We start from the raw sequence: 56,563 nt of genomic DNA, 5'->3' as shown, positions 1-56,563 counted from the left end.
GGTCTGCCGGAACTCGCGAAGGCCCTCGGTTCCTCCCGACCGGCCGATGCCGCTGTGCTTGTATCCGCCATAGGGACCTTGGGGCTGGATGTCGCTTCGACTGTTCACCCAGATCGACCCGGCCTGAAGCTGCCGTGACACGGCATGGGCGCGTTGGAGATTCGTCGTGTGGACGAAAGCGTTGAGCCCGTACCGGGTGTCATTGGCCAGATCCACAGCCTGGGCATCGTCGCTGAACCGCATCACCGATACGACCGGCCCGAACGTCTCCTGTTGGGCCAGTGGTGACCGGTTGTCAACCTCCGAGAACACCGTCGGCTCGACGTAGAACCCCGAGGCCAGCTCGCCGTCGATCCGCTTGCCACCGAGCACGAGATCGCCGGCCCCTTCGGTGACCGCCAGCTCGATGGTCGTGAGGATGCGGTCGACGGCGGCCTGGTGGATCACCGGGCCGAAGAGCACATCGGAGCGCAGCGGGTCGCCGATCGGGGCGCGCGTCACGGCAGCGAGAAACTTCTCCATGAATGCGTCATATACGTTGTCGTGGACAAAGATTCGGCTGCTACAGGCACAACTCTGGCCGGCCTGCATGATCGGGCCCTGGTGCGCGGACAGACTCGCGGCCGCATCCAGATCGGCATCGTCGAAGATGACGGCGGCAGCAGTGCCCCCGAGTTCGGCGACCACCGGGGTGATGTTCTCCGCGGCAGCTGTCAACACCCGCCGGGCAGTGGCAGTGCCTCCGGTGAAATGAATCTTGCCCACTCCAGGGTGCCGCACGAGAGCTTCGCCCCCGTCCGCTCCCGCGGGGAGCACATTGACGAGCCCGGCAGGCAAGCCGGCCTCCAGGCACAGCTCGCCGAACCGAAGTGCCGCCAGCGGCGCAAGTTCCGACGGCTTCACGATGACGGCATTGCCCGCGGCCAGGGCTGGAGCGACCGCCAGCCCGATCACCACGAGGGCGCCATTCCACGGCGCGATCACACCCACGACGCCGTACGGTTCGTGCTCCACCAAGTTGAGGTCGAAGCCACCCATCACGGGAGTGCTTGCGCCATCGGCCTTATCGACGTACCCGGCGTAGAAACGGAGGAACCGCTCGGTCAGCACCGACGTCGCTGCCAACGCCGTCGGCACACCGTAGTCGTGGGTGTTGATCCGGGCGAATTCGGTGTGGTGCTCGCTGATGAGATCCGCCAGGCCGAACAGGATGTCGCGGCGCCGGTCGGGCGGGTACGACATCCACCTCCGCTGAGCCTGCGTGGCTATGCCAACCGCTCTGTCGACCTCAGCGCATCCAGCCATCTCGACGATGGCGTTCACGCGACCGGTACCGGGATAGACGTGGTGGTGCAATCCGCCGGAGGAGCCCGTGACCCGGTCTTCACCCAGAAGCAATGCACCACTGGGTAATTCGCTGCCGGTTCCGATGATGCGGTCCTTTCATTCGCCGGGATGCGGCTGCTAGGCGTCCTGCTGCGCTTGGTGCGCCGCATCCGGGTCCGGCAGTGACTGCACATCGCCGTCGACACTGGAGGTGATGGTGCCGGTCAACGACTGCTGGAACGCGTTGATGTTCGCGTCAGCAGTCAGATAGCCCGTGTGGGCTCCGGTGACAGTGATATCGGCCAGGTAGTGGACCGTCGTCTGGCTGGAGTTGTAGTCGGCCGATTCGGTGCCGTTGAGAATCTCACCAAGTTCGTTCACGTAGTTGGTGTAGGTGACGGTGCGGACCGTGCGCGTGGCATCGTTCTGGTCCGGCGCCTCGGTCACCACCGCGGTGCCACCACCCACGCCCGAATAGGTTCCGGTGGCCGGCAGCGGTGTCGTTGCGGCGACGTAGCTGCCGAGGGCCGGGGCCCACGAAGCTGAGCTCGGGGTCGACCGGTCCGTCGCCACCGGGCCGACGCTGGTGGTGTACTTCAGGTTCGCGATGACCAGTCGGGACACCGTCGGATCGGTGACGCTGGACTCCCAGAACGTGACGGCGGTGCCATCGGGATTCCAGCTCGGCATACTGCGGGCGGCGTACCCGTCGCCGGTGTCGAACAGCGGAATACCGTTCTCCCGGTTGAGCTCATCGCCGACGGCGACGATCCATTCCTGATTGGAGACGTTGATCGGGGCGGCCCACTCCAGGTACACGGGTGCGCCGACGTACACCGGCAGGAAGTTCTGCCGGATGATCCGAGTCATCGGAGTCAGCGCATTCAGCCCGCGGGTGCTGCCGATGGCGATCCACTGCATATTGGGCGAGTAGTCCATGTCCTCGTCGTAGTCGAGGCTGGCCGTCACCCTGGTCACCTTGCCGGTGGCGAGGTCGACTTCGATGTCGTCGACATTGCCCGCATCGAACTGACCGCCGAGGATCACCACGCCCTTGCCGTCCGGTGTCCACTGCTTGCCTTCGCCGGTGGGGTACACCACCCGGGCATCGGTGACCGAGTAGCCGGTATCGGTGCGGGTGAGCGTGCCGACGATCGGCAGGGCCTGCAGAAGGTTGTTGGGCCCGATCACGATTCGGGTGTAGAGCACGTGCGTACCGTCCGGCGACACCCGCATCTCGCGCTGCGGGTCGATGGCGTATCCACCGCCGGCCGGCGTGGTGATCGGCACCAGTTGGGCCCCGTTGATTCCGGTTTCCAGCATGGAGTACCGCGGCGACTGCCCGGTGACGTTCACCAGCACCAGCACTCGGCCCGAACCATCGTCGACGGGAACGGGTTTGGCCAGATTGCCGGTTTCGCTGGCAGTGACGCCGCAGGTCACACATTGCAGGGCGGTACCGTCGGTCTTGATCTGGTAGATTTCCGAGCGGCCCCCGGCAGTTGGCTGACCGGCGAAGAAGATGGATTTGCCGTCGGCCGAGTAGCGCGGATTAGCTGGGCTGACAACGGTATCGGGCAGATTCAGGATCACTCGCTGAACGTCGGGGTTGAGCACCGACACTCCGATGTTTGCCTTGGCGCTGTGCGGACTGAACAGGCCCAGCAGGTTGAACTTGCCGTCGCTCACCGACACCGAGAACGAATCGGTCTGCACCGCCGTGTAATTGATGTCGTTCGGGGTGTAGGTGAAGTTGCCGGTGGCCTGATCGATGGTCAGTGTGCCGTACTTCGGTCCCTGGGTGACCTTGTAGCTCATGGCGTCGCCTTCGGCGTCGGATGCTCCGAGGTTGCCGGTCACCGTCTGCCCGGTCTGGACGGTGGTGGCCGGGTTGTAGGCGATGGTCGGCGCCTGGTTGAAGACGTTGCGCCGCACCCAGGACAGCACCGCCCACACGGCGGGGGCGAACGGGTCCGGCGTGTTGGGTACCGGCTTGAGGAACGGATTGAGGAGGTTGGTCACCACATTGTTGAGGAAGCCCACCAAACCTGTTGCCGGAGCGACAACCTGAGCAGTCACAGCGGCCGGTACTGCGACGGCGGCCGGTGCGACCGTCGTCGCGGCCACCGGCATCGTCTGTGCCGTGGGGGCCACGGCCGCCGCGGTCACCGCGGAGGTCTTTGTGGTCACGTTCGTGCTGACGGCTGCGGCGCTCACCGTCGTCTGCCCCGAGGTCTTCGGGGCGGCGCTGGTGGTCTCCGCATGCGTCGGCTTGGCCGAGGACTTGGGGCTCATACTCGACTTGGACGAGGGCTTGGCAGTCGCGCCGGCCTTGTTCGATCCGGATGTCTCACTGCCACCGGCGCTTTCGTGGGTGCCGTCTTTCGGAGTCGTGGACGAACTGCCGGTATGGGCTCCGCCACTGCTGCTGACGATCACCCCCGAGGCCACGTCGGTGCTCGACGAAGTCGATCCCGATGTCGCGGATGTCGATGACGACCCGTTGGCGCTGGAGCTGCCCGTGGCGCCCGTCGCTTCGGTAGGCCCGGTCGTTCCCGTGGTCCCCGCCGTGCCGGTTGCGCCGGTGGTTGCCGTCGACCCGGACACCGCACCGCTCGCGGTACCCGATGTCCCGCCGGACGAACCAGGAGAACCCGAGGACGTCGAACCACTCGACGAGCTTGACGAACTCGCTGACGTCGAACTCGCCGATCCGCCGGCGGTATCCGCGACGGCGACCCCGTGGCCCGTCGCCACCGCGGTGACCAGCCAGGCCGCGACCGCCAGGCCGCCATAACCGCTGATCTTCGCGGCTCGCTGAGATGAGTGGTGGGCAGGCACGTCTGGTGTGCCTGCGGCGAACAGGGGGTTGACACGAGAACTGTTACTGGCCATGGGCTTTGGCTCCGTTGCCGTTGGGTTGATTCCTATTCAGTTGGTTGCCGTTCGGTGGCGCGAGAGGGTTACTTGAGCATGCTTCCGGCGTCGACGGTCATGGGAAGGCCTGTCACGTAACGGGATTCGTCCGACGCCAGGAACAGCACGGCATTGCTGATGTCCACCGGCTCGACCCAGCCCACCGGCAGCACGTGCATCATCTGCGCGACGACCTTCATGTCGTCGGGACCCGGGCTCTCCAGATCCGGACGGAACAGCTTCATGGTGCCCTCGTTCATGAACAGCGGGGTGTTCACGTTCGTGGGGTGCACCGAGTTCACCCGGATCGAGTGGTGCCCCAGCTCCACGGCGAAGGTCCGCATCAGTCCGACCACGCCGTGCTTTGCGGCGATGTAGTGACCCGTGTGCGGGTAGGCCTTCAGGCCACCCACTGAACTGGTCAGAATGATCGAGCCACCCTGGCCCTGCGAGATGAGGTGTGGCACTGCGGCTTTGACCGACTTCCAGACGCCGGATAGGTTGACGTCGATCATGTCGGTCCAGTCTTCTTCGCTGGTGTGGTCCAGTGTCTGGCCGCCGTTGCCGATGCCGGCATTGGCGCAGATGATGTCCAGCCTGCCGAGCTGTTCGACCCCGCTGTCGACGGCCGCCTTCACCGCGGCGTAGTCGCGCACGTCGACCTCGGCGGTGACGATGCGCCGGTTCAGCTGTTTGACGAGGTCCGCCGTTTCGGCGAGGTCGTCTGGGGTCGCCGGTGCGATCTGCGGATTGCTGCTGACCGGTCCGCAGATGTCGATGGCGATGATGTCGGCGCCTTCTTCGGCGAGCCGCACGGCGTGACTGCGCCCCTGACCGCGTGCCGCGCCGGTGATGAACGCGACCTTGCCTGCTACCCGTCCCACCATGAGTCCACCTCACTGTCTGGTTGTCGCCACCGCCGCGGAAAGGACGGTTCGGCTCGTCGACTCACAATTTGGTCGATCGATCAGGAACCATGACATGCGATGCAGCGCACTGTCAATGACGAGATGCAAGGAAGATCGCGGGATCGCCCAACGGGCGGGCGCCGAGCAAACCGCCCGACGATCAGTCGCGCACGACTTCCGAAGGCTTCGACAGCAGATCGATCTGCCGGTCGATGAACGCGCGGAGCTCCTCATGCCCCCGGGTCACACCGACCGCAGCCTCATTGCCGACACTGCGAGCGATTTGGGCGACGATCATCGACATCACCACCGGCGGGTAGGCGTTCAAATCCACGCCGCCCGCCCGCAAAACCAGCGTCACCGCCGCGGTTTCGATGTCGCGTACGCGCTCCGAATACGCCTTCAATTCGGCGCCAACAGCCTTGCGGTGGTTGGCCAATGCCATGAATTCCGTGCTCAACACGGTCTGCCGCGGGTCGCTGTTGATACGCCACAACGCACGCAGCGGATCCTCGTCGAGCAACACCTCCCGCAGCCGTTCCAGCGCTACTTCCCCACCGGCGCGCAGGGCCTCGACGAACAGGTCGTCCATGGTCGGAAAGTAGTAATAGACCAGCGCCTGCTTGACGCCGGCCAGGGCCGCGACCCGCCGCGAGGTGGCCGCGGCATACCCCTCGTCATGCATGATCTGCACCGCCGCCTCGATCAGGCGCTGCCGGGCACCGCCGTCATCGGCCTTCGATTTGCGCCCCTGAGTCATCAACGAGTCCGCCCCGAAATGCTTGACCGGCGCTCGCGGCGCGTGATAGGCATACGGCAGTCTAACATTTGATCGATCGATCAGGAGTTGCTGTCATGCAGCCCAAGTCCACCGTGACCGACATCGCCGACGTCGACTACTTCACGAACCCCGAGATCGCCCAGGACCCGTACGCGTACTGGGACCACCTGCGTCAGCAGGGACCCGTCGTGCGCGAACCGCACTACGGCGTGGTCGCGGTGACGGGGTACCAGGAAGTCCAGGCGGCGTTCAAGGATGTCGATTCGTTTTCCGCCGTCAACGCCATCGGCGGCCCGTTCCCGCCGCTCCCGTTCACCCCGGACGGGGACGACATCAGCGAGCTCATCGAGGCGCACCGGCACGAGTTCCCGATTTTCGAACACATGGTGGTGATGGACCCACCCCAGCATGAAAATGCCCGATCCCTGCTGAGCCGGCTGTTGACGCCGCGCCGCCTGCAGGAGAACGCGGACTACATTTGGCACCTCGCCGACCGCCAGTTCGATGAGTTCATCGCGAACGGCCAGTGCGAGTTCCTCGGCGAATACGGCAAGCCTTTCGCCACCCTGGCTATCGCGGATCTGCTCGGGGTTCCGGAAGAGGACCGTCCGGAAATCCGGCGCAACCTCGGGGCCGGCAACGCCCCGGGCTCCCGGGTCGGCGCCCTCGACCACGAGCCCGTGGGCTCCAATCCCCTTCAGTACCTTGATGATCTGTTCAGCGGGTACATCGCCGACCGCCGGGCGAATCCCCGCGAGGATGTGCTGACCGGGCTCGCCACCGCCACCTATCCCGACGGCTCCGTCCCTCCGCTGCTGGAGGTGGTACGTCCGGCGACATTCCTCTTCGCCGCCGGGCAGGAAACAGTGACGAAGCTGCTCAGCTCCGCGGTGAAGGTGCTCGGCGACCAGCCGGAGCTGCAGCACCATCTCCGGGAAAACCGTGATCTGATTTCCCCTTTCATCGAGGAAGCGCTGCGCCTCGAGAGCCCCACCAAGGTGGACTTCCGGCTCTGCCGCAAGTCCACCACTCTCGGTGGCGTGCCGATCAAAGCCGGCACGGTCCTGATGCTGTGCCTCGGCGCAGCCAACCGTGATCCCCGAAAGTTCGAGGACCCCAACAACTTCCACCTCGATCGCAAGAACGTACGCGAGCACATCGCCTTCGGGCGTGGCATCCACACGTGTGCCGGCGCTCCCCTGGCGCGGGTCGAGGGCCGCGTCACCATCAGCCGACTGCTCGACCGCACGCGCGACATCCGCATCAGCGAGGCCAAGCACGGCGGCCCGAACAACCGCAGCTACGGCTACGAGCCGACCTTCCTGCTGCGCGGCCTCACCGAGTTGCACATCGAGTTCACCGAGGTGCCGCGATGACGGTGCAGTCGGTCCTGGACGACATCGCGAGTCGGCCCGGAGCCGGCGACGTCATCCCGATCATCAACCCCGCCACCGAGGAAGTGCTGGCCGAGTTCCGGGACGGCGGCGCCGAAGCCGTCGACGCAGCCGTGACCCGTGCGCGCGAGAGTTTCACGTCCGGAGTGTGGAGTGGACTGCCCGGTAGCGAGCGCGCCAAAGTGCTGTGGCGGGTGGCCGATCTGATCGACCAGCACGCCGACGAACTCGCCCAGATCGATTCGCTGAATACCGGAATGCCGTACTTCCAGGCGTTCATGATCATGTCGACGTGCGCCGAATCCTTCCGCTACTACGCGGGCTGGTGCACCAAGCTCAACGGCATCGCTCACGACGTGCAACAGACCGGCGGCATCACCGGCGCATTCACCAACATGCACGCGTACACGCTCAAGGAGCCCTACGGCGTCGTCGGGCTGATCTTCCCGTGGAACGGGCCGGTGTTCAACGCCTGCACCAAGCTCGCGCCCGCCCTCGCCGCGGGGTGCAGCTGTATCGTCAAACCTGCTGAAGAAACGCCACTTTCGGCCCTGCTGCTGGAGCGGATCCTGGCCGAAGCCGGGGTGCCGGACGGCGTGGTCAACCTCGTCACCGGATACGGCCACACAGTCGGGGCCGCGATCACCGCGCATCCCGGCGTCGACAAGGTCGCGTTCACCGGCTCCACCGTGGTGGGTAAGCAGATCGTGCAGGCCGCCGGCAGCGGCAACCTCAAGCGAGTCGCGCTCGAATTGGGCGGCAAGTCACCGGTTTTGATCTACGACGACGCTGACCTGGACACCGCCATCACGATGGCCGCGATGGGCATCTTCATCCATTCCGGGCAGGGCTGCATCAGCGGATCGCGAATCTTCGCCCAGCGCAACGTGTACGACAAGGTGGTCGAGGGCGTCGCGAACATCGCGAACTCGGTGAAGCTCGGCGCACCGGCAGAGGACGGCGTCCTGATCGGCCCGATCATCAGCGCCAAACAACTCGACCAGGTGCTGGGCTTCATCGAAGGGGGCCGCCGGGACGGGGTCGAGGTGGTCACCGGCGGAAACCGGCTGGATCGCAGTGGATTCTTCGTGCACCCAACCGTTCTCACCGATGTCGCTCCCACCGCTCGGCTGTACCAGCAGGAGATCTTCGGGCCAGTGGTCGCGATCCTGCCATTCGATGACGACGACGAAGTCGTGGCCCTCGCCAACGATTCCGAGTACGGGCTGGCCGCGACCGCCTGGACCAAGGACATCAGCCGCGCGCACCGGCTGGCGAAGCGGCTCGACGCCGGCACCGTAACCCTCAACTGCCAGATGGTGTTCGACCATTCGATGCCCTTCGGTGGCTACAAGCAGTCCGGCTGGGGCCATGAGTGGGGACGCGACGGCATCGAGAGCTTCCTGAAGACCAAGACGGTTTACGCCCAACTTTGAGTGCATGACGAGCAAGGAGTTCAGATGGGATTGTTGGACGGGAAGGTCGCTTTCATCACCGGAGCGGCCCGTGGGCAAGGGCGTAGTCACGCCGTGCATCTGGCGAAAGAAGGCGCCTGCATCATCGCGGTCGACATCTGCGCCGACATCGCATCGAACGGTTATCCCATGGCGAGCCGCGACGAACTCGCCGAAACCGCGACCCTCGTCGAATCGGTGGGCGGCAAGATCGTCACCGCCGTCGCTGACGTCCGTGATTTCGCCGGACTCAAATCAGCACTGGATGCCGGCGTCGAGCAGTTCGGCCGCCTCGACATCGTGTGTGCGAACGCCGGTATCGCCACGATGGCGTTCCGTGAACTGACGATCGAAGAAGAGCTCGAAATGTGGACCGACGTCATCGACGTCAACCTGACCGGGGCTCTGCACACCGCCAAGGCGGCGATCCCCCACATCATCGCCGGCGGACGCGGCGGGTCCATCGTCTTCACCAGCTCCACTGCGGGATTGAAGGGCTTCGGTGGTTCGCAGGCCGGCGGTCTGGGCTATGCGGCATCCAAGCACGGCATCGTCGGACTCATGCGGACGTTGGCCAATGCGCTTGCCCCACAAAGCATCCGGGTGAACACCGTGCACCCGACCGCGGTCAACACCATGATGGCGGTCAACCCGGCGATGACGGCGTTCCTGGAGAACTATCCCGGTGGCGGACCACACTTACAGAACCCCATGCCGGTCGGGTTACTCGAGCCGGAAGACATCAGTCACGCCGTAGCCTTCCTGGTCTCCGATGCTGCGCAGTACATCACCGGAGTCACCCTCCCGGTCGACGCCGGCTTCTGCAACAAGCTATGAGCGCGGCAACCGGACGCGTGGCCGGCAAGAGAGTCCTCATCACGGGCGCAGCACGCGGGATGGGCCGCAGCCACGCCATACGTCTGGCAGAGGAGGGAGCAGACCTCATCCTCGTGGACATCTGCCAGTCCCTCTCCGTCCTGGAGTACCCACTGGCCACCCGCGAAGACCTCGACGAAACCGCCAGGCTCGTCAGGAAATACGGCCGCCGCGCCGTGACGTTCGCCGTCGACGTTCGCGATGCCGACGCATTGGGAGCCGCGGTCGACGACGGCGTCGGACAGTTGGGCGGCCTCGACGGGGCCGTCGCCAATGCCGGTGTGCTCACTGCGGGAACGTGGGATACCTCCACCGCCGAACAATGGCGCACCGTTGTCGACGTGAACCTGATCGGGACGTGGAACACGTGCTCGGCGGCGCTGCCCCATCTGGTCGACCGCGGTGGCAGCCTGGTCAACATCAGCTCAGCCGCCGGCACCAAAGGAACCCCCCTTCACCATCCCTACACGGCCTCCAAGCACGGGATCGTGGGGCTCAGCAAGAGTTTGGCCAATGAGCTTGCCGCGCAGAGCGTTCGCGTGAACACCGTGCATCCGACAGGGGTGGCGACCGGAATGCAGCCGGCGTCCCTACATGGCCTGCTTCGGGACAAACGGCCCGATCTGGCACCGCTTTTCGCCAATGCACTACCGATCGTCATGGCTGAAGCCATCGATATCAGCAACGCAGTGCTGTACCTGATGTCCGACGAATCCCGATATGTCACAGGCCTCGAATTCAAGGTCGATGCCGGCGTCACCATTCGGTGAGCCAGAAAGGACGGGCATGACCAGACTCGACACCGACCGTATGGAGCGCGGCAAGCTGGCGTACGCCGACGTCATGACCGTTCCCGCACCACCGGAATCCACACCGGTGGACGACCACTTGCGGGATTTCGTCTTCGCCGACGTGTGGCAGCGTCCGGGGCTGACCCGGCGGGAACGACGATTCATCACCCTCCCCTGCGTCGCGGACGCCGATGCCGAAGACCCGTTACGCGCGCACGTCTATGCGGCATTGAACAGTGGTGACATCACCATCCTCGAAATCCGGGAAACCGTGCTGCATTTCGCGGTGTACGCCGGCTGGCCGAAGGCTTCCCGGTTCAACATGATCGTCGACCAGGAGTGGAGCCGAATCCATCAGGAGCGCGGCCTGCCGGTCCCGGAGCCCGAACCGTTGTTGCCGCTCTCGACCCCCAGCGACCCCGAAGAACGGCTGGCGGTCGGAGCGGCGTGCTTCAAGGACATCAACTGCCTGCCGTTCGCACCCAACCAGGACAACCCGTTCCAGGGTGCCGGCATCCTGAACTTCGTTTTCGGCGAGATGTGGCTGCGGCCAGGGCTGGCCAGGAAAGAGCGGCGGCTGATCACCGTGGCCTGTGTCGCCTTTCAGGACGCACCGTTCCCGATCATCAGCCACGTCTACGCCGCATTGAAGAGCCGTGACCTGTCGTTCGGAGAAATGGACGAACTGATACTGCATTTCGCCGCGCACTACGGTTGGCCGAAAGCTGCACATCTGAGTCGGGTTGCAGCCGAGCAGAAACAGCGCGTCACGCAGGAATGGGCTGCCGAGACAGATGGAGCCGGACGACCACCTGCCAATGAATCCGGCCCGGAGTCCGCCGATACCTGATGTCACTTTCGGTCCACGGCCGGCGCATAGGTGCCACACTGGCGACGTGACGACGAACGATATCTACGAGCGGCTCGGCGCGCTGGAGCAATTGGTTCGACATCTCTACGCGCAGACCGGGATCCCCGTGCCCGACGTGCGGTCGATGGCGCAATCACAAGTGTCGGACCGAGTGCTCGAACTGCTGGCGTCCGGCAACAAGATCGCCGCAGTCAAGGCCTACCGAGACGAGGCCGGCGTCGACCTGCCGACCGCAACCCGGGTCATCGAATCCCTGTAGCCCGAAGGAGCCGTCGCCATGCTCGCAGTCATCGCAACGATCCCCGAGAGCGGCGGCCCCATATCGGCGGTGCCGAGTCCGGGTGGCGATCGCCTCTACGTCGGGAACAGCGGTAGCTCGACGGTCTCCGTGATCGCCACGGCCTCCAACGCCGTGGTCGACGCCATCGGACCCGGCGTCGGATTGCAGGGCGCCCAGCAGTTGGCCGTGCATCCAGACGGTACTCGGCTGTACTGCAACAACCTCGGCGGGCTGTCGGTGATGGACATCAGCACCAAAACCGTTGTGGCCGTGGTGCTGTCCGGCTGGGCCGGCCAGGTTGCAGTCCACCCCGACGGCTCCACCGTCTATCTCGCCTCGGGCGGTGACATCGACGGCACCTCCGACCCGAAGGTCATGCTGATCGACCCCGCCACCAACACCGTGACCGGAACCATCAAGGTCGACGAGGCGTACTACCTCGCCGTCAGCCCCGACGGCACCCGGCTCTACGTCGCGGGCTACGGCGGCGACCCGATCTGGGCCATCGACACCGCCACCCACAGCGTCGTCAAGACGATCACTCTCGGCAAGCCGATCAGCGGGCTCGTCGTCAGCCCCGACAACAGCCGCATCTATGTGATGGGCGCGGTCAAGTTCGGTGTCACCACCAGCAATGTGACCGTGGTCGACGTCGGCACCGGTACGGTCACCACCGGCGTCACGTTCCCGCTCGGCCAGGAGCTCAACGACATCGCTGTCGCACCCGATGGTTCGGCGCTATACGCCACCCAGCTGACCGGCGATGTGAGCCGGATCAACACTGCCACCATGGCCGTGACCGATACCGTCAATGTCGGTAATTACGCAGGGGCCGTTGCTGTTTCGCCCAATGGCTCGCGGATCTACGTCACCAACCGCTTCAACAACACGGTGTCGGTGATCGCGCAATTGCATACCCTCCCCGGAGGCATCGACCTGCCGGATCTGGTCGGCAAGCTGATTGGTGGCGCTGCCGCGGGCGGGAACGGTTGGCTGGTCATCGGCGATCACTTCTATCCGATCCCGCCCCGGGAGCCCGTCCTGCAGGCCATTGCGCGAGCGCTCGCGCCACACGTCGGTAAGCCGGTACAGAACCACGAGTTGGGTCAGCGCCTGCGCCGCACTCTGGCATCCGATCCCGAAGCGCCGAAAATGGCGCCCGGGAGCTTCCACCCCGACGGGCATCGGCCGCAGCACTAGGCGCGGCCGAAAGGCGTCGCCCCACAAACATTGCAAATAGCTCAGCACCGAGGCAATTTTGTCGATACCGTCAATAATGCTTGAGTTCCACACCTCGGTCAGGAGCTTTCAAATGCATACACTCACAACTCGTTTGAGCCTGCCCACCGCCGCCGCCGTCATGGCTGCCGGCGTCATCATCACCGCCTCTCCACCACCGGCGTTGACCGCCCTCCCGGCACCGGCGATCCACAGCGTGCAGGTGCCGGATATCCAGCTCACCGCCACGGTCGCCGACATCCTGCAATTCCCCGCGTTCAGGCAGTGGGTGATCAATCAGGTCGATGACGCCCTGACGATCGGCGTCGGCCTCGCCAAGGCGGGCCAAGGCGTCGGACAAACGATCAATGCCATCCCCGGGCTCGTGGTCACCGTCGCCCAGCAGATCCTCGCCCGGGACCTGGTCGGGGCACTCGGCACCGTCGAGGCGGGACTGATCGGCGCGGTGACCGTCATCGGCGGGCCGATTCTGGTCTCCGTCATCGAGCGCAACCAGCGCCAACTGGCGGTCGACCAGGCCCTGCAACAAGCGGTGCCCGCGGCGCTCATCGGACTCGGTGCCGGCCTGCTCGGCGGCTTCAACGATTTCGCGACCTCCGCGATCATCGCCGGTCAGAACGTCGTGGCCGCCCTGCTGCCCATCAACATCGGCAATCTCGTCACCGCCGTGGTCGACGGCGTCAAGCTCGTCGTCCAGGGACTCGGCACCGGCGCCGGCAAGATCGTCGACGGGATCGCCTTCGCGCAGCAGACCATCGCCAACGCGCTGGCCACTCAGCCGGCACCGATCGCGGCGACGACGCCCACCCCGGCAGCCGGGGTCGCGATCACCGCAGTACCGAAGATTGCGGCGACGAAGGTCAAGCCTGCACTGAAGCCCGTGCCCACAGCAGCCAAGCCCGCGGCGACCACCCCGACGGACACCAAGGACCCGACAGACACCAAGGATGCCACCAAGCCGGACACCACCGGTGCTGACAACGGGACCAAGCCGGACACCACCGGGGCCGGAACCACCCCGAACGCCAATTCGGGCACGTCGGACACCGGCAGCAAGACCGAGAAGAAGACGAGCACCAAGAAGCCGAAGTCGAAGTCCGGCAAGAAGACCCAGAGCACGCAGGCCGCCGCGACGTCGCAGGCCGCCGCCTGAGGTCGAGCATCAGCGGTATCCGCGTCTCACTACGAGTCGGCCACTGTTCACTTTGAGTTCGCAGTCTGTCCCTACCATCCGCCCCTACTGCCGTCGCAGCCGATGGGCGCGCTGAGAGCGCGTCCATCAACTCGAAAGCAACAGGAGCACAAGGTGATCGACACACTGGATATCGCGCTGCGGATCGGCGCCGGCCTGGGCCTGGGCGCGGCGATCGGGCTGGAGCGGCAGTGGCGCTCCCGCAACGCCGGATTGCGCACCGCCGCTCTGGTCAGCCTCGGGTCAACGCTGTTCGTGATCATGGGCGGCTACACCTTCGCGGGGGAACACGCTGACCCCACGCGCGTCGCCGCCCAGGTCGCATCCGGTATCGGCTTCCTCGGTGCCGGCGTGATCATGCAGCAAGGCGCCACGATCTCCGGGCTCAACACCGCGGCCACCCTATGGGCGTCGGCCGCCATCGGTGCCCTGGCCGGCGGTGGACTGATGGTGCCCGCCGTGATCGGAAGTTGCGCGGTCATCGCCGCCAACATCTTCCTGCGACCGGTCGGACGCACGCTGGACCGGCACCGCCGCCCCGGCGCCGAAGAGTCCTCCGCCGAATACCGGTTCGAGGTGCGGTGCGCCACGAGCGCCGAACTCCACATCCGGAGCCTCATCTTCGACGCGATTTCGCACCCCAACCTCACGGTGCGATCCATCTCCGCGGTCGATCTCCCCGACGACGAGGGGGTGCGCATCACGGCCACCGTCATCGCCGACGAACGCGACGACCACCGCATCGAGGCCGCGCTGGCAGATGTCATCAAGGCCCCAGCCGTCACGGCGGTTCGGTGGAGCGCCGACGACATGAGCCCGGTCGACTAGCAACAGCCCCATTGGCCGGCAAAGCCGCTACCAGGGGGAATTTGGTGGGCGCGGACGGTATCGAACCGCCGACCGCTGGTGTGTAAAACCAGAGCTCTACCACTGAGCTACGCGCCCCGCCTCGGGCACGCTACACGGGATGACGTGCCAAGGGAAAATCAGTCGAGGGCGGCCAGGGCGTCGACCCAGACCGACTGGTCGCGCGCCTCGCCCGGCGATGTGCACTCCGCGAACCGCACCACGCCGTCCCGATCCACGAGGAACGTCCCACGGTCCGGATAGCCCGCATCGGCGTTGAACACCCCGTAGAGCTGGGACACCGCACCGTGCGGCCAGAAATCGGACAGGATCGGGAACTCGAAGCCCGATTCGCGGGCCCAGACCTTGTGCGTGGCCGGCGGACCGACCGAGATGGTCAGCGTTTCCACCGAGTCGTTGCGATACCGGGCCAGGTTCTCCTGGATCTCGCCCAGCTCCCCCGCACACACCGGAGTGAACGCCAGCGGGAAGAACACCAACAGCACAGACCGGCCGCGCAACGCCGACAACGTCGTCGCACGGCCGTGCTGGTCTTTCAGCGTGAAGTCCGGCGCGACGGACCCGACGTCGATCACGGTCGCGAGCCTGACCACAGGGCGAAATGGGGTTCGAAATTCCGCCACCCGGTCAGGCTCGCGCCACAGGAAACCTGCGGGAGCAAACCCAACCGCACTAGTGCCGGCCCGCGGCCTTCGACTTGGGCTGCACCAGGCGACTGGCGATCCAGTCCCCGAGGTTGGCCGACGAGGTGACCACCAGGCCCGCCGTCGGCGCCGACTCGGCGATCTCGGCAGGCTGGACGTGGCCACTCTTGCCGGTCTTCGGGGTGACCACCCAGATCACACCGTCCTCGGCCAGCGGGGTGATGGCGTCCATGAGCCGGTCCACCAGGTCGCCGTCGTCATCGCGCCACCACAGCAGCACGACGTCCACGACTTCGTCGGAATCCTCGTCGAGAAGCTCTGCACCGCACGCATCTTCGATGTCGAGACGGATGTCGTCGTCGGTGTCCTCGTCCCAGCCCAGCTCTTGGACGATCTGATTTTTTTGAATGCCCAGTCTCTGGGCGTAGTTCGGCGCGTCCGCCGCGGCCACCGGTGTCCTCCTCTTACCTGCTGATATGCAGTCTGTGTGTGTGGAACCCAATAGTCGCATGCGACGACGATTCATTCGACGCAAGACACATCTTTGTTCGCCGAGATAAGCGCGAGATTTACCCGCACGCCGTCTCGGTCGACGACTTGGCTTCATTGAACGAGTCGACCGCCGCATTGAAATCAGAGGTCGACGCATTGGTACTGATCGCCGTGGCCAGCGTCTGGGCCGCTGCGGCCCAGCCGGCCAGCGCGGCTTTGAGAGTGTCCGACTGCACTGTCGTCGCACTCTTGGTCACCGAGTCGGCCGCGTGGTGCAGCGCGTCAACCGCGGCCTGCAACTTGGCGGCATCGGTGCCACCGGCGTTCTCGGCATCGACGTATGCGTTGACCGCCTGCATCGCCGGTTTACCGGTGTCGACGAAGACCTGGCACGCAGCCTGGGTCGCCGCGACCGAGGCACTCGACGAACTCGAACTGGCCGACGCCGCTGCCGACAACGACACCGAAGTTCGGTACGCCGCTGCGCCAGGCTGATCGACCGTGGAGCTGCCTTCTACGGACTTACTGCAACCGACGATCACCATGGCGGATACCGCCAGGCCCCCGAACGCCAGAGCGGCTGCGCGAAGCCGCGAGACACCTACCGCGCTCGTCACCATCAGCTGACCGTACAGGGTGATTCCGCCAATCATCGTCATCACAACGCGTACTCGCCGGTAGCCCACCCCGCCGCCTATCCTGCGGCACGATAGGTGGACGATTGGCAGTGCCAAAAGCACCGCCAAAATCGAATAGCAAGGAGTGGCAGTTGACCACTGAGTTCGTGCGCCAAGACCTGGCTCAAAACTCCAGTACTTCAGCCGAACCCGACCGGGTCCGGGTGATTCGTGACGGTGTCGCGTCATACCTACCCGACATCGACCCCGACGAGACCGCCGAATGGCTGGAATCGTTCGACGACCTGTTGGGCCGTTCCGGCCCGGCCCGTGCCCGCTACCTGATGCTTCGGCTGTTGGAGCGTTCGCGCGAGATGCGCGTGTCCATCCCCGCGCTGACGTCCACCGACTACGTCAACACCATCCCGACCGATCTCGAGCCGTGGTTCCCCGGTGACGAAGAGGTCGAGCGCCGCTTCCGCCGCTGGATCCGCTGGAACGCCGCCATCATGGTGCACCGCGCGCAGCGCCCCGGTGTCGGTGTGGGCGGCCACATTTCGACGTACGCATCGTCGGCGTCGCTGTACGAGGTCGGCTTCAACCACTTCTTCCGCGGCAAGAACCACCCCGGCGGCGGCGACCAGATCTTCATCCAGGGCCACGCCTCCCCCGGCATCTACGCCCGCGCCTTCCTCGAGGGCCGCCTGTCGACCGACCAGCTGGACGGCTTCCGACAGGAGCACAGCCACCCCGGCGGCGGCCTGCCGTCGTACCCGCACCCCCGCCTGATGCCCGATTTCTGGGAATTCCCCACGGTGTCAATGGGTTTGGGTCCGATGAACGCCATCTACCAGGCGCGCTTCAACCACTACCTGCACGACCGCGGACTCAAGGACACCAGCGACCAGCATGTGTGGGCCTTCCTCGGCGACGGCGAGATGGACGAGCCCGAGAGCCGCGGCCTGATCCAGGTCGCCGCCAACGAGGCGCTGGACAACCTGACGTTCGTCGTCAACTGCAACCTGCAGCGCCTCGACGGCCCGGTCCGCGGCAACGGCAAGATCATCCAGGAACTGGAGTCGTTCTTCCGCGGCGCCGGCTGGAACGTCATCAAGGTGGTGTGGGGCCGCGAATGGGACGCCCTGCTGCACGCCGACAAGGACGGCGCGCTGGTCAACCTGATGAACGTCACGCCCGACGGTGACTACCAGACCTACAAGGCCAACGACGGTGCGTACGTGCGCGACCACTTCTTCGGCCGCGACCCCCGCACCAAGGCCTTGGTCGACCCGATGACCGACCAGGAGATCTGGAACCTCAAGCGCGGCGGCCACGACTACCGCAAGCTGTACGCGGCCTACCGCGCGGCCATGGAGCACAAGGGGCAGCCGACGGTCATCCTGGCCAAGACCATCAAGGGCTACACCCTGGGCAGCCACTTCGAGGGCCGCAACGCGACGCACCAGATGAAGAAGCTGGCGCTCGACGACCTCAAGAAGTTCCGTGACGCGACGCGGGTGCCGATCACCGACGCCCAGCTCGAAGAGAACCCGTATCTGCCGCCGTACTACCACCCGGGCTCCGAATCGCCGGAGCTCCGCTACATGCTCGACCGGCGCCGGACCCTCGGCGGCTTCCTGCCGGAGCGGCGCACCAAGTCCAAGCCGCTGCCGCTGCCGGGCCGCGAGGTCTACAAGTCGCTGAAGAAGGGCTCGGGCAACCAGGCCGTGGCCACCACCATGGCGACGGTGCGTACCTTCAAAGAACTGTTGCGCGACAAGAACATCGGGCCGCGCATCGTGCCGATCATCCCCGACGAGGCCCGCACGTTCGGCATGGACTCGTGGTTCCCGAGCCTGAAGATCTACAACCGCAACGGCCAGCTCTACACCGCCGTGGACGCCGATTTGATGTTGGCGTACAAGGAAAGTGAGATCGGCCAGATCCTGCACGAGGGCATCAACGAGGCCGGGTCGACGGCGTCGTTCACCGCCGTGTCGACGTCGTACGCCACGCACGATCTGCCGATGATCCCGATCTACATCTTCTATTCGATGTTCGGGTTCCAGCGCACCGGCGACGGGTTCTGGGCGGCGGCCGACCAGATGGGCCGCGGCTTCGTGCTGGGCGCCACCGCCGGGCGCACCACGCTCACCGGCGAAGGCCTGCAGCACGCGGACGGACATTCGCTGCTGCTGGCTTCGACCAACCCCGCGGTGGTGGCGTACGACCCGGCGTTCGCGTACGAGATCGCGTACATCATCGAGAACGGTCTCGAGCGCATGTACGGCGAGAACTCGGAGAACGTCTACTTCTACATCACCATCTACAACGAGCCGTACCAGCAGCCGGCCGAGCCCGAGAACTTCGATCCCGAGGGCGTCCTGCGCGGCATGTACCGGTTCCGCGCCGCGCCGGAGAAGCGCTCGAGCAAGGCGCAGATCCTGGCGTCCGGTGTCTCGATGCCCGAGGCGCTGCGGGCCGCGGACATGCTGTCCGCCAACTGGGATGTGGCGGCCGACGTGTGGTCGGTGACCAGCTGGGGCGAGCTGAACCGCGACGGCGTGTCCATCGACCGGCACGCGCTGCGGCACCCGGACCAGCAGGCGCCGGTGCCGTACGTGACCGCCAAGCTCGCGAACACCGCGGGCCCCGTGGTCGCGGTGTCGGACTGGATGCGCGCGGTGCCCGAGCAGATCCGTCCGTGGGTGCCGAACACCTACGTCACCCTCGGCACTGACGGTTTCGGCTTCTCCGACACCCGTCCGGCGGCCCGTCGCTACTTCAACACCGACGCCGAGTCGGTGGTGGTGGCGGTACTGGAGGCGCTCGCCCGCGACGGCGAGATCGATCCGTCGGTGGCCGTCGCTGCCGCCAAGCAGTACCGGATCGACGACGTCTCCGCGGCCGAGGTGTCGTACGCGGACACCGGCAGCGCGTAGCCGTAATGCGCCGGCATGACGGTTTCTGACGAAAATCGCCCGATATACGTCAGAAACCGTCATCTCGGCGCAGCTGGATTGGCGTAACTCTCTAGAAATCAGGCGTAGCTTTTAGCTATGCCCGACAACACGGCCGGCAATCGGTTCGTTCCGCCCAAGTCGACGCTCGAAGTGCTCGAGAACGTGCCCGAGACGGTGCTGCGTCGCCTCAAGCAGTACTCCGGCACGTTGGCGACCCAGGCGGTACATGCCCTCGAAGAGCGGCTGCCGTTCTTCGCCGAACTGGAGGCCTCCCAGCGCGCCAGCGTGCATCTGGTGGTGCAGACCGCGGTTGTCAACTTCGTGGAGTGGATGCGCGATCCGAACAGCGACGTCAGCTACACCGCCGAGGCTTTCGAAGTGGTGCCCCAGGACCTGCGGCGCCGGATCGCGCTGCGGCAGTCGGTGGAGATGGTGCGGACCACCATGGAGTTCTTCGAGGAAGTGGTGCCGCTGTTGGCCCGCACCGAGGAGCAACTGACCGCGCTGACCGCCGGCATTCTGCGGTACAGCCGCGACCTGGCCTTCGCGGCCGCCAGCGCGTATGCCGACCAGGCCGAGGCCCGCGGCGCCTGGGACACCCGGATGGAAGCCAATGTCGTGGACGCTGTCGTGCGCGGCGACGTCGGCCCCGGACTGCAATCCCAGGCCGCGGCGCTGAACTGGGACGCCACCGCGCCCGCGACCGTCGTGGTGGGTTTCCCCCGGCCCGACCGGGCCGATCTGGCCAGCGAGGACGTGCACGACGTCGTCACCCGCCACGGCCGCGTCGCACTGTCCGACGTACACGGCACCTGGCTGGTGGCCATCGTGTCCGGGCAGCTCTCCCCCACCGACCGGTTCCTGGGTGAGCTGATGGCCGTGTTCGCCGACGCCCCGGTGGTGATCGGGCCGACGGCCGCCACGCTGGCGGCGGCGCATTACAGCGCCACGGAGGCCATCGCCGGGATGAACGCGGTAAGTGGGTGGACGGGCGCGCCCCGCCCGGTGCCGGCCCGTGAACTGCTGCCCGAACGGGCGCTATTGGGCGACCGTTTGGCCATGGCGGCCCTGGAACTCGAGGTGGTCCGGCCGCTGGCAGATGCGGGTCCGGCGCTGACGGAGACGCTCGACGCGTACCTCGACGCGGGCGGCGCCATAGAAGCGTGTGCCCGCAAATTGTTCGTTCATCCAAACACCGTCCGGTACCGGTTGCGCCGAATCGCGGACTTCACCGGCCGCGATCCCATGGTGCCCAGGGATGCGTATGTGCTCCGTGTGGCGTCCACAGTGGGCCGATTGAGCCGTCAGACACCCCAAAACAACCCACAAATCGCCTGATCAGAGCACCCGAACGTGGCCTACTGAGCGGTAACAAGCGACTCCGAGGGGTGATCCACATCGCAGCGAGGTCTCGCCAACGTTGCATAACGTGCGTTTTTGTAGACATTCCACAAAACTTTAAGACGAGGTTCATAATCTCTTACACGGCATAAAACCCGCTTCACAGTGTTTTCTTAATCCGTGCCTCAAACACCTGTGCTTGCGCTGCTTGCCCCCGGGCAGGGATCTCAGACGCCCGGGATGCTCACCGCTTGGTTGGAGCTGCCCGGCGCCGCTGACCGTCTGGCCACCTGGTCGGAGATCAGCGGCCTGGATCTGGCCCAGCTGGGCACCACGGCGACCGCTGAGGAGATCACCGACACCGCGGTGACCCAGCCCCTGGTCGTCGCGGCCACGCTGCTCGCACACGAAGAGCTGACCAAGCGCGGCCTGCTGGCCGGCGCCACCACGATCGTGGCCGGCCACTCTGTCGGCGAGATCGCCGCCTACGCCATCGCCGGCGTCATCTCCGCCGACGAGGCCATCAAGCTCGCGGCCACCCGCGGCGCGGAGATGGCCAAGGCCTGCGCACTGGAGCCCACCGGTATGGCCGCGGTGCTCGGTGGCGACGAGGCCGAGGTACTGGCCCGTCTCGAAGCCCTGGAACTGGTCCCGGCCAACCGCAACGCGGCTGGGCAGATCGTCGCCGCCGGTGCCGTCGCGGCGCTGGAGAAGCTGGCCGAGGATCCGCCGGCCAAGGCCCGGGTCCGCGTGCTCGCCACCGCCGGCGCCTTCCACACGCACTTCATGGGCTCGGCGCAGGAGCCGTACGCGGCTGCCGCGGCGACCGTGAGCCCCAGCGAGCCGACCACCACCCTGCTGTCCAACGCCGACGGCCAGCCGGTCGCCGACGCCGCGGACGCCATGACCAAGCTGGTCGCCCAGATGACCCGTCCGGTCCGCTGGGACCTGTGCTCGGCCACGTTGCGCGAGCGCTTCGACGGCCAGGAAATCACCGGCATCATCGAATTCCCGCCGGCCGGCACCCTCACCGGTATCGCCAAGCGCGAAGTCAAGGGTGTGCCGACCTACGCCATCAAAACCCCTGCAGACCTGGACGGACTCACCGAGTTCTGACAGCACTGTGCTCTAACGGCGCACCAATCCGGTGTGCCGGTTCAACTAAAAGAAGGAGCCATCGTGGCGAACCAAGAAGAAATCATCGCCGGCCTCGCCGAGATCATCGAAGAGGTCACCGGCATCGAGCCGTCTGAGGTCACCCCGGAGAAGTCCTTCGTCGACGACCTGGACATCGACTCGCTGTCGATGGTTGAGATCGCCGTTCAGACCGAGGACAAGTACGGCGTGAAGATCCCGGACGAGGACCTGGCCGGCCTGCGCACCGTTGGTGACGTCGTCGCCTACATCCAGAAGCTCGAGGAAGAGAACCCCGAGGCTGCGGCCGCGCTGCGCGATAAGTTCACGAAGTGACCAGGCCTTCCACTGCTAACGGAGGCTTCCCGAACGTAGTGGTGACCGCCGTGGAGGCAACCACGGCGCTCGCTGCAGACGTCGAGAGCACGTGGAAGGGCCTCCTGGCAGGCGAAAGCGGCATCCGTGAGTTGACCGACGACTTCGTCACCAAGTGGGACCTTCCGGTGCGTATCGGTGGCCACCTGGTCGATGACATCGAGAGCCAGCTGACTCGTGTCGAACTGCGCCGCAATTCCTATGTGCAGCGCTTGTCCCTCGTGGTGGCCCGGCGACTCTGGCAGAGCGCCGGTGCGCCCGAGGTCGATCCTGACCGTTTCTCGGTCGTGATCGGCACCGGTCTCGGCGGTGGCGAGAAGATCGTCGAAACCTACGACGCGATGAACGAGGGCGGCATCCGCAAGGTCAGCCCGCTCGCCGTTCAAATGATCATGCCCAATGGCGCGGCTGCGGTCGCCGGTCTTGAGCTCGGCGCCCGCGCCGGGGTCATCACTCCGGTGTCTGCGTGCTCGTCGGGTTCTGAGGCCATCGCCCACGGTTGGCGTCAGATCGTGATGGGCGACGCGGACTTCGCCGTCGTCGGCGGTGTGGAAGGCACCATCGAAGCGCTGCCGATCGCGGCGTTCTCGATGATGCGCGCCATGTCGACCCGTAACGACGAGCCCGAGCGCGCATCCCGCCCGTTCGACAAGGACCGGGACGGCTTCGTGTTCGGCGAGGCCGGCGCGATGATGATCATCGAGACCGAAGAGCACGCCCTGGCCCGTGGCGCCAAGCCGCTGGCCCGGCTGATGGGTGCCGGTATCACCTCGGACGCGTTCCACATGGTGGCCCCGGCAGACAACGGCCTGCGGGCCGGTGCCGCGATGAAGCGTGCACTGGAGACCGCAGGGCTGGACGCCAAGGACATTGACCACATCAATGCCCACGGCACGGCGACTCCGATCGGTGACACCGCCGAGGCCAATGCCATCCGGGTTGCCGGATGTCAGAACGCCGCGGTGTACGCACCCAAGTCGGCGCTCGGCCACTCCATCGGTGCGGTCGGTGCGCTCGAGTCGGTGTTGACAGTGCTCGCGTTGCGCGACGGTGTCATCCCCCCGACGCTGAACTACGAGACGCCGGATCCCGACATCGATCTCGATGTGGTTGCGGGCGAGCCTCGTTATGGCGACTACAAGTACGCCATCAACAACTCGTTCGGTTTCGGTGGCCACAATGTGGCACTCGCTTTCGGTAAGTACTGAGGCCAAGAAGGAAAGTCGCACGTAGATGTCTCCACTCTCGACGGGGAACGGCCTGCCCAACGTGGTCGTCACTGGCTTTGCCATGACGACCGCGTTGGCGACCGACGCAGAAACCACCTGGCAGAAGCTGCTCGCAGGAGAAAGCGGGATCCGCCTCCTCGATGACCCGTTCATCGAGGAGTACGACCTGCCTGTCCGAATCGGCGGCCACCTCCATGAGGACTTCGAGAGCGAGCTGACGCGCGTCGAGATGCGTCGGCTGTCGTATCTGCAAAAAATGTCGACGGTCATCGGCCGCCGTGCGTGGGAGAACGCCGGCGCGCCCAATGTCGACACCCGGCGCCTGATGGTGTCGATCGGCACCGGCATCGGCTCGGCCGAAGAGCTGGTGTTCGCCTACGACAACATGCGCCAAAAGGGTCTGCGCGGGGTATCCCCCCTGGTCGTGCAGATGTTCATGCCGAACGGCTCAGCCGCCGCGGTCGGGCTCGATCGCAAGGCCAAGGCCGGCGTCAGCACCGTGATCTCGGCCTGCGCCTCCGGGTCGGAGGCCATCGCCAACGCGTGGCGCAACATCGTCCTCGGTGAGGCCGATATCGCCATCTGCGGCGGTGTGGAAACCAAGATCGAGGCAGTGCCGATCGCAGGCTTCGCTCAGATGCGCATCGTGCTGTCCACCTCCAATGACAACCCGACCGGCGCCTGTCGGCCGTTCGACCGGGACCGCAACGGTTTCGTGTTCGGCGAAGGCGGCGCCCTCATGGTCATCGAGACCGAGGAGCACGCCAAGGCCCGCGGCGCCAACATCCTGGCGCGCCTGATGGGTGCCAGCGTGACCTCGGACGGCTTCCACATCGTGGCGCCGGACCCCAACGGTGAGCAGGCCGGACACGCCATGAGCCGGTCCATCCAGCTCGCGGGTCTGCAGCCGACGGATATCGACCACATCAACGCACATGCGACCGGCACCAGCGTCGGCGACGTCGCCGAGGGCGTGGCCATCAACAACGCCATGAAGGGCCACAAGCCCGCGGTGTACGCCCCCAAGTCCGCGCTGGGCCACTCGGTCGGCGCGGTAGGCGCGGTGGAGTCCATCCTCACCGTGATGGCGCTGCGCGATGGCGTGGTTCCCCCCACACTGAACTTGGAGAACCTGGATCCGGAGATCGATCTGGATGTGGTCTCCAAGGCTCCGCGGTTGGGCGACTACAAGTACGCAATCAACAATTCGTTCGGGTTCGGCGGACACAACGTCGCACTCACCTTCGGCCGGTACTGAGCGCCAAGCACAGTCCGCGAGATCAAGGAGATTAGAAAATGACGACCCTGGCACCTGAGGCGACGGCCGCCGAATCACTTGATCCTCGTGACCCACTGCTGCGCCTGTCGACGTTCTTCGACGCCGGCAGCGTCAAGCCGCTGCACGAGCGCGACAAGTCGGGCGTCCTGGCCGCCTCCGGCACCGTCAACGGCGTGCACACCATCGCGTTCGCCACCGACGGCACCGTCATGGGTGGCGCCATGGGCGTCGACGGCTGTGCGCACATCGTTCGCGCCTACGACACCGCCATCGACGAGCAGGCCCCCATCGTGGGCATCTGGCACTCCGGTGGCGCCCGTCTGGCCGAGGGTGTGCGTGCGCTGCACGCGGTCGGCCAGGTCTTCGAGGCCATGATCCGGGCCTCGGGCTACATCCCCCAGATCTCGCTGGTCGTCGGCTTCGCCGCCGGTGGTGCCGCCTACGGCCCCGCGCTGACCGACGTCATCGTCATGGCCCCTGAGGGCCGCGTCTTCGTCACCGGCCCGGACGTCGTCCGCAGCGTCACGGGTGAGGACGTCGACATGGTCTCCCTCGGTGGACCCGACACCCACCACAAGAAGTCCGGCGTGTGCCACATCGTCGCCGACGACGAACTCGACTGCTACGCGCGCGGCCAGCGCCTGGTCGGCTTGTTCAGCCAGCAGGGCCACTTCGACCGCAACAAGGCCGAGGCCGGCGACACCGACATCCGCGCCCTCATGCCCGAGTCGGCCCGGCGCGCCTACGACGTGCACCCGATCGTCGAGGCCCTGCTCGACGAGGGCGTCCCGTTCGAAGAGTTCCAGTCCAAGTGGGCGCCGTCCATCGTGGTCGGCCTTGGCCGCCTCGCCGGCCGCTCCGTCGGCGTCATCGCCAACAACCCGCTGCGCCTGGGCGGCTGCCTGAACTCCGAAAGCGCCGAGAAGGCCGCACGTTTCGTGCGCCTGTGCGACGCCTTCGGCATCCCGCTGGTCGTCCTGGTCGACGTCCCCGGCTATCTGCCCGGTGTGGACCAGGAGTGGGGCGGCGTGGTGCGCCGCGGCGCGAAGCTGCTGCACGCGTTCGGTGAGGCCGAGGTCCCCCGCGTCACGCTGGTGACCCGCAAGATCTACGGCGGCGCGTACATCGCCATGAACTCGCGGTCGCTCGGTGCGTCGAAGGTGTTCGCCTGGCCGGACGCCGAGGTCGCCGTCATGGGCGCCAAGGCTGCCGTCGGCATCCTGCACAAGCGCAAGCTGGCCGCTGTCGAGGACGCTGCCGAGCGCGAGGCGCTGCACGAAGAGCTGGCCCTCGAGCACGAGCGCATCGCCGGTGGCGTCGACTCGGCCATCGAGATCGGCGTCGTCGACGAGAAGATCGATCCGGCCCACACCCGGTCGAAGATCACCCAGGCCCTCGCCGAGGCCCCGGCCCGCCGCGGTCGCCACAAGAACATCGCGCTCTAGGGTTTTTTCCCCGGCGCCGAGTGGCCAGTTATTGCACGTATTCTTCAGAATTTCGTGCGATAACTGGCCATTCGCCGTTGATGGGCGATGAGTTCTGCCGGCGATGGGAGTCAGTACAACCATGACGCAACTGGTGAAAGTGCAGAACTTCAACGTCTCGGCGGACGGCTTCGGCGCCGGTATCGGGCAGAGCTTCGAGCGGCCCTTCGGCCACGCGGATCCGGGCGTGATGTTCGCCTGGGCCGGCGCGACCGCCAACTGGCCCAACCGCACCGAGCCGGGCGGCACGCGCGGCCTGGACGACTTCCTGGTCCGCGACTTCCACCACAACATCGGCGCAGAGATCATGGGCGCCAACAAGTTCAGCCCCTACCGCGGACCGGCCAACCTCGACTGGCAGGGCTGGTGGGGCGACGAGCCGCCGTTCCACACCCCGGTGTTCGTCATGACGCACCACCTGCGTCCGTCATTCACCTTGTCGGACACCACGTTCCACTTCATCGACGCGGGGCCGGCCGAGGTGCTGGAACTCGCCCGAGAAGCAGCGCAGGGCAAAGACGTTCGCATCGGCGGCGGAGCCACGACGGTCCGGGAGTTCCTCGACGCCGACCTGATCGACACCCTGCACGTGGTGGTGTCCCCCACCGTGACGCTCGGCGAGGGCTCACGACTCTGGGAGTCCCCCGACGAGCTGCTCGACCGGTACCACTGCGACGTGGTGCCCAGCTCCAGCGGCGTCATCCACCACTTGTTCTGGCGCCGCTGAATTTCACCCGCGAGCAGACGTAAAACTGTCGAAAACCAGTGGTTTTCGACAGTTTTGTGTCTGCTCGGCGGCTGTTACCGCGTCGTGTAACCACCGTTGGCGAAGATGGTCTGGCCGGTCACCCAGTGCCCTTCGTCGGCGAGGAAGACGACCAGCGGCACGATGTCCTCGATGAGGGTCAGCCGGCCGCCCATCGCCTGCGACTTGTGGAACGCCACACGCTCCGGGGTCTCCTGGCCGTAGAAGAACGGTGTGTCCATGGGCCCGGGGCCGACGTTGTTGACGTTGATCCCGCGCGCCGCAAACTCTTTCGCCGCGGCGCGGGTGAAGTGCTCGACAGGGCTCTTGGCGCCGGCGTAGGTGCTGTACCCGTCGGTGAACGCCGCCAGCAGCGCCGTCACGATGGTGATGACCGATCCGCCGTCGTTCAGCCGGCGACCGGCCTGCTGCAGGAAGAAGTACGCGGCCTTCGCGTTGATGTCGAACATCGAATCGTATTCGGCCTCAGTCGTTTCCACGATCGGCTTGCGCAGCACCTTGCCGACGGTGTTGACCGCGATGTCGACGCCGCCGAACGCTTCGGCCGCCGCGTCGAACAGCTTCTCCACGTTGCCGGGGATGGTGAGGTCGCCCTGGACCTTGATGGCCTTGGCGCCCGAGCCCTCGATCGCGGCAACGGTCTGGTCGGCGTCGGCCTCGGTGGCTGCGCTGTTGTAGTGCACCGCGACATTGACGCCGCGCGCGCCGAGCGTGGTGCTGATCAGACCGCCCAGGTTCTTGGCGCCGGCGGCGACGACTGCTGACTTGCCTTCGAGATTGCTCATGAGGCCCACGCTAGCCACGCCAAACCACAAATAGAAACGAATCTTTTCTACCTATCCACAAGCAATAGTTGTAGATAGGGTGGCGGCATGACCAGGCCGTATCCCGATCTGCGCCGGCTGCAGCACTTCCTCGCGGTCGCCGATGCCGGCGGTTTCACCCGCGCCGCGGATCAGCTGCACCTCAGCCAGCAGGCCCTGAGCAGCTCCATCCGACAACTCGAAAAGGAGCTGGGTGCAACACTTTTCGATCGCGACGGCCGGCGGGTCACGCTGACGCCCGCAGGCCGGCAACTGCACAGCGACGCGCGCACTCTGCTCGCTGCCGCCCACACCGTCACCGATCACGTGCAGCAGGCGGCCAGCGCCGCGCGGGAGAACTACGTCGTCGGGCATACCCCCGCGCTCGACAGCATCGAGGCGTACGCGCTGCTGGAACCGGTGATCGACGCCTTCGACGACGTGTCCTTCACCTTCCGCCAGATGTTTCCGGATCAGCTGTCCCCTGCGCTACTCGACGGAACGATCCAGCTCGCCCTGCGCCGCGGCGTGGTGCCGGACCGCAACCTCGCCACCGCGGTGCTCGGCTATCACCCGGTCCGCGTGGCCGTGCTGAGTTCGCACCCGCTGGCGCAGCGCGACGCCGTCGACCTCACCGACCTGGCCCACGAACGGATCGCGCTCTGGGCACCGCCCGGCGCGTCCTACTACAGCGACCTGCTGCTCGGCGCCTGCCGACGGGCCGGCTTCGAGCCGGACTACGTGATCAGCCGCGTCCAGGGCGCGGCGACGGTGGCCGCCCCGCTGACGACGGGCGCCGCGGCGTTCGTCACGCATCCGGTCGGGCCGACCGTGGACGGCAGGGTGACGGTCGTCGACCTGCAGCCACCACTGCTGGTACCGGTGCAGGCCATGTGGCAGCGACACACGCATTCGACGATTCGCGACCTGTTGCTCACCCAGCAGCCGTAGCCCACTGGCCAGTTGTGGCACGCGTTCATTGAAAACCCTTGCGATAACTGGCCATTCGGCGCTGTTTAACCGATGGGTGCCACCAGAGCCTCGTCGGCGAGGTCGTCGAGCTCCTTGCCCTTGGTCTCGGGCCCGAACAGATAGCCGACGATGGTCAGCAGCCAGATGGCCGACAGCGCCAGATAGGGCGTCTGTACGCCGTAATGACCGATGGCCCAGCCGACGACGGTCGGCGCGGCGATCGACGCGATGCGGCCGCCGCCGACGGCGACGCCAAATCCCGTGCCACGCAGCACTGTTGGGAACAACTCGGAAATGTACGCATCCCCGACTCCCCATAGCCAGCCGAGGGTGGCGATGGATATCGCTCCGTAGATCTGGTATTCGGCCAGCGAATCCGAGGTGGCCGCCAGGATCGCGGAACCAGCCTCGATGACGGCGCCGAGAATCGCGGAAGGACGGCGCCCGAATCTGTCGGCCAACGCGGTACCGATGAAGACGAAGACGACCTGCAGCAGGAAGAACACCAGGGCGTAGCGAATTGCATCGGTGGTGGACGCATGGAACCTCTTGACGATGTACGTCGTCAGAAACAGGGTGGAACCCCAGTAGCCGACCGCGTTGGCCGTGTAGATCAGCCAGCCCACGATCAGCCGCCGGCGTACACCGGGTAGCTGCCACAGTTTTGCCCTCGGGATGCGGTGCAGCTTCCGCGCCTCGTTGACCTCGGTGTAGCGCGGCGATTCGGTAATACCCTGGCGGACAAGGAACAAGATGATGGCCGGGACGATGGCGACGATGAACGCCGATTGCCAGCCGTAGCGCGGCACCAGCACCAGCGCGACGGCCGCCGCGAGGACGTAGCCGAGCGAGAACAGCGAGAAGATCACCCCGCCCACACCGATTGCCCGCGTCTTGGTCGGCCAAACCTCGGCAGTGTAGGGGGCACCGACCGCCAGCTCGCCGGCGCCACCCACACCGGTGAGGAAACGTAAACCGGTGAAGGCGGCCAGGTTTGTGGTGATGCCGGCCAATGCCGTGGTGATGCCGTAGAGCAGGATCGACGCGCCCAGGGTGGCCTTGCGTCCCCACCGGTCGGCGGCAATACCGAAACCGATGGTCCCGATGGTGTAGCCGACCAGGAAGATCGACCCGATGTAACCGGCCTGGGCTTCGGTGATCTGCAGGGTCTTCTTGATCTCGGGCAGGACCAAGCCGTAGATGTTCACCGCGTAGGAGTCAAAGCCGTACCCAAGTCCCGCCGTCACCGCGACATACAGCGCCGGCTTGAACGGTTGCGATTTCAGCGGAGGCGAATCAACTTGTGCCTCTTCCAGATTCGCGGCCATGTGGCGACGCTATCGGGTACCTGGCAGCGCCTGAACATTCAGAATCCGCCGGATCGCAAGTGCACTCAGATCTGCCCGTGATTCGGCGGTGCCACACCGGAGAGTTCCCACGCGCCGATGTGGTGGTACTTCCAGTCGACGGGGTCGTGCACGCTGTGGGTCCGCGCGTTACGCCAGTGCCGGTCAAGATCATGGCGGCGGTCGGTTCCGCTCGCGCCGGTCAAAGCGAAGAGTTGACTGGCGACGTCGACGGCCACTTCGCTGGCGAAGGCCTTGGCCTGCGCAACCGCGATCGAGCCGTGCGCGGCCGCGTCGGGATCGGCGACGTCGAGCCCGATGTCTTCGAGTTCGCCTGCGGCCCAACGCAGTAGCTGGGTCGACGCGCGGGTCCGGGTGGCGAGTTGACCGAATCGCAGCAGGATGTGCGGATCGTCGCTGGCGGCGTTGGCGCCGCCGTAACGCACCGCCTCGAAGAACGGGCGACTCCGGGTGCGGACGAACTCGGCGGCATCGGCCAGGGCGCCCTCCGCGATACCGGCTTCGATGGCGGTGTGGACCAGCTGGGCGCGGGCGCCGAGCAATTGCGGTTTCTCGAATGCCGACCAATAGGGCACCACCAGGTCTCTGTCGATCGCGACGCCATCCAAGGTGGTGGTGCCACTGACGGTCGAGCGCTGCCCCATGGCGGCCCAGTCTTCGTCGATGGTCACACCGGGTGCGTCACGTTCGACGAACGCCAGCACGAGACGACCGTCGGGATCGAGCGCGCTGGCTGCCAGCCAGCGAGCGGTGATGGCACCGGTGCAGTAGTACTTGGTGCCATCGACTCGCCAGCGCGTGCCGTCGCTGATCAGGCGAGTCTTGAGATCCTGGGCGTGGTGGCCACCACGCTCGGCGAGCACCGGGGCGATGCGCGCGCCTTCGACGACAGCGGGCAGGATTCGGGCTCGCTGCAGTGGCGTGCCGAGGAGGCGCAGGATGTCTACGGCGAGGTAATGGCCCTGCGGAGTCTGGGCAAGGGCCGGATCGGCTGCCGCGACGATCCTGATGACCTCAGCCAGCGTCCGAGGCCCCAGCCCGTCTCCGCCATCGTCGACCGGCACCGTGATGGCCGGCAGGCCCAGGTCCTCGAACTCCGCGACTTCCGCGCGGGGCACAGCGCCGACCCGGTCACGTTCCACTGCACCGGGTTTCACCGCTGCCGCGAACTCTTCCGCGACGGCGACGACGTGCTCGTGCGTCCTGGGAGCCCGGGTTCGCACCATGCTCAGGAGTGCCGTTCAGCGAGCAGGCCACGCTCCGCGAGGATGGGGGTGACCCCCTCGCCGACGGAGTAGGCCTCTTCCAGGTGGGGATATCCGGACAGGATGAACTCGTCGATGCCGAGCTCGTGATACTCGGCGATGCGGTCGGCGACCTGCTCATGACTGCCGACCAGCGCGGTGCCGGCGCCGCCACGAACCAGTCCGATGCCGGCCCACAAGTTGGGTGACACCTCCAGGTTGTCGGTCCGGCCGCCGTGCAGGGCAGACATCCGCCGCTGACCCTCTGACTGCGAGTTGCGCTGGACCTGCTGGGCGCGACTGATGCTCTCGGGATCAAGGCCCGCCAACAACTTGTCGGCCTGTGCCCACGCCTCCTCTTCGGTGGGGCGGCTGATGACATGCAGGCGAATCCCGAACCGCAGTTCACCGGCCGCCAGCCGCGCTCGACCCAGGTTCTTGACCTGGTGGCGCACCGCATCGAGCTTCTCGGCGACCTGAGCAGGTGGCTCACCCCAGGTCAGGTACACGTCCGCGTGTTCGGCAGCCACTTCCAGCGCCTCGGCCGAGGAGCCGCCCAGGTAGATCGCTGGCCAGGTCTCGGCAGGAATGATGGTCGCGTTCTCCACAGACAGGTGCTTGCCGGTGAAGGTGACCGGCTCGCCGGACCACAGCTGCCGCAGGATCGTGAGGAATTCGGCGGCCCGCTCGTAGCGCTCCGCCTTGCCGAGGTAGTCACCGAAGCGGCGCTGCTCGACGTCGTCGCCGCCGGTGACAACGTTGAGCAGCAATCGGTTCCGCGAGATTCGCTGGTATGTGGCGGCGGCCTGGGCGACCAACGTCGGCGCCTGCAACCCCGGCCGGAAGGCCACCAGGTATTTGAAGCGTTCAGTCCGTTGGGTCAGCGCCGCCGTGAACACCCAGGCGTCCTCACACCAGCTACTGGTGGGGGTCAATGCCCCGGTGAACCCGAGCTTCTCGGCGGCACCGGCCACCAGGCTCAGGTAGTCGAGGTCGGGAGCTCGGTCCGCGCCGAAGGCGTCTGCCCGACTCCCTGCCGCACCCACCGCGTTGCCAAGGCTCAGGTCCGTGCGCGAGTCACCATTGGTCGGCAGGAACCAGTGCAGAGTGATTGCCATCTGCGAAATGTAAAGGCAAGCAGTGCCACCGGATACCGGCCCCGAATCGGCCTGAGTTGCCGCGAGAGGCTTGACCACCGGACGTGTCGCCGAATCCGCAAAAATCATGCTGATTCCAACGCACCCGATCCGGCGGATCGCACGGGACCATGCCGAAGGAAATTTCGGCGACCGTACGCCGGCGTCAGACGCGCGACCCTTAGATGAACTCCTGCGCCACGGCAGCGACGCGATCGCGATCGGCGCCGACCAACCCGATGCGGGTCCGACGGTCCAGGATGTCGTCGGCGGTGAGTGCGCCCTCGTGGGTGACGGCGTATTCGAATTCGGCTCGGGTGACGTCGATTCCGTCGGCCACCGGTTCGGTGGGACGGTCACACGTGGCGGCGGCGAAGACATTCGATGCCTCGGCGCCGTAACGTGCCACCAGCGATTCGGGCAGCGCCGCAACATGATTCACCGACACCGGGTTCTCCGGGGCGCCGACCAACGGCAGGTTCCGGGTCCGGCACTCCCCCGCACCGAGCCCGCGCAGCGCCACCGCCCGATCCAGCACATCCTCGGCCATGTACCGGTATTCGGTCAGCTTGCCGCCGATGACACTGAGCACGCCGTCAGCGGATTCGACAACGGCATGGTCGCGCGAGACATCGGCGGTGTTGCCCTCGCCGGTGTCGATCAGCGGCCGCAGCCCGGCATAGGCGCCCAAGACGTCGTCGGGTCCCAGGCTCGTCGCCAGGGCGGTGTTGACGGTGTCGAGCAGGAACGTGATCTCGGCCGAAGTCGGTTCCGGCACATCGGGAATGGGGCCGGGTGCGTCTTCGTCGGTGAGACCGAGGTAGACGCGGCCGAGCTGCTCGGGCATCGCGAAGATGAACCGGTTCAGCTCACCGGGGATCGGAACCGTCAGGGCCGCAGTCGGATTGCCGAATGCCGCGGCATCGAACACCAGGTGGGTGCCGCGGCTGGGCCGCAATTTGATCGCGCTGTCGAGCTCGCCGGCCCACACACCGGCGGCATTGATCACCGCGCGGGCGGCCAACTCGAACGACTCGCCGGTGAGCTGGTCGGTCAGTCGCACCGAGGTCCCGGTGGCATCCGATGCTGCCACGCGGGTCAGGATGTGGGCACCGTGCTGGGCGGCAGTCCGCGCCACCGCGGCGACCAGGCGGGCGTCGTCGATCAGCTGGCCGTCGTAGGCGAGCAATGCGCCGTCGAGGCCATCACGACGGACCGCGGGCACCAGTTCGGCGGCACGCCTCGCGTTGACGCGGCCCGACCGCGGCAGGACCGAGGCCGACGTGCCGGCCAGCCGGCGCAGGCCGTCGCCGGCGATGAAGCCGGTGCGCACCAAAGCCCTTGAGGCCCGGTTCATCTCGGGCAGCAGCGGCACGAGCTGCGGCATGGCGTGCACGAGGTGCGGCGCGTTGCGGCTCATCAGGATGCCGCGCTCGATGGCACTGCGCCGGGCAATGCCCACGTTGCCGGTGGCGAGGTAGCGCAGGCCGCCGTGGACCAGTTTGGAACTCCAGCGACTCGTACCGAAGGCGAGGTCGTGCTTCTCCACCAGCACCGTCGACAGGCCGCGACTGGCCGCGTCCAGCGCGATGCCGACACCGGTGATGCCGCCGCCGATGACGACGACGTCGACCCGGTCACCGTCGGCCAGAGCCGTCAGCTCGGCGGTACGCCGGGCGGCGTTGAGGGAGCTGCGGCGGGCCGCATCAGGAGCACTGGTCATGGCTTCAGGTATCCGTTCAGCGAATGAGCAAGTTCGATGTCCAGGGCGGCGACGTCGAGGACGGGCGCGACCATCTGCGCCGACTGGATGGCCGACTGGACGATCAGCAGGCACATGGCGGCGAGCTGCTTGGGGTCGCCGGGGCGGACGCTGCCGTCGGCTTGCGCCGTGGCCAACGCGCCGGCCAGCACTTCCAGCAGGATCTGCTGGCTGGTGCCCATCCGCTGGGCGATGTAGACCATCGCCAGCGCAGGTGCGCTGCTCAGCACCGACATGATGACCTCGTCGTCGCGCAGCCGCTCGGCCATGCCGACCATCCGCTTGACGATCGCGTCGCGGTCAGCGCCGCTGACGGCGACCTCGTTGAGCGAGTTGGTGATTCGCGTCGTCAGCAGCGCCGCGAGGATCGCCTGGGTATCCGGCCAGCGCCGGTACACCGTCGGCCGGCTGACCCCGGCACGGCGCGCGATCTCGGCCAACGTCACGCGATCCACCCCGAAGGCGATCACGCAGTCGGCCGCAGCGTCGATGATTCGGGCATCCAGGGAATCCCGAGATTCATCGTTACTGATTGACATCATGTGTAATACTGTAACGCATGACCGCAACACGTGACCACCTCGAACCGCCGATGAAGTGGAACGCCTGGGGTGACCCTGCTGCCGCCAAGCCACTGTCCGACGGCATCCGCGGCCTGCTGACCGCGGCCCTCGGTATCGACGCCAACCCGGTCGACGAGCTCGAGGCCGATCAGGTCACGTTGCGTCCCCCTGCCCTGACCGACGCCGACCGCGTCGCGCTCGCGGCCATCGTCGGCGATGAGTTCTGCCGCACCGACGCTCACGACCGCCTGCTGCGCGCCGGCGGCAAGTCGACGCTGGACCTGCTGCGCCGGAAGGACACCGGCGAGCAGGATGCGCCCGACGCGATCCTGTTGCCGGGCAACGAAGAACAGATCGCGGCCATCCTCGGCTACTGCACCGAGCACCGCATCGCGGTCGTCCCGTTCGGCGGCGGCACCAGCGTGGTCGGCGGAGTCGACCCGATCCGCGACGGCTTCAACGCCGTTGTCTCGCTCGATCTACGCCGCCTGGACCGGCTGGTCGCCATCGACAAGGAGACCGGCGAAGCTGAGCTCGAAGCCGGCGTCACCGGCCCGCAAGCCGAGGAACTCCTTGGCGCGGAAGGCTTTTCTCTCGGCCACTTCCCGCAGAGCTTCGAATTCGCCACCATCGGCGGGTTCGCTGCGACGCGGTCGTCGGGGCAGAACTCCGCGGGCTACAGCCGGTTCGACGACATGGTGCGCGGCCTGACGGTCGTCACCCCGGCCGGCGTCCTCGACCTGGGCCGTGCGCCCGCATCGGCGGCCGGTCCCGACCTGCGTCAGCTGATCGTCGGCTCGGAGGGCACCTTCGGCGTCATCACCCGCGTGCGGGTGCGCGTGCATCCGGTGCCCGAGACGACCCGCTACGAAGCGTGGTCCTTCCCCGACTTCGCCACCGGCGCGGCGGCATTGCGGGCGGTCGTCCAGACCGGCACCGGCCCGACGGTCATCCGACTGTCCGACGAGGTCGAGACCGGCATCAACCTGGCGACCACCGAGAGCATCGGCGAGCAGACCATCACCGGCGGCTGCCTGGCCATCACGCTGTTCGAAGGCACTGCCGCACACACCGAAAGCCGCCACGACGAAACCCGCGCGCTGCTGGCCGCCCAGGGCGGCACCTCGCTCGGCGAGGCCCCCGCCCGCGCCTGGCAGCACGGCCGGTTCGGCGCCCCGTACCTGCGTGACTCGCTCTTGAGCGCCGGCGCGCTGTGCGAGACCCTGGAGACCGCGACGACGTGGTCCAACGTGCCCGCGCTCAAGGCGGCCGTCACCGAGGCGCTGACCACCTCGCTTCAGGAAAGCGGCACACCGGCTCTGGTGATGTGCCACATCTCGCACGTCTACCCCACCGGTGCCTCGCTGTACTTCACCGTTGTCGCCGGCCAGCGCGGCAACCCCATCGAGCAGTGGCGCGCGGCGAAAACCGCTGCGTCCGAGGCGATGGTGCGCTGCGGCGCCACCATCACCCACCACCACGCGGTCGGCGCCGACCACAAACCGTGGATGACGGCCGAGGTCGGCGAGCTCGGTGTCGAGGTGCTGCGCGCGGTCAAGAACGTGCTCGATCCCGGCGGAATCCTCAACCCCGGCAAGCTGATCCCGTGAGGATCACGCTGCTGACCAACCCGGCGTCCGGCCAGGGTCGGGGCTCCGCGGCAGCCCAGCGGGCCGTCGCACGACTGCAGCGCCGCGGCGTCGACGTGGTCGAGCTGATCGGATCCGATGCCGCCCACGCCCGTCAACTGCTCGACGAAGCACTGGACCACGGCACCGACGCGGTGGTGGTGGCCGGCGGCGACGGCATCATTTCGCTTGCGCTGCAAGCACTTGCACAGGGCGACGTGCCACTGGGGATCATTCCCGCCGGCACCGGCAATGACCATGCCCGTGAATTCGGGATTCCCCGGGACGACCCCGAAGCCGCCGCGGACATCGTCGCGACGGGCAAGACCCGGACGATCGACCTCGGCCGGATCGACGGATCGAATGGCACGGTGCGGTGGTTCGGCACGGTGATGTCGGCGGGATTCGACTCGCTGGTCACCGACCGAGCCAACCGGATGACGTGGCCGCGCGGCCGGATGCGCTACAACGCGGCAATGCTGGTCGAACTGTCACAGTTGCGGCTGCTGACGTGCCGGGTGAGCTTCGACGGCGGCCCCGAGACCGAAATGCCGATGACCCTGGCGACATTCGGCAATGGCCGAAGCTACGGCGGCGGCATGCTGATCTGCCCGGGCGCCGACCTCAACGACGGCCTGCTCGACGTCACCATGGCGGCTTCGGCTTCACGGACCAAGTTGATCCGGCTGTTCCCGACGGTGTTCAAGGGCACGCACGTGCACCTCGACGAGGTGACCACGCGGCGGGCACGCACGGTAACCATCGACGTGCCCGGGATAAACGCCTATGCCGACGGCGAATTCGTCTGCCCGCTGCCGGTGACGGTGTCCGCGGTACCGGACGCGCTGCGGGTCCTGGTTCCGTAACCCGACTTTCAGTCCTGCGTGGCCGCAAGGAGCCCAAGCAGATTCATCAACCGGGTGATGGCACCGGTGACCGGTCGCGCCGGCAGCGTCGGATCGACCGCACGCTGAATCCCCAGCCCGATGCCGGCGCTGAGGAACAGGTTGCCGATGTCATCGAAGCTGTCCATCACGCCGACAGCGACGAGCTGCTCTTCGTCGAGCCCCAAATCGACTGCCAGGGAACGCAACACGTCGACGACCATCTGGGCCGCTTCGTTGCGTAGCGCCGTGACCATCTGCCCCAGCTCGGGATCGTTGCGCGACAGCACCACGAATTCGAGTTCGAGCATCGTCCAGCCCACGTCGCCGGCGGTGCGTTCCAGCCAGGCGTTCACCGCCTCGACGCGGCTCGGGATGTCGGCATCGGACATCGCCAGCTGGGACATCTCGGAGAACTTCTCGCGGTGGATGGCTTCGAGCACCTCCCGGCACAAGATGGGCTTGCTGCCGAAATTCGAGTACACCGCGCCCTTGCTGTAGCCCGCGTCGTCGGCGATGTCGTCGAGGCTGGTGGACGCATATCCGTGCTTGAGGAACCGGGCCTTCGCCGCGTCGAGTAGCTCGGCGCGCGTCTGTTCCTGACGCTGCACCCTGGTCAATCGCGGCATGCGTTGATACTACTGGTTTGCGATACCGAGGGTACTAGCTTTACTCTGAGAATTCGGATACCGTGAGTATTCCATTGGGTCGGCAAGGCCCCTACCAGCAGATTCGAGGCTATCGATGCAGCTAGCACGACGTTCAATCGCAGTCGACGGTGCCACCGTCGTCATCACCGGGGGCGCCAGGGGTATCGGCGCCAAGACTGCCGAGCTCTTCTCGCAGCACGGCGCCAACGTGTGGATCGGCGACGTGGACGCCGATATCGCCGATCAGACAGCCCGCACCATCCCCCGCTGTCGCAGCGCCCGTCTCGACGTCACCCGGCGCGACTCCTGGGACCAGTTCGTCGGGCAGGTGCTCAAAGAGTCCGGCCGCATCGACGTCCTGGTGAACAACGCCGGCGTGATGCCGCTGGGCGCCTTCGAGTCCGAAGCCGAGTCGACGACCGACCTGATTCTCGACGTCAACGTGCGGGGTGTGCTCAACGGCATGCGCGCCGTGATCCCCTTCATGATCACCCGCGGCCGTGGCCACGTCGTCAACGTCGCCTCGATGGCCGGCATGATCCCCATCCCGGGCATGGTCACCTATAACGCCAGCAAGTTCGCCGCGGTCGGCGCGTCACTGGCGGCGCGCAGCGAGTACGCCGGCACCGGCGTCACCGTGTGCGCGGTGCTGCCCTCGGCGGTGCGCACCGAACTCTCATCGGGCGTCCAACTCGGCGGCGGCATGCCGACGGTCGACCCCGAAGATGTGGCGCAGGCGGTCCTGAAGACGTTGCGCACCAAGGCCGCTCGCACGTCGGTGCCCGAATGGGTGGCACCCGGCTGGGCGTTGGTCGACGCACTGGTCCCGGAGTTCGTCCAACGCGCGGCGCGCTCGCTCATGGATGACCGGCGGGCACTGACCGCCATGGATCCCGTCGGCCGGTCGGCCTACCTGGACCGGATCGAGCGGCAGTCGAAAGAGCATGCCGCCGAATCGGACTCGGAGCTGCAGGCGTGAAGCGGGCACTGGTCATCGGCTGCGGCGGAACCATCGGCGGCGCGTGGATTGTCGCGGCACTGCACGCGCTGCAGGAGCAGACGGGTTGGGATCCCCGCGATGCAACCGTGCTGCAAGGCACGTCGGCGGGTGCCGAGATCGTGACGATGCTCGGCGGCGGAGCATCCGTCGACGATCTGGTGGCGATGCACCGCGGCACCAGCACCGACGAACGGCTGAGTCGGCACATCGACGCCATGCCGCCGAGCCTGCCTCCCCTGCCGGCGCTCCGCCTGCTGAACCCGGCGCTGCTGCGCAGCCAATCCGGCCTGGCCGCGGTGACCGGTATCGCGCCCACCGGGCGCGGCGACGCAACATGGCTGCAGCGCTTGGCAGCTGGATTCGCCAATGCCTCCGGTTGGGTGGATCATCCGGGGGCCCGCATGGTGGCCTTCGACTACCAGCGCGGCGAGCGGGTGGCTTTCGGCGCGCCCGGTGCGCCGAAAGTAACTGCGGGCGAAGCACTTCGGGCGTCCTGGGGCGTCCCCGGCTGGATGCCCCCGGTCAGCATCGGCGACCGCAAGTTCGTCGACGGCGGCGCCGCGTCCACCGCGTCGGTCGACCTCATCGGCCATGACGAAGCCGACCTGATCTACGTCATCACCCCGATGGCCTCCGAAAGCGGCGTTCGCGCACCGGGATTCGGGGGCATCCTCGAACATCGGTTGCTGCGCCGCCCGATGTCCACGGTGCTGGACGCCGAGATCGCCGCCACGCGCGCCCGTGGCACCGAGGTCGTCCTGATCCAGCCCGACGCCACCGACCTGGCCGGCCTGGGCGCCAACTTCATGCTGCGCAGCCGGCGGCGCGCAGCCTTCGAGTCCGCCATGACCACCGCACCGAACACGGTGCGTCGAGCCTGGGAGTCCTGATGAGCAAACGTGATCCGCGCATCGTCATCATCGGCGCCGGCGTAGCCGGGATCGCCTCCGCGTACACCTTCCAGCAAGCCGGGTTCACCAACTTCACCATCCTGGAGAAGGGTTCCGACGTCGGCGGAGTCTGGCACTGGAACCGCTATCCCGGACTGACGTGTGATGTGCCGTCGCACATCTACCAGTTCGCCTTCGCCCCCAAACCCGACTGGAGCCACGTCTGGGCCGGCGGCGAGGAGATTCAGGAGTATCACCGGGACGTCGTCACGCGGTTCGGCCTCGACCAGCACCTGCGGCTCAACACCGAAGTCAAGGCCTTGCACTACGACCAGGACGAGCACACCTGGACCGTCACCACCGAGAACGAAACGCTCACAGCCGATTTCGTCATCTGCGCCACCGGCGTGCTGCACCACCCCTTCACCCCGGACATCCCCGGCATGGACACCTTCGAGGGCGCTGTCGTACACACCGCGCGGTGGGACCCCGAGCTGGAGACCGCCGGCAAGCGCATCGCCGTGATCGGCACCGGATCCACCGGAGTGCAGGTGGTCTCGGCACTGCAGCCGAAGGCCGGCAAGCTGCTGCACTTCGCCCGGTCGCCGCAGTGGATGCTGTGGGCACCGATGAAACTGCCTCAGCTGGGTGTCGTCACCGCGCTGCTGCGCGCCATGCCTCAGCTGTATCAGGCTGTTGCCGAGCGCATTCCGCTCTGGGGATCCAGCGTTCTCGTCGACATCGTGACCAAACCGACCTGGCGCCGCAAGCTGGTACAGCAATACGCCCGCCTCAGCCTGCGGGCCCAGATCCGCGACCCGAAGCTGCGTGCCGAGCTCACCCCCGACTACCAGCCGCTGTGCAAGCGCCAGGTGCTGTCGGGCACGTACTACCAGGCGATCACCGCCCCCAACGCCCAATTGGTCACCGATCGCATCGCCGAATTCACCCCCACCGGCATCCGCACCACCGACGGCGAACACCACCGGATCGATATCGCCGTGCTGGCCACCGGTTTTCAGGCGCACAACTACATGCGCCCGATGCAGGTGGTGGGCCGTGACGGTCTCACCCTGGACGACGCCTGGGTGAAAGGCCCTCGCGCCTACCGGATGACCGCGATCCCGGGCTTCCCGAATCTGTTCACCGTGCTCGGCCCGAACTCGCCGACCGGGTCCATCTCACTGCAGTACACCGCGGAACTGACGGCGCGGTACATCGTGAAGTGGCTCAAGCGTTTCGAGCGCGGCGAGATCAACGAGGTCGAGGTGACCGACGAGGCCACCGACGAATTCAACGCCGCGGCAGTCGAAGCCATGGAGCCGACGGTGTGGAACACCGGCTGCAATTCGTGGTACTTCAGCGAGGGCGGCACCATCGATCTGTGGCCGTTCGACCGCGGGACGCTGACCAAGATGCTGACCGAGCCACAGCCGGAGCACTACCGGGTCAGCTGAGTCAGCGCTGGTAGTCGTCGTCGGCGACGTGTTCCAACCAATCGACGACCTCGCCGTCGGCCACCGACTGAATCGCGATGCGCGTGAAACCTGCATGTGTTCTCCTTCAAATGGTTTCGGATTGCTCGACGGCCTGCGCCGGCGTACCGGCCCACGACGCGAGCAGATCAAGGGCATGTGCAGTCGGCGACGCGGGCTCGGCGACATAGACGGTCAGCGTGAGCCCGGGATCGGAGATCATGTCGACACTCTCGTAGGCCAGCTCCAGGTTGCCGACGACCGTGTGATGGAAATGCTTGATTCCGGCGCCATGCAGACGCACATTGTGGGAACTCCAGCGCCGCCGGAATTCCTCACTGCGGGTGGATAATTCGCCAACCAGATCATGCAGTGCTTTGTCGTGCGGATCGCGCCCGGCCTCGGTGCGCAGAATCGCGACGCAGGTGTCGGCGGCGGTGCCCCAGTCCGGATAGAAACGATGCGCGTCGTCGTTCAGGAAGGTGTAGCGAGCGAAATTCGGCACATCTCCCGGCTCGCCGTCATAGAGGTCGGCATGCATGGCACGGCCCAGATGGTTGGTGGCCAGCAGATCCATGCGGCCGTTACGGATGATGGCCGGCGGCTGGATGCCGTCGAGCACCCACTGCAGCGCGGGCCGCGGAATCCAGCGCGCCGTCGGCCGGCGCCGCGGCCGCATCCCCGCGCTCGTTCCGTCGGCGGCATGGGCGAGATGGAACAGGTGTGCACGTTCGGCATCATCGAGTTGCAGCGCCCGGGCCAGCGCGTCGAGCACCGACGCCGAAACACCGCCCAGTGACCCACGTTCCAGCTTGGAGTAGTACTCGACGCTGACACCGGCCAGCGCGGCGACCTCGCCCCGGCGCAGGCCCGGCACCCGGCGGTGGCCACTCACCGGCAGCCCCGCCTGCTGCGGGGTGACTTTGGCGCGTCGCGAGGTCAGGAACTCACGCACCTCGTCTCGGTTGTTCACCCTGTCGACGGTACGACGGGAATCGGGTTCGAGGGATGCCCTGTCAGTGCACGTCTCGTCAGTGACTCCCTGACGCCGCCGGATTCGCGTTGCCTGGTGAGCATGCAATACACAACACAACCGACCCGGCTCCCGAAGCTGGTGTACGTCGTGGCAGCCGGCATCTTCCTGATGGGGACGACGGAGTTCATGCTGGCCGGCCTACTCCCCGATGTGGCATCCGACCTCGGCGTCGATGTCACCCGCGCCGGCCTGCTCATCACCGCGTTCGCAGTCGGAATGATCGTCGGCCCGCCGGTGATGGCGCTGGCGACGCTGCGACTGCCCGCGCGCGCAACGCTCATCGGCGCGTTGACGGTGTTCGCGGCAGGGCATGTCGTCGCCGCACTCAGTGATTCGTTCGCCGTCGTGACGGTCTCGCGAGTGATCACCGCACTGGCCACCGGTACCTTCTGGGCGGTCGGCGCGGTGGTCGCCACCGCGGTGGCGGGTCCCGGTGCCAGCGCCCGGGCCTTGGCAGTCATGTCGGGTGGCCTGAGTCTCGCAGTGGTCGCCGGTGTACCGCTCGGCACTTTCGCGAGCTTGTTCATGGGCTGGCGCGGACCATTCTGGATGCTGGCGGCGCTGGCGTTGGTCATCGGTGTCGCTGTGCTGCGGTTGGCGCCCGCGACTGTCGGCGAAGCGTCGTCCGAAGTGTCGGTGCGCAGTGAAATCGCAGCGCTGCGCCCGTGGCGGACCTGGGTCGTGCTTGCGGTCATCGTGCTCGCTCAGGCCGGGTTTCTCGGCATGTACAGCTTCATCAGCCCGCTGCTGACGGACCGCGCCGGTATCCCACTGTCGCTGGTGCCCGTGGTGCTGGTCGCGTTCGGCATCGGTGCGCTGATCGGCACCGCGGTCGGTGGCCGCTTCGGCGACCGACACCCGTTGGCCACGATCGCGGTCGCGGTGGCATCGTCGGCGGCCGGAATGCTGGTCCTGGCCATCACCGCCCAGCACTCCGTCATGGCGGTCGTGATGGTCGTGCTCCTGGGTGCCTGCGGCCTGGGAGCCAATCCGGTGCTGATCGCCCAGACGCTGCAGCATGCCGGCGGTTCCGCCCTGGCGTCATCGCTCGCCACAGCCGCATTCAACCTCGGCACCGCCGGCGGCTCCGCCCTGGCCGCAGCCACCCTGTCGAGCTCGTTGGGCGTGACCGGACCGGCGGTTCTCGGTGCCGCGATCACGGGATCGGCACTCATCCCACTCGCAGTCCTGATCGCGCGCCGGCCCCGACCCCATGCCATACGCCCCGCGCACGAGTCCGCCGCCGTCGCCGTCGCCGTCGCATGAGCCACTACCCCAGGAGCTTCCAAATGACTTCCACCGGAACCACTTTCGTTCGACGCCCCATGATGCGGCTGGCCGCAGGTGCAGTGCTACTCGCGCTGCTGGCGGCATCTGGTTGCGAGTCGAAAAAGCCCAACGCCACCACACCACCGAGCCTGGCACCGGGCGACATCTCCAGAGGCGCCGACAATTTCTACGTGAGCGACCGGGTCGACGTGCAGAAGGTGACGTTCACGAATCAGTATCGGATGAACGTCACCGGCAATTTGTTCGTCCCGAAAGGCCTGAACCGCAACGAGAAATCCGCGGCTCTCGTCGTCGGACACCCCATGGGAGCGGTCAAGGAACAGAGCGCCAACCTGTACGCCACCAAGATGGCAGAGCAGGGATTCGTCACGATGTCACTGGATCTGTCGTTCTGGGGCGAGAGCGAAGGCCAGCCGCGCAACGCCGTGTCGCCGGACATCTACGCCGAGGATTTCAGCGCCGCCACGGATTACCTGCGCGCTCAGCCGTTCGTAGACCGGGAGCGGATCGGCGCGATCGGGGTCTGCGGCAGTGGCAGTTTCGTGATCAGCGCCGCCAAGATCGACCCCCGCATCAAGGCCGTCGCCACCGTCAGCATGTACGACATGGGCGCCGCCAACCGTGACGGTCTGCGCAACGGCCTCAGCCCGGCGCAGCGCCAACAGATCATCGCGCAGGCCGCACAACAACGCGATGTCGAATTCGCTGGAGGCCAAACGGAATTCACGTCCGGCACACCGGAAGAGCTCACCTCGCAGTCGACACCGATCGAGCGCGAGTTCTACGACTTCTACCGCACCGCACGCGGCTACCGCGCGAACACCACAACGCATCCGACGCTGACCAGCAACGTCAAATTCATGAACTTCTACCCGTTCAACGACATCGAGACCATCTCGCCGCGCCCGATGCTGTTCATCACGGGCGATCACGCCCATTCACGGGAGTTCAGCGAGGACGCCTACCGGCTGGCGGCCGAACCCAAACAACTGGTCGTCCGTCAAGGAAAGCTGACGGCCCCCATCCGAACATGTCAAGGGAGACCAGCGCGCGCTAGCCGACGCCCCGGTTCAGCCAGCTGACTTCGCCGACCTCGGCGCCGCCGCCGCGGTAAGGCTCCAGAGCCTCGTCCCAGGCGGTGCCGAGCACGGTGTCGAGTTCGGCGGCGAGCGTGTCGGCGCCCGACGACATGAGCGTGCGCAGGCGCTGCTCGCCGACCATGGTGTCACCGTTGGCGCTCATCGAACCGCTCCACAGGCCCAGGGTCGGGGTGTGGCACCAGCGATGTCCATCGACGCCTGCGCTCGGGTCCTCGGTCACCTCGAAGCGCAGCACTGTCCACGAGCGCAGGGCGCTGGCGAGCTGGGCTCCGGTGCCGACGGGCCCCATCCAGTTGGTGATGGCGCGCAGCTGACCGGGCATGGCGGGTTGGGGCGTCCATTTCAGGTTCGCCCGCGCCGACAGGGTCGACGACAGCGCCCACTCAACGTGCGGGCATACCGCCGCGGGAGAGGCGTGGATGTACACCACGCCAGTCGTCGCGTCGGCGAGTTGGTTCGACGCACGCATCATCTGCTCCTTCAGCTACACGAGGGACGTCTTCCCCAACGACCTGGTGTTGCCGAAATGTTGCAGTTGTTTAGTGCGTGTCTATTGTGCCGTGTGAGACCCCTGTTGCGCTAGTCTGTCGCGCAATCTCTCAGCGCAGCCTCAGAAACACACGCCCAGTGTTGACTTGTGGTCGGAGAATCGGGCGGACCTCGAACACAAGCCAACACTCGAACGGAGTGTCAGGCCGCCATCTATCTTCTAACGGTGACTGCCCTGGACCGGTTCTTCGAGATCTCCGCGCGCGGCTCGACCGTCGCCGCTGAACTGCGCGGCGGCGCGGTGACCTTCATCGCGATGGCGTACATCATCGTGCTGAACCCCATCATCCTGTCGAGCACGGCAGATATCGCCGGGCACAAGCTCGCGTTCGGCCAGGTCTCCGCGGTGACGTCGCTCGCGGCCGGCGCCATGACGATCCTGTTCGGCGTCGTTGCCCGCCTCCCCTTCGCGTTCGCCGCCGGGCTGGGCATCAACTCGTTCCTGGCCAGCTCCGTGGTGGGCGTCCTGACCTGGCCGGAAGCCATGGGGCTGGTGGTGATCGAAGGCCTGATCATCGTCGCGATGGCGGTCACAGGCCTGCGCCGCATGATCTTCGACGCGGTGCCCATGCCGCTGAAACTGGCCATCACCGCAGGCATCGGGCTGTTCATCATGTTCATCGGACTGGTCAACGCCGGTTTCGTCGCGTCGACGGGCCATCCGTCGCCGCCGCTGGGACTGGGCGCCGGCGGCAGCGGATCGGTCCGCGCGATCCCCACCCTCGTCTTCGTGTTCACCCTGCTGACCTCAGGTGTCCTGGTGGCGCGCAAGGTGCGCGGCGGCATCCTGATCGGCCTGATCTCGGGTACCGCGCTGGCCGCGATCATCGAGGCGATCTGGCACCTCGGCTCGGCCACCGAAAAGCCGGGCGGCTGGAGCCTGTCGGTGCCGACGCTGTCCGGTTCCCCGTTCGCGGTGCCCAACCTGTCGCTGATCGGTCACGTGGACTTCGGCAGCTTCGGCCGGATCGGCGCCATCGCCGCACTCATGCTGGTGTTCACGCTGCTGTTCACCAACTTCTTCGACGCCATGGGCACCATGACGGGCCTGTCGCGGCAGGCCGGTCTGGCCGATGAACACGGCAACTTCCCGCGCCTGCAGTCGGCACTGGTGATCGAGGGCACCGGTGCGGTCGTCGGCGGCGCGGTGTCGGCGTCATCCAACACGGTGTTCGTCGAATCCGGCACCGGCATCGGCGAAGGCGCCCGCACCGGCCTGGCGAGCCTGGTGACCGGCGGATTGTTCTTGGCCGCAATGTTCTTGACCCCGCTGACGGAGATCGTGCCCACCGAGGTCGCGGCCGCCGCGCTGGTGATCGTCGGCACCCTGATGGTCTCGGTGCTGCGCGAGATTGACTTCTCCGACTTCTCGGTGGCGCTGCCGGTGGTGCTGACCGTGGCCGTGATGCCGCTGTCCTACTCGATCGCCAACGGCATCGGCGTCGGCTTCATCGCGTGGGCGGTGCTGCGCGCGGCGTCGGGCCGCATCAAGGAGATCAGCCCGCTGCTGTGGATCGTCGCCGCCGGGTTCCTGCTGTTCTTCGCGCGCGGCTGGATCGACAGCATGATCGGCGTCGTCCGCTAAGCGAACTCCCCTAGCCGGCGAACTCGCGCAGCACAGCGGCGGACACCTCGGGCCACACCGCGTGCGTCCAGTCCCCGAAATCGCGGTCGGTCAGCACGATCAGCGCCAGGTCTACTTCCGGATCGACCCAGAGGAACGTGCCGGACTGGCCGAAGTGGCCGAACGTCCTCGCCGAGTTGCCCGCAGCCGTCCAGTGCGGGCTCTTGCCGTCCCGGATCTCGAAGCCCAGACCCCAGTCGTTGGGCCGCTGCGATCCGAATCCCGGCAGCACGCCGTCCAGGCCGGGGAACTGCACCGAGATCGCGTCGGCATGCATCGGTGCCGACACCAGAGCCGGACGCAGCAGGTCACCGGCGAACGCCGCGAGATCGGTCACGGTCGACCAGGCGCCGTAACCCGCGGTGTCGGACCCACCCGGCAGGTCGGAATCACTCATGCCCAGTGGCTCGAATACCGCTTCGCGCAGGTACTGCCCGAATTCGATGCCCGACTCGTGTTGCAGCACGTGAGCCAGGACCGCGAACCCGGCGTTGGAGTAGATGCGCCGGGAGCCGGGCGTGGCAATGGCGTCGGGCGTCAGCATCGCCAGCCCCGAGGTGTGCGCAAGCAGGTGCCGCACCGTCGACCCCGGCGGGCCGGCCGGGGTGTCCAAGTCGACGACGCCCTCTTCGACCGCGATCTGCGCGGCGCGGGCCACCAGCGGCTTGGTCACCGACGCGAGCCGGAACGCCCGGTCGACGGGTCCGTGCGCGGCGAGCACACCCGCCGGCGACACGACCGCGGCCGCGGCACTCGGTACCCGCCAGGAATCAAGTAGCTCGAGTGCGGTCACATCACGACCCTGTCATAGGACAAAATGTCCACGGGCGAGGGCCAACGCACCGTTAACCAGACATTTGTCTGGACACTATTCCAATAATTGCGCGAGGCATTAGGTTATAGCCATGAGTCAGACAGTGCGTGGTGTGATTTCCCGGGCCAAGAAGCAGCCCATCGAACTGGTCGACATCGTCATCCCCGATCCCGGACCCGGCGAGGTCGTCGTCGACATCATCGCTTGCGGCGTGTGCCATACCGACCTCACCTACCGTGAGGGCGGCATCAACGACGAATACCCGTTCCTGCTCGGCCACGAGGCCGCGGGCACCGTCGAGTCGGTCGGCGCGGGCGTCACGCACGTCGAGCCGGGCGACTTCGTCATCCTCAACTGGCGGGCCGTCTGCGGCGAGTGCCGGGCCTGCAAGCGCGGCCGCCCGCACCTGTGCTTCGACACGTTCAACGCCACCCAGAAGATGACGCTGACCGACGGCACCGAACTGACCCCCGCCCTGGGCATCGGCGCCTTCGCCGACAAGACCCTCGTGCATGAGCGCCAGTGCACCAAGGTCGATTCCGAAGCCGACCCGGCCGTCGCCGGGCTGCTGGGCTGCGGCGTGATGGCCGGCATCGGCGCCGCCATCAACACCGGCAACGTGTCCCGCGACGACACCGTCGCGGTCATCGGCTGCGGCGGCGTCGGTGACGCGGCCATCGCCGGTGCGGCGCTGGTCGGCGCCAAGCGGATCATCGCCGTCGACACCGACAACAAGAAGCTGCACTGGGCCCGCGAATTCGGCGCCACCCACACCATCAACGCCCGCGACCTCGACCCCGTCGAGACCATCAAGGACCTGACCGACGGCAACGGCGCCGACGTGGTGATCGACGCCGTCGGCCGGCCCGAGACCTGGAAGCAGGCGTTCTACGCCCGCGACCTCGCGGGAACCGTTGTGCTCGTTGGTGTTCCGACGCCCGACATGAAGCTCGAGATGCCGCTGGTGGACTTCTTCTCCCACGGCGGCGCCCTCAAGTCGTCCTGGTACGGCGACTGCCTGCCCGAGCGCGACTTCCCCACCCTCATCAGCCTGTACCTGCAGGGCCGGCTGCCGCTGGACAAGTTCGTCAGCGAGCGCATCGGGCTCGACCAGATCGAAGATGCCTTCCACAAGATGCACAGCGGTGAGGTGCTGCGGTCGGTGGTGGTCCTGAAGTGAGCAATATCCAGCGGGTAGTCACCAGCGGCACCTTCAGCCTGGACGGCGGCACCTGGGACGTCGACAACAACATCTGGCTCGTGGGCGGGTCTGCACCCACGGCCACAACGACCACATCACGGTCGCCCCGGAGCTGTCGGCAGCGCTCGACGCCCCGGTGCTGCTGCATCCGGCCGACGAGATGCTGTGGCGGGTCGTCCACCCGGACAACCCTTTTCACACCGTGGGCGACGACCAGGTGCTCACCGTCGGCGGGCTCGAGATCAAGGCCATCCACACTCCCGGGCACTCCCCCGGTTCGGTGTGCTGGCACATCCCGGAACTGGGGGCGGTGATCTCCGGCGACACCCTGTTCCACGGCGGCCCCGGCGCGACCGGCCGCTCGTACTCGGATTTCCCGACCATCCTGGCGTCGATCTCAGACAAGCTCGGCAAGCTGCCCGACGACACCGTCGTCTACACCGGGCACGGTGACACCACCACCATCGGCGGCGAGCTGGTCAACTACGACGAATGGGTGGCCCGCGGCCACTAGCCGAGGTCTATCTCGAAGGCGCTGCGCTGAATCGGGCGTCGCGCCCGTGACGCCCACACCCGCGCGAGGACCAGCACGACGGTCGCCCCACCGAAGGTCACGCCGAACACCAGCGGCAGGTGCCCATACGGGGTGTCGTGTCCGAACGCGAGCGTCGGGTTGACGTAGGCGGTCACGTTGCCGTCGGTGGTGATGGCGTAGTCGCCCTCTGCCGCGACCTGCGCAAACCAGACCCGGACGTGGGCGTCGTTGTTGATGGTCGTGCTGCCGCTGATGTCCTCGGTCAGCGCCGGGTCCGGCACGCCGGTCGGCGGCACGATGCCGATCGACATCTTCGGGACGGGAAGCCCGCCGCCACTGCCGATCACCATCGTGTGCAAGCTGATGGTCGCGGTGCCGGCCGGCAGGTGCACTGTGCCCGAACCGGGGATCGGAACCTCGCCGTAGGCATCGAAATCGTCGAAGACGAACGCGTTGAGGATGAGCGCGACGATGAATGCGACGGCCGCCATGACCATCGTCGTAACGGCGGCCACGGTGAGCACCCTCGGCGCAGTCCAGCGACTCATGCCCGCAGTCTGTCACGCGCTCAAGCGGTTGAGGCGCTACCGTGAGACATGCCCGAGTCCAGCGTGGTGGTGCAGCCCGACCCGCTCGGGAGCTCGCGTCTGCAGACCGTCGGACTCCGCACGGCCACAAAGCTTTTCGAACAGGCTGCCGCCGAGGTGCCGCTCCCGGCGGCACCGCATCCGGTGGTGATCGCCGAGTACGGCTCGGGCAACGCGCATAACGGCCTGCTGCCGATCGGCGCGGGCATCGCCGCCTTGCGCAAACGTATCCGGCCCGAGCATCCCATCGTGGTGACGCACACCGACATCCCCGACAACGATTTCAGCGCCCTGTTCCGGACCCTGCGCGACGACCCGTTCAGCTACCTGCGCACCGACCGGGCCACGTACGCCTCGGCGGTGGGGCGTTCGTATCTCAGCCAGATTCTGCCGTCGGACGGCGTGCACGTGGGATGGTCGGCGTGGGCCATCCACTGGCTCAGCCGCATGCCGGCCGACATCCCCGATCACGTCCAGGCGTCCTTCAGCGCCGACGCCCAGGTGCGCGCCGCGTGCGCACGGCAGGCGGCGCACGACTGGCACGAATTCATCGCATTCCGCGGCCGCGAGTTGAGCCCGGGCGGGCGCCTGGTCATCATGACGATGGGTCAGCACGACGACGGACGCCCCGGTCTCGAGCCGCTTTTCGACGGGATCATGCATGCGCTGGCCGAGCTGCGGGTGCAACGGCTGGTCACCGACGATGAACTGCGGCGCATGCAGCTGCCGATCGTGGGCCGCAGTGAAGCCGACTTCCGGTCACCGTTCGCCCCGTCGGGGCGCTTCGAGCGGCTGCAGATCACCCATTTGACGGTTGCCGACGAGCCGGACCGCTTCTGGCTTCAGTACCAGAATGACGGTGACGCAACAGCTTTCGCGAAGAGCTGGGTCGGGTTCACCAGAGCGGCGGTGTTCGACACGCTCCTGGATGCGTTGGACCCGGCCGACCCGGCGAGGCGATGTCAGCTCTCCGATGCCCTGGAGGCCGCGCTGGTCGACCTGCTGTCCGCCGCACCGCGCCCGATGCCGATTCCCGTGGCGCACATCGTCGTTCAGAAACAGCTGCGCTGAGCTAGACGAAGATATCCAGGATCAGGACCGCGGCCAGGCCCGACACCGAGAGCACGGTCTCCATGATCGACCAGGTCTTGATCGTCTGGCCGACGCTGAGCTTGAAGTACTCCTTGACCAACCAGAAGCCCGCGTCGTTCACGTGCGAGAAGAACAGCGAGCCGGCACCGACGGCCAGCACCACCAACGACAGCTCGCCGGAGTCCATCCCGTGGACCAGGCCCAGAATCAGCGACGACGCCGTGATGGTGGCGACGGTGGCCGACCCGGTGGCCAGCCGGATCAGGACGGCGAGCAGCCATGCCAGCACGAGCACGGAGATGTGCACGCCTTCTGCCCAGCGCGCCAGCATCGTGCCGATGCCGGTGTCCACCAGAACCTGTTTGAATCCGCCGCCGGCGGCGACGATCAGGAAGATGCCCGCGACCGGGGGCAGGCTCGACTCGATGCACTTGGTGACCGCAGCGCGATCCATCCCCGCGCCGCGGCCGAGGGTGACGGTGCCGACCACGACGGCGATGAGCAGCGCGACCAGCGGGGTGCCCACCGCGTCGAAGATCCGGCGGAACCACTGCGTCTTGTCGTCGATGAAGATGTCGACGAGGGCCTTGCCCAGCATGAGCGCGACCGGCAGCAGCACCGAGCCCAGCGTGACGCTGAAGCGTGGTCGTTTGCCGTGTGCCCGAAGGGCTTCCGGATCGGTGTCGAAGGTGTCCGGCGCCGCGACGACGACCCATTTGCCGGCCAGCCGGCCGAACAGCGGGCCCGCGACGATGATCGTCGGAACGGCGACCAGCACCCCGAGCCCGAGCGTGACGCCGAGGTCCGCGTTGAGTAGCCCGACAGCGGTCAGCGGCCCGGGATGCGGCGGCACGAAACCGTGCATGGCCGACAGGCCCGCCAGCGCCGGGATGCCGATGGTGATCAGCGACTGCTGCGAGCGTCGGGCCACCAGATAGATGACCGGCATCAGCAGCACCAGACCGATCTCGAAGAACATCGGCAGCCCGATGATCGCGCCCACCAGCGCCATCGCCCAGGGCAGGGCGCGGGGCGAGGCGGCTCCGACGATGGTGTCGACGATCTCGTCGGCGCCACCCGAGTCGGCGAGCAGTTTGGCGAACATCGCGCCGAGGGCGATCAGGATGCCCACGCCGGCCGCCGTGCTCCCGAAGCCGTCGGAGAACGATTTGAGGACGGCGGTGAGGTTCTCTCCGGCTGTCAGTCCCACCGTCAGGCCGCCGAAGATCAGCGCCAGGAACGGGTGCAGTTTGACCAGCGTGATGAGTACGACGATGACGCTGATGCCGACGACGAACGCCAGGATCAGCTGGGTGGCCGAGCCGACGGGCTCGACGAGTTTGGGCGCGTCAGCCAGGAATGAGGTGCCCATCAGATGTTCTCCCCGTCGCTCCGCTCGCCCCGGTGGTCGCCTCCGGTGCGTGAAATGTATTCGTCGACAATCGAATCGATGCTCTGCCCGACGTCGATGACGACGCCGGCCTCATCGGCTCGCAGTGGCTCCAGGGTTTCGAACTGTGAGGCCAGCAGCGACGCCGGCATGAAGTGGCCCGGCCGGCTGGCCTGCCGGGCGCCGATGACCTCGGGGGTGCCGAACAGGTGCAGGAACTGCGTGCCCGGGCAGTGGCTGCGCAGCTGGACGCGGTACTGGTACTTGAGGGCCGAACAGCTCATCACGCCGCCGTCGCCGCAGTGCTCCCCGAGCCACCGTCCGATGGTTTCGAGCCAGGGCCGGCGGTCGTTGTCGTTCAGCGGGTGACCGGCCGCCATCTTCGCGATGTTGGCGGCGGGGTGGAAGTCGTCCGCATCGGCGAACGGCACGCGTAACCGCTGCGCGAGCGCCGCGCCGACGGTCGACTTGCCGGATCCGGAAACGCCCATGACGACGATCGGTGATGGCATCTACTACACCCGCCCTTGCTGTGGTTTGACTCACACAGCGTGGCTCAAAAGTCAGACTATTTCAAGACCCAATCGAAATAGATGAGTTTTAATCCAGCGAGGCAGAGTTATGACAGGATGTTATGCGTGGTTACGCCCTCGAACGTCAGCGCTCTGCACGACAACGTGCTGGGCGCGCTGGGGACCGCGGTGGTATCCGGTACCTACGCCCCCGGCGAGGTCATCACCCTCGAAGGCGTGAGCGCACAGCACGGGGTCTCCCGCAGTGTCGTGCGGGAAGCGATCCGGGTCCTCGAATCGATGGGGATGGTCGCCTCGCGCCGCCGGGTCGGGATCACCATTCAGCCCGCGGCGAATTGGAATGTGTTCGACCCCAGACTGATTCGCTGGCGACTCGATTCGGGCGATCGAGCCGCGCAACTGGTGTCGTTGTCGGAGCTACGCCGCGGGTTCGAACCGGTGGCGGCCGCATTGGCCGCCGAGCGCGCGAATCCACACCAGTGCCGCATCATGGCCGCCGCCGTGTCGGACATGGCTGTGCACGGTCGCGACGGCGACCTCGCCGCATATCTTCAGGCGGACAAGATCTTTCATCAGACCCTGCTGGAGGCCAGCGGCAACGAGATGTTCCGCGCGCTGAACGCGGTGGTCTCCGAGATCCTCGCCGGACGCACCCACCACGGCATGATGCCCGACTCCCCCAACCCGGCCGCCATCGCGCTGCACGACGAGGTGGCCCGCGCCGTGCGGTTGCGCGATCCGGCCGGCGCCGAACGCGCGATGCGCGCCATCATCGACGAAGCGGCCGCCGCCGTCGCCGAGGAGTCGGGGTCGGACTGACGTCCGTCAGCGGCAGCGCTTCAGACCGTCGTTGGGGTCGCAGAACAGCGGGTACTGCTGCACCGGAATCGGCAGCGGCTTCTGGAATTCCAGCCGGAAGGACTTCTTGACCATGGCCGCCTGCGCGCCGCACTGTTCGGCGTTCATGATGGTCCGGGTGCCGGTCCAGTTGGTGTCCTCGAACTCGTAGTTCTCGACGACCTTGGACTTGGATCCGTCCGGGCACGTGAAGCCCTGGAGGTCGGTCTGGGTGAACGCCCAGTGCCCCTCGCCGCCGGTCTGCCGGGCGTCGCCGCCGTAGGTTGCGCCGTACTGGTCGGACCCGATGTGCACGAGGCAACCCACCGGCAGTTCCATGTTGTTGCGCAGATCGCCAACGGTCGGGGCACAGACCGGATAGATGGTCCACACGCTGATCGGCGTGCCCTCCTGGATGAAGGTGTAGATCCCCTCGGGCAGCCGGATGTCGGCATGCGCCGGCGCAGCTGCCGAGAGGAGTGCGCCCGCTGCGGCGAAACCAAAGCTCGAAACGATAGCGAGAACACGTTTCATTTTCACCGCCTGAGTATCGCAGGCGACTCGGCCGCGGCGTGAGAAAGTCACCGTATGAGTTCACTCAGCGGGAAAGTTGCATTGATCACGGGCGCCTCGGCCGGCTTGGGCGCCGCCACGGTCAAGGTTTTCGCCGAACGCGGCGCATCGGTCTTCGGTATCGCGCGTGATGCCGAGCGGATGGCAACGGTGTTCGCCGACGCCTACGGCGACGAGCCCGGTGGCGCGTTCTCTGCGGTGGACATCAGCACGGCCGACGCCTGCCGGCAGGCCGTCGAGGACTGCATCGCGAAGTTCGGCCGGCTGGACGTGCTGGTGAACGTGGCGGGATTCCACGTGATGCGGCACACCCTGTCGGTGACCGATGACGACTGGGACCGCGACCTCGCGGTGAACCTGAACGGCCCGTTCTATCTGACCCGGGCGGCGCTGCCGCAGCTGCTGGAGAACGGCGGCAACATCGTCAACGTCTCGTCGATCGCGGGGGTCGAAGGCGAGATCTACTCGGCCGGCTACTGCGCCGCCAAGCATGGGCTGATCGGGCTGACGCGGGCGCTGGCCGTGGAATACACCAAGGAAAAACTGCGGGTCAACGCGGTGTGTCCGGGTGGCATGCTGACCGCCCAGGTCACCGAGTTCGCGGCACCCGAGAACGCCGACTGGGATCTGATCATGCGGATCGCCGCTCCGCGTGGCTTCATGGAGCCGCGGGACGTGGCGAACGTCATCGCGTTCCTGGCCAGCGACGACGCCGCCGCGATTCACGGTTCGGTGTACCGCGTCGACAACGGCAAGGGCCCGGCCTGACCTTGGGTCAGGCGCGGGGCAACCCTGGCGGCTAGTGCGCGAGCGCGACCAGCAGGTCGTGCTTCTCCGGGCAATACGTGTCGAACGCGGCGTTGAGGAACTGGTAGACCTGCTGCTCCGAGCTGCTGTTGCGCGGCAGGTTCTTCTTCAGGAACGCCGCCGAGTCGGTGGCGCTGTGGTCGACGTTGTTGTCGAGCCGCTGGCAGGTGATCTTGCCGATCCAGGCGTTGTAGTCCTTGGGACCGTAGATCCCATAGGTGTGCAGCTGGTTGGCGAAATCGGTGTCGGGGTCGGCCTGAGCAGGGACGGCCATCGTGATTGCTGCCGCCGCGGCGCCCGCAACTGCGACCAGAGTGCGTGCCTTCATGTGACGGAGTCTATTCGTGCTGGTTGCCATCTGCCCCTGCTCCCTGAACAGTCGTCGCCGCATGTTCAATCCCATTGAACTGCTGCGTATTTGGTTCGATCCGCTGCGCACTACCGGCTACGGTGATACGAGCCACCCACAGCGGGAGGTTTCCCATGATTAACTTAACTGGTCTAATCTAACACTTAAATGACCTAATCTGTCTCGGTCAGGGTCAGGAAGCGGGGAGCAGCAAGTGCAGTCGACCATGGTGTTCGCAGCGTGATCGGCACTGCGCTCAAGAAGGCGTGGATCCCGCTGCTCATCCTCGCCGTGGCCCTCGTCGCCGGTTTCACCGTGCAACGCGTCCGCGGCTACTTCGGCCAGAACCCCGTCATCGTCACCCCACGCAACTTCGCCGACGACGCCAAACCGTTCAAGCCCAAGGTCGTCACCTACGAGATCACCGGCGAACCCGGCGCCTACGCCGACATCAACTACCTCGACCTGGACGCCAAGCCGCAACGCGTCGACCACGCCACGCTCCCCTGGAAACTCGTCCTGTCCACCACCGCACCGGCAGCGTCGCCCAACATCGTCGCCCAAGGCGACGGTGACTCCATCACCTGCACCGTCCACGTCGACGACGAACTCAAAGACACCCGCACCTCCACGGGCGTGCACGCCCAGACCTT

General features: G+C 66.6%; 54 protein-coding genes, 1 tRNA gene and 1 pseudogene (1 of these 56 cut by a window edge). 33 read left to right on the top strand and 23 right to left on the bottom strand.

Going from position 1 to position 56,563, the window contains the following annotated elements:
* Both AC1U2B_RS27570 and AC1U2B_RS27565 read right to left on the bottom strand, forming a co-directional pair.
* Positions 1-1,434, bottom strand: partial view of an aldehyde dehydrogenase family protein gene (locus AC1U2B_RS27570; protein WP_480219321.1) — the 5' portion only. It extends 27 nt beyond the left edge of the window; 1,434 of the gene's 1,461 nt are visible here — the first part of the coding sequence; it begins with the start codon at positions 1,432-1,434; its stop codon lies beyond the left edge, outside the window.
* 30 nt (positions 1,435-1,464) lie between these two features.
* Positions 1,465-3,516 carry a cadherin-like domain-containing protein gene (locus AC1U2B_RS27565; protein WP_480219281.1) on the bottom strand — a complete coding sequence of 684 codons (2,052 nt, stop codon included), beginning with the start codon at positions 3,514-3,516 and terminating at the stop codon, positions 1,465-1,467.
* On the opposite strand from AC1U2B_RS27565, the gene AC1U2B_RS27560 reads away from it, so the two are divergent.
* Positions 3,470-4,123 (top strand): hypothetical protein, encoded by a 654-nt coding sequence (locus AC1U2B_RS27560; RefSeq protein ID WP_480219280.1) that lies wholly within the window; start codon positions 3,470-3,472, stop codon positions 4,121-4,123. The two genes, AC1U2B_RS27565 and AC1U2B_RS27560, sit on opposite strands and share 47 nt — an antisense overlap.
* A 166-nt stretch (positions 4,124-4,289) precedes the next feature.
* Here AC1U2B_RS27560 and AC1U2B_RS27555 read toward each other — a convergent pair whose 3' ends face one another.
* On the bottom strand, positions 4,290-5,129 hold the full coding sequence (locus tag AC1U2B_RS27555; protein WP_043986515.1) for a mycofactocin-coupled SDR family oxidoreductase: 840 nt from the start codon (positions 5,127-5,129) through the stop codon (positions 4,290-4,292).
* Between the two features lie 181 nt (positions 5,130-5,310).
* Complete coding sequence (locus tag AC1U2B_RS27550; protein WP_480219279.1) at positions 5,311-5,910, bottom strand: TetR/AcrR family transcriptional regulator; 600 nt, start codon at positions 5,908-5,910, stop codon at positions 5,311-5,313.
* A 113-nt stretch (positions 5,911-6,023) separates the two neighbouring features.
* On the opposite strand from AC1U2B_RS27550, the gene AC1U2B_RS27545 reads away from it, so the two are divergent.
* From AC1U2B_RS27545 to AC1U2B_RS27505, 9 genes are all read left to right on the top strand, one after another.
* Positions 6,024-7,307, top strand: a complete 1,284-nt coding sequence (locus AC1U2B_RS27545; RefSeq protein WP_043986563.1) for a cytochrome P450 — start codon at positions 6,024-6,026, stop codon at positions 7,305-7,307.
* Positions 7,304-8,761, top strand: coding sequence for an aldehyde dehydrogenase family protein (locus AC1U2B_RS27540; protein WP_480219278.1), 1,458 nt, complete (start codon positions 7,304-7,306; stop codon positions 8,759-8,761). The genes AC1U2B_RS27545 and AC1U2B_RS27540 overlap by 4 nt, the downstream gene beginning before the upstream one ends.
* 24 nt (positions 8,762-8,785) lie before the next feature.
* Positions 8,786-9,616 carry a mycofactocin-coupled SDR family oxidoreductase gene (locus AC1U2B_RS27535; protein ID WP_480219277.1) on the top strand — a complete coding sequence of 277 codons (831 nt, stop codon included), beginning with the start codon at positions 8,786-8,788 and terminating at the stop codon, positions 9,614-9,616.
* A complete protein-coding gene (locus AC1U2B_RS27530) occupies positions 9,613-10,425 on the top strand; it encodes a mycofactocin-coupled SDR family oxidoreductase (protein WP_480219276.1) in 813 nt (270 codons plus the stop codon). The genes AC1U2B_RS27535 and AC1U2B_RS27530 overlap by 4 nt, the downstream gene beginning before the upstream one ends.
* A 16-nt stretch (positions 10,426-10,441) precedes the next feature.
* A complete protein-coding gene (locus AC1U2B_RS27525) occupies positions 10,442-11,296 on the top strand; it encodes a carboxymuconolactone decarboxylase family protein (protein WP_480219275.1) in 855 nt (284 codons plus the stop codon).
* 46 nt (positions 11,297-11,342) lie between these two features.
* Entirely contained in the window at positions 11,343-11,576 is a 234-nt protein-coding gene (locus AC1U2B_RS27520) for a hypothetical protein (protein WP_043986517.1), read from the top strand.
* Positions 11,577-11,594: 18 nt separating this feature from the next.
* Positions 11,595-12,797 (top strand): beta-propeller fold lactonase family protein, encoded by a 1,203-nt coding sequence (locus AC1U2B_RS27515; RefSeq protein WP_480219274.1) that lies wholly within the window; start codon positions 11,595-11,597, stop codon positions 12,795-12,797.
* A gap of 112 nt (positions 12,798-12,909) precedes the next feature.
* Positions 12,910-13,989 carry a hypothetical protein gene (locus AC1U2B_RS27510; RefSeq protein ID WP_480219273.1) on the top strand — a complete coding sequence of 360 codons (1,080 nt, stop codon included), beginning with the start codon at positions 12,910-12,912 and terminating at the stop codon, positions 13,987-13,989.
* Positions 13,990-14,145: 156 nt separating this feature from the next.
* Positions 14,146-14,856 (top strand): MgtC/SapB family protein, encoded by a 711-nt coding sequence (locus AC1U2B_RS27505; protein ID WP_043400659.1) that lies wholly within the window; start codon positions 14,146-14,148, stop codon positions 14,854-14,856.
* A 42-nt stretch (positions 14,857-14,898) separates the two neighbouring features.
* Here the strand turns inward: AC1U2B_RS27505 and AC1U2B_RS27500 are convergent.
* From AC1U2B_RS27500 to AC1U2B_RS27485, 4 genes are all read right to left on the bottom strand, one after another.
* Positions 14,899-14,973, bottom strand: a tRNA-Val gene (locus AC1U2B_RS27500).
* Positions 14,974-15,014: 41 nt separating this feature from the next.
* The gene (locus AC1U2B_RS27495; protein WP_480219272.1) at positions 15,015-15,470 is read right to left on the bottom strand and encodes a peroxiredoxin; all 456 of its coding nucleotides are present in this window, start codon (positions 15,468-15,470) and stop codon (positions 15,015-15,017) included.
* Between the two features lie 97 nt (positions 15,471-15,567).
* Positions 15,568-16,050 (bottom strand): DUF3052 domain-containing protein, encoded by a 483-nt coding sequence (locus AC1U2B_RS27490; protein ID WP_043986520.1) that lies wholly within the window; start codon positions 16,048-16,050, stop codon positions 15,568-15,570.
* 58 nt (positions 16,051-16,108) lie between these two features.
* Positions 16,109-16,651, bottom strand: coding sequence for an Rv2240c family protein (locus tag AC1U2B_RS27485; RefSeq protein ID WP_260971564.1), 543 nt, complete (start codon positions 16,649-16,651; stop codon positions 16,109-16,111).
* 149 nt (positions 16,652-16,800) lie between these two features.
* Here AC1U2B_RS27485 and aceE point away from each other — a divergent pair, with 149 nt between their 5' ends.
* The 8 genes from aceE (at position 16,801) to AC1U2B_RS27445 (ending at position 27,180) form a co-directional block, all read left to right on the top strand.
* A complete protein-coding gene (aceE, locus tag AC1U2B_RS27480) occupies positions 16,801-19,590 on the top strand; it encodes a pyruvate dehydrogenase (acetyl-transferring), homodimeric type (protein WP_071288162.1) in 2,790 nt (929 codons plus the stop codon).
* Between the two features lie 117 nt (positions 19,591-19,707).
* Positions 19,708-20,949 carry a PucR family transcriptional regulator gene (locus tag AC1U2B_RS27475; RefSeq protein ID WP_480219271.1) on the top strand — a complete coding sequence of 414 codons (1,242 nt, stop codon included), beginning with the start codon at positions 19,708-19,710 and terminating at the stop codon, positions 20,947-20,949.
* 198 nt (positions 20,950-21,147) lie between these two features.
* Positions 21,148-22,068 carry an ACP S-malonyltransferase gene (locus AC1U2B_RS27470; RefSeq protein WP_480219320.1) on the top strand — a complete coding sequence of 307 codons (921 nt, stop codon included), beginning with the start codon at positions 21,148-21,150 and terminating at the stop codon, positions 22,066-22,068.
* Between the two features lie 60 nt (positions 22,069-22,128).
* Complete coding sequence (gene acpM / locus AC1U2B_RS27465; RefSeq protein ID WP_133764648.1) at positions 22,129-22,422, top strand: meromycolate extension acyl carrier protein AcpM; 294 nt, start codon at positions 22,129-22,131, stop codon at positions 22,420-22,422.
* The gene (gene kasA / locus AC1U2B_RS27460) at positions 22,419-23,669 is read left to right on the top strand and encodes a 3-oxoacyl-ACP synthase KasA (protein WP_480219270.1); all 1,251 of its coding nucleotides are present in this window, start codon (positions 22,419-22,421) and stop codon (positions 23,667-23,669) included. Before acpM ends, kasA begins: the two co-directional genes overlap by 4 nt.
* A gap of 25 nt (positions 23,670-23,694) precedes the next feature.
* A complete protein-coding gene (gene kasB, locus AC1U2B_RS27455) occupies positions 23,695-24,948 on the top strand; it encodes a 3-oxoacyl-ACP synthase KasB (RefSeq protein ID WP_480219269.1) in 1,254 nt (417 codons plus the stop codon).
* Between the two features lie 38 nt (positions 24,949-24,986).
* Complete coding sequence (locus AC1U2B_RS27450) at positions 24,987-26,414, top strand: acyl-CoA carboxylase subunit beta (protein ID WP_043400516.1); 1,428 nt, start codon at positions 24,987-24,989, stop codon at positions 26,412-26,414.
* A 121-nt stretch (positions 26,415-26,535) separates the two neighbouring features.
* Positions 26,536-27,180: a dihydrofolate reductase family protein gene (locus AC1U2B_RS27445; protein ID WP_480219268.1), complete on the top strand. Its 645-nt coding sequence runs from the start codon at positions 26,536-26,538 to the stop codon at positions 27,178-27,180.
* 74 nt (positions 27,181-27,254) lie between these two features.
* Here the strand turns inward: AC1U2B_RS27445 and AC1U2B_RS27440 are convergent, their stop codons facing one another.
* Complete coding sequence (locus tag AC1U2B_RS27440) at positions 27,255-28,004, bottom strand: SDR family oxidoreductase (RefSeq protein ID WP_043400520.1); 750 nt, start codon at positions 28,002-28,004, stop codon at positions 27,255-27,257.
* An 87-nt stretch (positions 28,005-28,091) separates the two neighbouring features.
* Between AC1U2B_RS27440 and AC1U2B_RS27435 the strand changes: the two genes are divergently transcribed.
* Positions 28,092-28,973, top strand: coding sequence for a LysR family transcriptional regulator (locus AC1U2B_RS27435; protein ID WP_480219267.1), 882 nt, complete (start codon positions 28,092-28,094; stop codon positions 28,971-28,973).
* Positions 28,974-29,038: 65 nt separating this feature from the next.
* Here the strand turns inward: AC1U2B_RS27435 and AC1U2B_RS27430 are convergent, their stop codons facing one another.
* The 5 genes from AC1U2B_RS27430 to AC1U2B_RS27410 all read right to left on the bottom strand — a co-directional run bounded on the left by AC1U2B_RS27430 (position 29,039) and on the right by AC1U2B_RS27410 (position 35,045).
* Positions 29,039-30,322, bottom strand: a complete 1,284-nt coding sequence (locus AC1U2B_RS27430) for an MFS transporter (protein ID WP_480219266.1) — start codon at positions 30,320-30,322, stop codon at positions 29,039-29,041.
* Positions 30,323-30,387: 65 nt separating this feature from the next.
* Positions 30,388-31,587 (bottom strand): acyl-CoA dehydrogenase family protein, encoded by a 1,200-nt coding sequence (locus tag AC1U2B_RS27425; RefSeq protein ID WP_480219265.1) that lies wholly within the window; start codon positions 31,585-31,587, stop codon positions 30,388-30,390.
* Positions 31,588-31,589: 2 nt separating this feature from the next.
* Positions 31,590-32,723 (bottom strand): LLM class flavin-dependent oxidoreductase, encoded by a 1,134-nt coding sequence (locus tag AC1U2B_RS27420; protein ID WP_480219264.1) that lies wholly within the window; start codon positions 32,721-32,723, stop codon positions 31,590-31,592.
* A gap of 199 nt (positions 32,724-32,922) precedes the next feature.
* Positions 32,923-34,464, bottom strand: a complete 1,542-nt coding sequence (locus tag AC1U2B_RS27415; RefSeq protein ID WP_480219263.1) for a glycerol-3-phosphate dehydrogenase/oxidase — start codon at positions 34,462-34,464, stop codon at positions 32,923-32,925.
* Positions 34,461-35,045 carry a TetR/AcrR family transcriptional regulator gene (locus AC1U2B_RS27410; RefSeq protein ID WP_480219262.1) on the bottom strand — a complete coding sequence of 195 codons (585 nt, stop codon included), beginning with the start codon at positions 35,043-35,045 and terminating at the stop codon, positions 34,461-34,463. The genes AC1U2B_RS27415 and AC1U2B_RS27410 overlap by 4 nt, the downstream gene beginning before the upstream one ends.
* A 50-nt stretch (positions 35,046-35,095) precedes the next feature.
* Here AC1U2B_RS27410 and AC1U2B_RS27405 point away from each other — a divergent pair, with 50 nt between their 5' ends.
* Positions 35,096-36,676, top strand: a complete 1,581-nt coding sequence (locus tag AC1U2B_RS27405; RefSeq protein WP_480219319.1) for an FAD-binding oxidoreductase — start codon at positions 35,096-35,098, stop codon at positions 36,674-36,676.
* On the top strand, positions 36,673-37,560 hold the full coding sequence (locus AC1U2B_RS27400) for a diacylglycerol kinase (RefSeq protein ID WP_480219261.1): 888 nt from the start codon (positions 36,673-36,675) through the stop codon (positions 37,558-37,560). Before AC1U2B_RS27405 ends, AC1U2B_RS27400 begins: the two co-directional genes overlap by 4 nt.
* A gap of 8 nt (positions 37,561-37,568) precedes the next feature.
* Here the strand turns inward: AC1U2B_RS27400 and AC1U2B_RS27395 are convergent, their stop codons facing one another.
* Entirely contained in the window at positions 37,569-38,207 is a 639-nt protein-coding gene (locus AC1U2B_RS27395; RefSeq protein ID WP_480219260.1) for a TetR/AcrR family transcriptional regulator, read from the bottom strand.
* 115 nt (positions 38,208-38,322) lie between these two features.
* Here AC1U2B_RS27395 and AC1U2B_RS27390 point away from each other — a divergent pair, with 115 nt between their 5' ends.
* The 3 genes from AC1U2B_RS27390 to AC1U2B_RS27380 are packed head-to-tail and all read left to right on the top strand — an operon-like array spanning position 38,323 to position 41,575.
* Positions 38,323-39,207, top strand: coding sequence for an SDR family oxidoreductase (locus AC1U2B_RS27390; RefSeq protein ID WP_480219259.1), 885 nt, complete (start codon positions 38,323-38,325; stop codon positions 39,205-39,207).
* A complete protein-coding gene (locus AC1U2B_RS27385) occupies positions 39,204-40,118 on the top strand; it encodes a patatin-like phospholipase family protein (RefSeq protein WP_480219258.1) in 915 nt (304 codons plus the stop codon). Before AC1U2B_RS27390 ends, AC1U2B_RS27385 begins: the two co-directional genes overlap by 4 nt.
* Complete coding sequence (locus AC1U2B_RS27380; protein ID WP_480219257.1) at positions 40,118-41,575, top strand: flavin-containing monooxygenase; 1,458 nt, start codon at positions 40,118-40,120, stop codon at positions 41,573-41,575. The genes AC1U2B_RS27385 and AC1U2B_RS27380 overlap by 1 nt, the downstream gene beginning before the upstream one ends.
* A gap of 106 nt (positions 41,576-41,681) precedes the next feature.
* On the opposite strand, the gene AC1U2B_RS27375 is transcribed toward AC1U2B_RS27380, so the two are convergent.
* Positions 41,682-42,566, bottom strand: a complete 885-nt coding sequence (locus tag AC1U2B_RS27375) for a helix-turn-helix transcriptional regulator (RefSeq protein WP_480219256.1) — start codon at positions 42,564-42,566, stop codon at positions 41,682-41,684.
* Between the two features lie 102 nt (positions 42,567-42,668).
* Here AC1U2B_RS27375 and AC1U2B_RS27370 point away from each other — a divergent pair, with 102 nt between their 5' ends.
* Positions 42,669-43,895 (top strand): MFS transporter, encoded by a 1,227-nt coding sequence (locus AC1U2B_RS27370; RefSeq protein WP_480219318.1) that lies wholly within the window; start codon positions 42,669-42,671, stop codon positions 43,893-43,895.
* Positions 43,896-43,918: 23 nt separating this feature from the next.
* Positions 43,919-45,001, top strand: coding sequence for an alpha/beta hydrolase (locus tag AC1U2B_RS27365; protein WP_480219255.1), 1,083 nt, complete (start codon positions 43,919-43,921; stop codon positions 44,999-45,001).
* Here AC1U2B_RS27365 and AC1U2B_RS27360 read toward each other — a convergent pair.
* Positions 44,973-45,488 carry a DUF3145 domain-containing protein gene (locus AC1U2B_RS27360; RefSeq protein WP_043986570.1) on the bottom strand — a complete coding sequence of 172 codons (516 nt, stop codon included), beginning with the start codon at positions 45,486-45,488 and terminating at the stop codon, positions 44,973-44,975. The genes AC1U2B_RS27365 and AC1U2B_RS27360 overlap by 29 nt on opposite strands.
* 246 nt (positions 45,489-45,734) lie before the next feature.
* Between AC1U2B_RS27360 and AC1U2B_RS27355 the strand changes: the two genes are divergently transcribed.
* Entirely contained in the window at positions 45,735-47,153 is a 1,419-nt protein-coding gene (locus AC1U2B_RS27355; protein WP_480219254.1) for an NCS2 family permease, read from the top strand.
* A 10-nt stretch (positions 47,154-47,163) separates the two neighbouring features.
* Here AC1U2B_RS27355 and AC1U2B_RS27350 read toward each other — a convergent pair whose 3' ends face one another.
* Positions 47,164-47,985: a serine hydrolase domain-containing protein gene (locus AC1U2B_RS27350; protein ID WP_480219253.1), complete on the bottom strand. Its 822-nt coding sequence runs from the start codon at positions 47,983-47,985 to the stop codon at positions 47,164-47,166.
* 112 nt (positions 47,986-48,097) lie between these two features.
* Here AC1U2B_RS27350 and AC1U2B_RS27345 point away from each other — a divergent pair, with 112 nt between their 5' ends.
* Together AC1U2B_RS27345 and AC1U2B_RS27340 are read left to right on the top strand one after the other, a co-directional pair.
* Positions 48,098-49,186 (top strand): S-(hydroxymethyl)mycothiol dehydrogenase, encoded by a 1,089-nt coding sequence (locus tag AC1U2B_RS27345; RefSeq protein ID WP_043986544.1) that lies wholly within the window; start codon positions 48,098-48,100, stop codon positions 49,184-49,186.
* Positions 49,183-49,721 (top strand): annotated as a pseudogene (locus tag AC1U2B_RS27340) (MBL fold metallo-hydrolase). Before AC1U2B_RS27345 ends, AC1U2B_RS27340 begins: the two are co-directional and overlap by 4 nt.
* Here the strand turns inward: AC1U2B_RS27340 and AC1U2B_RS27335 are convergent.
* Positions 49,718-50,290 carry an SHOCT domain-containing protein gene (locus AC1U2B_RS27335; protein WP_162625336.1) on the bottom strand — a complete coding sequence of 191 codons (573 nt, stop codon included), beginning with the start codon at positions 50,288-50,290 and terminating at the stop codon, positions 49,718-49,720. The pseudogene AC1U2B_RS27340 and the gene AC1U2B_RS27335 overlap by 4 nt on opposite strands.
* A 48-nt stretch (positions 50,291-50,338) precedes the next feature.
* On the opposite strand from AC1U2B_RS27335, the gene AC1U2B_RS27330 reads away from it, so the two are divergent.
* A complete protein-coding gene (locus AC1U2B_RS27330) occupies positions 50,339-51,400 on the top strand; it encodes a class I SAM-dependent methyltransferase (RefSeq protein WP_260940960.1) in 1,062 nt (353 codons plus the stop codon).
* Between the two features lies 1 nt (position 51,401).
* Here AC1U2B_RS27330 and AC1U2B_RS27325 read toward each other — a convergent pair whose 3' ends face one another.
* Both AC1U2B_RS27325 and AC1U2B_RS27320 read right to left on the bottom strand, forming a co-directional pair.
* Complete coding sequence (locus tag AC1U2B_RS27325; protein WP_480219252.1) at positions 51,402-52,793, bottom strand: GntP family permease; 1,392 nt, start codon at positions 52,791-52,793, stop codon at positions 51,402-51,404.
* A complete protein-coding gene (locus AC1U2B_RS27320) occupies positions 52,793-53,323 on the bottom strand; it encodes a gluconokinase (RefSeq protein WP_480219251.1) in 531 nt (176 codons plus the stop codon). The genes AC1U2B_RS27325 and AC1U2B_RS27320 overlap by 1 nt, the downstream gene beginning before the upstream one ends.
* A 126-nt stretch (positions 53,324-53,449) precedes the next feature.
* Between AC1U2B_RS27320 and AC1U2B_RS27315 the strand changes: the two genes are divergently transcribed.
* Positions 53,450-54,163, top strand: coding sequence for a FadR/GntR family transcriptional regulator (locus AC1U2B_RS27315; RefSeq protein ID WP_377042116.1), 714 nt, complete (start codon positions 53,450-53,452; stop codon positions 54,161-54,163).
* Positions 54,164-54,169: 6 nt separating this feature from the next.
* Here the strand turns inward: AC1U2B_RS27315 and AC1U2B_RS27310 are convergent, their stop codons facing one another.
* Positions 54,170-54,715 carry a hypothetical protein gene (locus AC1U2B_RS27310; RefSeq protein ID WP_480219250.1) on the bottom strand — a complete coding sequence of 182 codons (546 nt, stop codon included), beginning with the start codon at positions 54,713-54,715 and terminating at the stop codon, positions 54,170-54,172.
* A 54-nt stretch (positions 54,716-54,769) separates the two neighbouring features.
* Here AC1U2B_RS27310 and AC1U2B_RS27305 point away from each other — a divergent pair, with 54 nt between their 5' ends.
* Positions 54,770-55,522: an SDR family NAD(P)-dependent oxidoreductase gene (locus AC1U2B_RS27305; RefSeq protein WP_480219249.1), complete on the top strand. Its 753-nt coding sequence runs from the start codon at positions 54,770-54,772 to the stop codon at positions 55,520-55,522.
* Between the two features lie 31 nt (positions 55,523-55,553).
* Here the strand turns inward: AC1U2B_RS27305 and AC1U2B_RS27300 are convergent, their stop codons facing one another.
* Positions 55,554-55,889, bottom strand: a complete 336-nt coding sequence (locus AC1U2B_RS27300; protein ID WP_043400571.1) for a DUF732 domain-containing protein — start codon at positions 55,887-55,889, stop codon at positions 55,554-55,556.
* A 261-nt stretch (positions 55,890-56,150) separates the two neighbouring features.
* On the opposite strand from AC1U2B_RS27300, the gene AC1U2B_RS27295 reads away from it, so the two are divergent.
* On the top strand, positions 56,151-56,563 hold a 413-nt coding region (locus tag AC1U2B_RS27295; RefSeq protein ID WP_480217288.1), incomplete at its 3' end, for an MmpS family transport accessory protein.

Source organism: Mycolicibacterium sp. P4_G11, assembly GCF_056555145.1.
The sequence above is the reverse complement of the archived record's forward strand: the minus strand, read 5'-3'. Positions and strand labels throughout refer to the sequence as shown.

Excerpts from the sequence above, each read along its gene's own strand:
- AC1U2B_RS27555 (WP_043986515.1), bottom strand. The coding sequence starts at position 5,129 with ATGGTGGGACGGGTAGCAGGCAAGGTCGCGTTCATCACCGGCGCGGCA.
- AC1U2B_RS27550 (WP_480219279.1), bottom strand. The coding sequence starts at position 5,910 with ATGACTCAGGGGCGCAAATCGAAGGCCGATGACGGCGGTGCCCGGCAG.
- AC1U2B_RS27540 (WP_480219278.1), top strand. The coding sequence starts at position 7,304 with ATGACGGTGCAGTCGGTCCTGGACGACATCGCGAGTCGGCCCGGAGCC.
- AC1U2B_RS27535 (WP_480219277.1), top strand. The coding sequence starts at position 8,786 with ATGGGATTGTTGGACGGGAAGGTCGCTTTCATCACCGGAGCGGCCCGT.
- AC1U2B_RS27530 (WP_480219276.1), top strand. The coding sequence starts at position 9,613 with ATGAGCGCGGCAACCGGACGCGTGGCCGGCAAGAGAGTCCTCATCACG.
- AC1U2B_RS27525 (WP_480219275.1), top strand. The coding sequence starts at position 10,442 with ATGACCAGACTCGACACCGACCGTATGGAGCGCGGCAAGCTGGCGTAC.
- AC1U2B_RS27515 (WP_480219274.1), top strand. The coding sequence starts at position 11,595 with ATGCTCGCAGTCATCGCAACGATCCCCGAGAGCGGCGGCCCCATATCG.
- AC1U2B_RS27510 (WP_480219273.1), top strand. The coding sequence starts at position 12,910 with ATGCATACACTCACAACTCGTTTGAGCCTGCCCACCGCCGCCGCCGTC.
- AC1U2B_RS27490 (WP_043986520.1), bottom strand. The coding sequence starts at position 16,050 with ATGCGACTATTGGGTTCCACACACACAGACTGCATATCAGCAGGTAAG.
- AC1U2B_RS27485 (WP_260971564.1), bottom strand. The coding sequence starts at position 16,651 with ATGGTGACGAGCGCGGTAGGTGTCTCGCGGCTTCGCGCAGCCGCTCTG.
- AC1U2B_RS27475 (WP_480219271.1), top strand. The coding sequence starts at position 19,708 with ATGCCCGACAACACGGCCGGCAATCGGTTCGTTCCGCCCAAGTCGACG.
- kasB (WP_480219269.1), top strand. The coding sequence starts at position 23,695 with ATGTCTCCACTCTCGACGGGGAACGGCCTGCCCAACGTGGTCGTCACT.
- AC1U2B_RS27450 (WP_043400516.1), top strand. The coding sequence starts at position 24,987 with ATGACGACCCTGGCACCTGAGGCGACGGCCGCCGAATCACTTGATCCT.
- AC1U2B_RS27445 (WP_480219268.1), top strand. The coding sequence starts at position 26,536 with ATGACGCAACTGGTGAAAGTGCAGAACTTCAACGTCTCGGCGGACGGC.
- AC1U2B_RS27440 (WP_043400520.1), bottom strand. The coding sequence starts at position 28,004 with ATGAGCAATCTCGAAGGCAAGTCAGCAGTCGTCGCCGCCGGCGCCAAG.
- AC1U2B_RS27435 (WP_480219267.1), top strand. The coding sequence starts at position 28,092 with ATGACCAGGCCGTATCCCGATCTGCGCCGGCTGCAGCACTTCCTCGCG.
- AC1U2B_RS27430 (WP_480219266.1), bottom strand. The coding sequence starts at position 30,322 with ATGGCCGCGAATCTGGAAGAGGCACAAGTTGATTCGCCTCCGCTGAAA.
- AC1U2B_RS27425 (WP_480219265.1), bottom strand. The coding sequence starts at position 31,587 with ATGGTGCGAACCCGGGCTCCCAGGACGCACGAGCACGTCGTCGCCGTC.
- AC1U2B_RS27420 (WP_480219264.1), bottom strand. The coding sequence starts at position 32,723 with ATGGCAATCACTCTGCACTGGTTCCTGCCGACCAATGGTGACTCGCGC.
- AC1U2B_RS27415 (WP_480219263.1), bottom strand. The coding sequence starts at position 34,464 with ATGACCAGTGCTCCTGATGCGGCCCGCCGCAGCTCCCTCAACGCCGCC.
- AC1U2B_RS27410 (WP_480219262.1), bottom strand. The coding sequence starts at position 35,045 with ATGATGTCAATCAGTAACGATGAATCTCGGGATTCCCTGGATGCCCGA.
- AC1U2B_RS27405 (WP_480219319.1), top strand. The coding sequence starts at position 35,096 with ATGAAGTGGAACGCCTGGGGTGACCCTGCTGCCGCCAAGCCACTGTCC.
- AC1U2B_RS27395 (WP_480219260.1), bottom strand. The coding sequence starts at position 38,207 with ATGCCGCGATTGACCAGGGTGCAGCGTCAGGAACAGACGCGCGCCGAG.
- AC1U2B_RS27390 (WP_480219259.1), top strand. The coding sequence starts at position 38,323 with ATGCAGCTAGCACGACGTTCAATCGCAGTCGACGGTGCCACCGTCGTC.
- AC1U2B_RS27380 (WP_480219257.1), top strand. The coding sequence starts at position 40,118 with ATGAGCAAACGTGATCCGCGCATCGTCATCATCGGCGCCGGCGTAGCC.
- AC1U2B_RS27370 (WP_480219318.1), top strand. The coding sequence starts at position 42,669 with ATGCAATACACAACACAACCGACCCGGCTCCCGAAGCTGGTGTACGTC.
- AC1U2B_RS27365 (WP_480219255.1), top strand. The coding sequence starts at position 43,919 with ATGACTTCCACCGGAACCACTTTCGTTCGACGCCCCATGATGCGGCTG.
- AC1U2B_RS27360 (WP_043986570.1), bottom strand. The coding sequence starts at position 45,488 with ATGCGTGCGTCGAACCAACTCGCCGACGCGACGACTGGCGTGGTGTAC.
- AC1U2B_RS27345 (WP_043986544.1), top strand. The coding sequence starts at position 48,098 with ATGAGTCAGACAGTGCGTGGTGTGATTTCCCGGGCCAAGAAGCAGCCC.
- AC1U2B_RS27335 (WP_162625336.1), bottom strand. The coding sequence starts at position 50,290 with ATGAGTCGCTGGACTGCGCCGAGGGTGCTCACCGTGGCCGCCGTTACG.
- AC1U2B_RS27330 (WP_260940960.1), top strand. The coding sequence starts at position 50,339 with ATGCCCGAGTCCAGCGTGGTGGTGCAGCCCGACCCGCTCGGGAGCTCG.
- AC1U2B_RS27325 (WP_480219252.1), bottom strand. The coding sequence starts at position 52,793 with ATGGGCACCTCATTCCTGGCTGACGCGCCCAAACTCGTCGAGCCCGTC.
- AC1U2B_RS27320 (WP_480219251.1), bottom strand. The coding sequence starts at position 53,323 with ATGCCATCACCGATCGTCGTCATGGGCGTTTCCGGATCCGGCAAGTCG.
- AC1U2B_RS27310 (WP_480219250.1), bottom strand. The coding sequence starts at position 54,715 with ATGAAACGTGTTCTCGCTATCGTTTCGAGCTTTGGTTTCGCCGCAGCG.
- AC1U2B_RS27305 (WP_480219249.1), top strand. The coding sequence starts at position 54,770 with ATGAGTTCACTCAGCGGGAAAGTTGCATTGATCACGGGCGCCTCGGCC.
- AC1U2B_RS27300 (WP_043400571.1), bottom strand. The coding sequence starts at position 55,889 with ATGAAGGCACGCACTCTGGTCGCAGTTGCGGGCGCCGCGGCGGCAGCA.